Origin of the sequence: Photobacterium carnosum (assembly GCF_002849605.1) — a bacterium.
Taxonomy (GTDB): Bacteria; Pseudomonadota; Gammaproteobacteria; order Enterobacterales; family Vibrionaceae; genus Photobacterium; species Photobacterium carnosum.
Genome location: NZ_NPIB01000011.1, coordinates 1 through 57,671, shown reverse-complemented (window position 1 = coordinate 57,671; position 57,671 = coordinate 1). Strand labels below are relative to the sequence as shown.

The window sequence follows — 57,671 nt, the reverse complement described above, 5'->3', positions numbered from 1 at the left end:
TTAAACATTGAAGCTAGCCATTCTGAATCCCTTGTACATACCGAAAAACAACAGACCATTGGTGCAACGGTAGATACTAAGATCTTAGGATCTCAGTGGACAACCCGCTTAGGTTCTCGTTATATAAAAAATGAAACGGAAACCGATTCTGAGGAATATACCACAGCGATAGTTGGCCTTGGCCGCACATTTAGTTTATGGGGGCGTCCTGGTCGGTTAGATACTGAATATGAACAGAGTTTTGGTCATGATAGTAAGCGTCGTTTTAACGTAAAAGCTGATTGGAAAGTACATAAGCAAGCCAGTATCTATACTCAGTATGAGTATATTGATTCTCTTAGTGGTATTAGTAATTTAGGCAGTGGTTCAACAAGTCTATTTACAGCTGGTATCGATGTTGATTGGCTTCATGGTGGCAGTACCTTTAATGAGTTTAGACAAAGAGGTGCATCTGATGGTCGTAGTCTTGAATTAGCAAATGGTTATCGTGGTCGCTTTGAAGTAATACCGGGTATCAGTGTTGATCCTGCAATTGAATATGTTGAAGTCATTGAAGGTGAAGGGACGTCAGGTGTTGCAGTATCTCTAGGTTTAGCTGATATACGTAATCCAAATTATAAAACCACAGGTCGCATAGAGTACCGCCATGGTGAATCTGAAGATTATTATGGAGTATTGGGCGCTTGGGTAACACGTTTGAGTCAGGATTGGAGTGGGCTTGTACGTGAAGAATATCGTTATATTGATAAAGAAAATGCGCAAAATACATGGAGTAATCATTTCAGTTTAGGTTTTGCTTATCGCCCGAGATTAAGCAATCGTTACCATATGTTAGGTGCTTATGAGTGGAAAACTGAGCGTAATGATAGTACCCGTACCGCACATATTTTCTCAACCCATCAGAATTACCAATTATCGCCAGATTGGACAATATCTGGACGCGTTGGCTTGAAGTGGGAAGATTTTACTGAATATGAACAAGACTATGATTCAGTAGCAACCATTATTGATGGTCGTGCTATTTATTATATTAATCGACGTTGGGATGTTGATGTACACGGCGGAATGTTAGGTACTGATTGGTTTGATAGTCGTCGTTATTCATTTGGTGTCGGTTTGAACTATCTTGTTATGAAAAATCTACGTGCAGGTATTGGTTATAACGTAATTGGTTTTGACGATGATGACCTTGATCCGCAAGGATATAACTTACAAGGCTTTTATTTTGAAATGATGTTTAAGCTTGATGAAGACTTGTTTGGTTGGTTAAGTGAATAGTGGCGAGGAATGTAATCATGAAATTATTAACAACTTCTTTAGTTCTTTTAAGTATCGGTATTTCAGGCTGTGTTTCTAATCAAGCTATTTATGCTGACTATGGTGATCTTGCTTGTGGACAGACGACAACAGTTGTTGGAGGCCATTATTGGCCAGCGGTTGTCAATTTTGATTTTGATAATAAATTATTAGGTAAAGAGCAACAGCAAGAACTCGATCAAGCGGCACAATTATTGAAAGCGAATCCTACATTAAATATTGCTGTAATCGGCTCTGCTGATTATTCAGGAAAAGCGGATTATAACGATCAATTAGCGAAAGCAAGAGCGGTTGTTGTTGCTAATTATTTACAACAGCAAGGGATATCTTCTCATCGAATAGTAACGTTAGGTACTGGATCGAGAGAACCTTTTATTATATCCAATAACAAAACAGACAACCGAGTAAATCGCCGTACACAACTTATTCTTTTAGGTGCAGATTTTAATCCGGTTAGCATGCAATACAATTCAGTGGCTAGTCATTCTAGTGCACAATAGGGAAGGGGGAGCGTCATATGAATGTCTTCAAGGGAATCGTCAAAATAGGTATAACCGTTATTGCTAGTACCAGCTTTGCTGTCATGGCTTTAACTGAATCTGGTACAGTGATTAAAAATCAAGCGGGTGCAACGTATCGGGATAGTGCCAATATTTTACGTAGCACAACATCTAATTTAGTAGAGACCCTTGTTCAGCCAGTAGCGGCACTTACTTTAATTAACGATCAATCTAAGTTAGGTGCCCCTGGTCGAACAGTGACGTTCAATCATGTACTTACTAATACGGGTAATAGTACAGACTCTTTCGCTCTTGATGTTGTTTTACCTGCCTCTGTTATTAGTGCTGCAACTATTTATCCAGATGAAAATAATGATGGTGTTGCTGATGCTGGCTCATCACCAATTTCTTCAGGATCAGTGATAGGTCCATTAGCGCCAGGTGAAAGTTTTGAATTTGTTATTGTGGCGGATATTGATGCTGCTGCGACAATTAATGTATCGGATGCGCTAATGGTGACTGCAACCAGCCAAGCGGTTGCTGTTAATGGTACTTCTGTTGCAAATGGCAGTGTGGGAATACAGACAAATACTGATACTGTAACCGCAACGAATTTACCGATTGTTGAAATATCAAAAGCATTAAGTGCCAATATCGGTGCATCACCAAGTGGGCCGCATACAGTAACATTTACGTATGCCAATGTGGGTCTCACCGATATGGATCCATTACAAACTAACGGTGTTATTTTAAATGATGTTCTACCTGAAGGTATGCGATTTAATGGTGCAGTATCTTGGAGCTTATCGGGTACAATAATAACGGCTTCAGGTACAACTATTGGAGGGAATGAAACTTCAGGTGATCAAGATTTAGCCTTTACAACCTGTATTGCACCTAATGCTTCTTGTCCCAATAATGATGAAATTCAGTTTGTTATGGATGGTTTAGCGGCTGACGAATCTGCAACGATAACATTTGAAGTGAATATAGATTCAGGCCTTTCTGCAACAACATTGTATAACCAAGGTATTTATGGTTTTGATGAAGATAATAACGGTACCGTTGATACTGGTGAGTTAGTTTCAACAAACACTAATAGAGTACCATTTTTAATTACGTCTAATTATGCGGTTATTGCTAACAATGGTGGTTGTGACGTTGGTACTGATAATAATTGTGATGCACTTGATGACACAAATAATGAGATTGTTGAGATAGCATCCGCTTCGCAAGGTGCGCGAGTCAGTTTTACCAATTATATTTGGAATACGGGTAATGACGAAGATATTTTTAATATTACGATTGAATCGTCAACATTTCCGAGTGGCACCAGTTTTTTCTTGTATAAAAGTGATGGTGTAACCCCATTAATTGATACGGATAATGACAGTAATCCTGATACGGGTATTATTCCTGCTGTTGGCGAAACATGCCCATCATATTTAGTGACTGATAGTAATGGTGTGTGTGGATATAAAGTTATACTGATTGCAACACTTCCTGCTTCTGCCATTGGTGGTCCATACCAAACGGTTAAACGTGCAAGATCGTCAAACGATACCTCAAAAACAAATACTGTTATTGATCGGTTGGGTGAAATCGTCGCGAGTACGGTTGATTTAACTAATAATCTGAGAGCAGAAACAGGGTTAACCGTTGAAGATAACTGTGATGCTGTTGAAGATGATTGTGGTTATGGTGCGGGTCCTGAAGCGGCGGCAGTGACAACTAATACCGCACAACCTGGTGCAACAACTCGGTTTACGTTATATGTCACTAATAAGTCAGGCGCAGCTGAAAGCTATGAGTTGCAATACAGTGGCTCAAATTTTGCGGTCAATACCATGCCTGCTGATTGGACTGTCGTGTTTAAAAATGCTGAGAATGAAGTCATTACCAATATTCCAGTATTAGGTCCTGATAATGCGGTCGTTGTTTATGCGGATGTAACGGTTCCCGTAGATGCAGAATCTGCCACTCAAGATATTTATTTTAAAGTGTTTTCTCCAACGACAAACGCAGAAGATATTAAACATGATGCGGTTATGGTTGATAATAGTAATCAATGTCTCGCCTTTGGTCCTCCTAATTCAAATGGGGTGACTTTTGCAGGAGGGAGCATTGTTTATAAACATATATTAAATAATCTCAGTAATGATGAGTTCTTAAATATAGTGCTTACTGTTGCTAATTCAAATGCTGGTTTTTCTACTGTTATTTATGAAGATACTGATAATGATAATGTACTGACAGGGGCTGATAATGCGATAACGTCAGTGGCTTCTCTTGCTGGTGGTGCGCAGAAAGTTTTATTTATAAAGGTTCTTGTACCAGCGAATACCCCACAGGGAACGGATAACATTACAACCGTTGAAACTATTGTTAGCTGTGGAACATTACAAGTGATTGATACAACAACCGTTGCTAATACGAATATGAAGGTAACTAAAGAACAGACACCTGATTTAAATTGTGATGGGCTATCAGATACTAATGTTTATGTTACTACAAACTTCGCTATAGCACCTGGACAGTGCATTATGTATCGATTAACAACAGAAAATATTGCAATTGAAGAAGCTCGTAATGTGACCTTAACTGATGCCACACCTGCCTATACAACATTTAATGTTATAGGAACGTTACCCAACATATCTGAAGGGACAATAAATACGATTACTAATGGTTCTACAGGGGCAATTATAGGAACGATTGGAAGTGTCGCACCTGGTGAATCAGAGGAATTGATTTTCGGTATTCGTATTGATAACTAGTTATCGTTTACTTGTAGCGGCAATGCTTGCTTGATGTTATATCAAGCAAGTTTTTTTTATGAATAAGAAAAAGCCCAATATATATTATTGGGCTTTTTAATTGTAAATAATTTAAAGAAATCATTTATTTTCTTTAAGAAGTTCTTTAGCTCGATTGTTACCATTCTTTGCTGATTTTATTAACCAGTATTCAGCTTTCTCGATAGAAACATCGACGCCATCTCCATTAATGTAAATACTGGCTAAATTATACATTGCTCTATTATTCCCTTGTGAGGCTGAACGTTTATACCAATAAATAGCTTTATTAAAATCTTGCTCAATAAGGCTACCTTTATCGTATAATTTTGCCAATTCAAAACTTGCGGCTGGATATCCATTTTTATCAGCTGATTTTAATTGGCTAATCGCAATGTTCAGATCATTTTCAATTAATTCTAAATTTTCCATACTCAATGTTGCTAAATCAAATAAAGCTTTTGGATTATTGTCTTTAGCTGCAATGTTGAGATGTTTAAAGCTTTTTTCTTTATCAACTTCGATATCATAGAGTCCTCGACGATAGATATCACCTAAAACGAGATGAGAATACGGATGATTTTTTTGAGCTGATTGTTGTAATAAACGAATAGCTTGTGGGGTGTTTTTGTTTAATTCTAGATATGAAATAGCCAATAAATAATTTGAATATTCATTATTGGTATTATCATTTTTACTTAAAGTATTAATCACATTCTGATATTTTTCTTGTATAAAATATAAATAGCCTAATGAGTAAGATGATGGATCGTGCTGATTCTTAACATTAATGAGTAAGTGTGACTCGGCTTCTGTATAGTTAGTATTGCCACCTCTTCCATCAATAAGCATTAAAGCGTAGTAATAACGAGCAAGAAGATGATCTTTATTTGCAGCTTTCTTATAGAGTGAACGCGCTTTAGTTTCTGATTTTGTGACGAGTTCTCCTTCTTCATATAAGGCGGCTAAATAAATCATGGCATCAGGGTCATCTTCAGCCATGAATTCTATTTTTTTTATTTCATTATTCTTTTCTTGGTTAGATGTTTCTGCATTTTCAATATTTAATATTGATTGAGATAATGGTGAGAGTGTTTGTAGTGCTTTATTTTTTGAAATAGATGTCAGTTTATTTAATTCAGGCTCATTTAATCGATTCGATTCATTATTTTCTGTCGCACATCCACAAAGTATTATTAAAGTTGATACGATCATTTTTTTCATTATTGCTTTCTCCTATCCCTGTACTATTGTTAATTTTAGAACATAACTTAAAGGGATGTATTATGCGTGCAATATTTATTTTTATATTAACAATGTTGTTAACATCGTGTGCTTCTAGCAATTTAACATCATCTTGGGTTGATAGAACATATTCAAATTTTCCGATTACAAGCTCATTAGTTGTTGCAATGTCAGATAACTTACGAGTTAGACGAATATTTGAAGATGATATGGTAAAAGAATTACAAAAGAAGGGGGTTAATGCAATTTCAAGCTCTCAAATATATCCAGATAAATTACCATCAAAAGCAGATTTATCGAGTTATATTAAGAAAAATAGTACCCAAACAGTATTTGTTGCTAAGTTAGTTAATATCGAAGATAAAAACATTCGTTATCCAGGTAATAATAATAGCTATGGTTATGGCGGCAGTATGTCTTTTCATAATTACTATAATAGTTCTTATAGCTATATTTATGATGATAGCTATACCGTATCGTACGAGTTTGTTAATGTTGAATTTACATTATTTGATACTCAAAGTCATAAACCAATTTGGTCAACATCATCAGAGTCGATTGATCCTAATAATATGAATGAGATTATTGCTGAATTGACACATATTTTAATTGGAAATATGCAAGATAATGGTGTTGTAAGATAACGCTATTATTATCAATGTATTTTATTGTTTGAGCCTTACAGTAATGTAGGGCTTTTTTACGCTAATAATAACGAAATTTAACTTTTGTATGATGAAATAATACACATCGTGGTAAATTCCTTATTGGTATATCGGTATTTGTACTACAAATTGATGTAAATCAAATAACGACGATGATAGTTACATTATGATGCACAAGAATCTCGGAATGAGATGAGGTCTGGTGGCCTTCTCGGTCTTCAAAACCGATGTGAGCTGTATAAGCTTTGGTAGGTTCAATTCCTGCCTCTTCCGCCATTTTTCGCGCGTTTAAATGGTTCCTCTGTCACTCATTACTTTTCCTGTTTAAGGTTAGGGTATGAGTGCTGTTGTCTGCAATTCAGCCAAGGAACTTACCGTGACGACAATAACATCGCCAGCATTACCTTCTTCATCACTCGCTTCAACCGTTAATTATCGTTTACCTCAAATTGAACAACTCCTTCAACATTCAGATTTAGCCGATTATGTGCGCTTATTAAGTCGACCTGTTGTGACAAATACACTGCGTCAACTTTTTGCGTCGATTCGTCAGCATCCGGATTTTAAAACCCAAGGTGTTAATGATCTCGATATCATGGCATTAGTGCTTGATAGTTGTCGTCAGTTATATCGTCGTCGCCAACAACGAGTAATCAATGCAACGGGTATTGCTGTACACACTAATCTTGGTCGTTCACCCATTGATGAGCAAATTTGGGACAGTGTTAAAGCCGTTAACGTTGGCTATAACAACCTTGAATTAAAATTAAGTGATGGCAAACGCGGTGATCGTAATGGTTTATTACCGACCTTGATTCAGAGCTGGATTGGCGCTGAAGATTGTGTGGTCGTGAACAATAATGCAGCGTCAGTGTATTTAGTGTTACATGCGTTAGCGGCGGGTAAAGAAGTTATTGTGTCTCGCGGTGAGCAAGTACAAATTGGTGGTGGTTTTCGAATTCCTGATATTTTAGCCCTTTCTGGGTGCAAACTTGTTGAAGTGGGAACAACCAATATCACCACCAGTGATGACTATATTAATGCGATCACTGAAAATACTGCGATGGTCTTAATGGTGCATCAGTCTAATTTTTCTATGCAGGGGTTCACTGAATCACCTGATATTCAGGATGTAGCTGAACGTTTACCTGAACATGTTTCATTGGTGATCGATCAAGGCTCTGGTTTATCGTCTGAACAATACGCTCAAAGTGAAGTGTCATTACCGCGCTATTTACAAATGGGTGTTGATTTAGTGTGTTTTTCGGGTGATAAAATCATTGGTGGACCGCAAGCGGGTATTATTGCTGGGTGTTCAAAATTGTGCCAACAATTAGCCAAAAACCCGATGATGCGAACTTTCCGTCCGGGGAGAATTGTTTTATCAATGCTTGAGCAATTATTAATTCAGAAACTAAATCGAGATCCTGCTGGTTTTGGTGTCGCGCAACAGGCATTAGATCGCGCCAAGGTTAGTCAATCGCTAGCGCAACAGTGGTCTCAGCGCTGGAAGTCTTATGCTCAAGCAGTGCCCCTTGTAATGCAAGTGGGTGGTGGCGCGATCCCTAGTGAAACCTATCCTTGTTATGGTCTAAAACTGACCTTGCCGGGTAAAGCACAAGCACATTTAGATGCGCTACGTGATTTGCCAACCCCCATTATTGGTTATGTTAATAGTAATCAGTTGCTATTAAATGTCGCGACCTTATTAGATAGCGATCATACTGTCTTTATTGCCCAACTTGACGATTATATTCAATCTTATACCCATGGTGAGGCTAAATAATGGCGGCAATACCCACACAATATCAAGCAGTGGTTGGCCTTGCTGGACATGTTGACCATGGTAAAACTGCATTAATTGAAGCGTTAACGGGTATGCTCACCGCGCGTCCTCATGAGCAGCAATTAGGTATGACTCAAGATTTAGGTTTTGCCCATTTTCAAGATGATAATGGCAATACTATTGGCGTGGTTGATGTGCCGGGGCATGAACGTTATTTGCGTAATATGGTCGCAGGTGTGTGGCATTTAAATGTGTTGTTATTAGTGGTGGCGGCCGATGAAGGTTGGATGCCCATGACCACGTCACACCTTGATGTTGCGCATGCGATGGGAATTGAAGATATCGTTGTTTGTATTAATAAACGCGATAAAGTCAATGCTGATCAACTAGCTGAAATAGAAGATCAAGTGTTAGAACAGGTTATGGAACGTAGCGGGTTGTTACCTGAAATCGTGACTGTATCTGCATTGAAAAAAGATAACATTGAAGCATTACGTCAGCTTTTAATTGATACCGTACAAGTTAATATTGCGCGCCATAAAATCATTGCTCCAGTAAACAGCGATGATAATACCGTGGTTGAGCCCGCGACTGATCCTCTTATGTATATTGATCGGGTGTTTGTTGTTAACGGAATTGGTACGGTGCTAACGGGCACACTTGCACAAGGGCAATTAGCGATTGGCGATAAAGTACGTTGTCATCCATCAAACCTTGTCGGGACAGTACGATCTATTCAAGCTTATCATCAGCAATTAACTACGGTATCTGCAACATGCCGTGTCGCGGTGAATGTTAAAGGTGTAGGTCGTAAAGATATTGGTAGAGGTCATTTTATCACAGGTGTTAATCAACAGATTACTTTGCGTGATCAATGTATTGTGCGATTAACGAAAACCGCAGTTAAGTTAAAAGTTAAAAAACAACGCCAAGTCGAAGTGGCGATGGGAACGTGGCATGGCACGGCGCGTTTGAGCTACATTCCCAACACTGAGCTTGCACGATTAGTATTTGAAAAGCCAATGCCATTATTATTTGGACAACGATTGGCGATGATCCAAAAAGGCGGCAGTGGTTTACAACATGGTGCAGAAGTGGTGTGGAGTGATTATATTTTTGGCTATCAAAAACGCCGCTTATACGATGTACTCAATAATTTACCACAACACTTACAGCCTGAATCGCAAAGACAGATGTTATTAGTGCTACAAGGTTATTTTGAATGTTATGAGGCTGATTTTAAACCAACGGAACAACAAACATTCATTGCACCATTTTGTTTTGATAACCAATGGATAGCAGATATATCGCAACAGCTTGAAACATTATTAGGTGCTGGTATTTCTATGGCATCAGCTGAATTATGTAGTCGATTACGGATCAATGATGCTGTAATTGAACTGATCATGCAGCGTTTAAAACAGCAACAGAAAGTGCATTTAAGTTATGGTAAATGGTGTGTTGGGCAAGGTGATAATGAAGATGATCTACCTCAAGATGCGCTTGATATATTGTATCAAATTCGTCAGTTTGGCAAAGCAGGGCTTGAGCTAAATAAAGTCAAAATTGTAGGTGGTAAAAAGTGGTTACGCCAATTAAGTCATCAAAAATACATTACCGCTCTTGATGAGAATATCTATTTTGATATGGGGGTGTATTTAGATCTTGTGAAAGCAGTGATTGCAGATCATCAACCCCATGATCGTATTACCATGACTGATATTAAAGATCGTACCGATCTCAGTCGTAAATATTCTATTCCGCTAGCGAACCGCATGGAAAAAGATGGTTGGGTTAAACGTGATGATGATGAACGCATTATTTTAAAAGCATGGGATTAACCGATAACGGTAGATGTAGGCGAATAAGCAACGTTGTTAACACCATGCAGCATCCTATTTAGAGTAGTAATAACGGCCCTTTACTTATGTGAAATATAGGTAGAGGGCTTTTTTGTATGGCACTTTTTCTAATATAAACATCGCTCTTCAAGATGATGGTTCGACACTTGACTGTCGAAGTATGTCGACGTGCCCGTGTCGAAGCTATCGCCGACGGCACCACAATCAATATATTGTCATCTCGGAAAGTATTTTTTTACTATTATGTTTTTTTAAGTTTTTGATATAAATCATATTATATTTAATATGCTTGTATGGCACATTTCTTGCTTTAATAGGTTTTTTTGCGATTGACTAGGTAGACAATGAAAAGCTTTGTAATTGCAGATCCTGAGAAGTGTATTGGTTGCGGCACCTGCATGGCAGCATGTTCGACAGTACATAAACAACAAGGACTGCAAAGCCATCCCCGCCTAACCGTGGTTAAATTAGATAATGCCACCGCGCCTGTGATGTGTCGTCATTGTGAAGATGCACCTTGTGCCACTGTATGTCCAGTACAAGCGATCACCAAGCAACAAGATCGCGTCATGCTTAACGAAACATTATGCGTAGGTTGTACTTTATGCGCTGTTGCTTGTCCTTTTGGTGCAATCGCTTTTGATGGTAGCCGACCTATTGCAATGGCAAATAGTTACGATACTTATATCCCTTCAACTATTCGTTCAAGTAACCCTTCAACTTCGATTCCAAGCACATTTGGTCAAGATATTCTTGCTTGGGAACCGGGAGTAAAAAGCATTGCTGTTAAATGTGATTTGTGTGGTTTCCGTGAACAAGGACCCGCTTGTGCTGAAGTATGTCCAACTCAAGCAATTGTGTTAATCGATGAGGTTAATATTGCTAAAGCACGTGATATTAAACGTGAATGTGCGGCAGATAGTTCAGCGTCAGCCAAAGGTGGAGCAGTAACACGATGAGTCCATTAGTTTTAGTTTGTTTTGCTTTAATCAGTTATGCCGTGGCTGCGATTTTATCGTATCAAGGGCGTAAACATGAGCAAGAAAGTTTACGCCTTGCGGGTGTGATCAGTGCGTTTGGTGGCTTGTTTGGCATCATTGCGGGTGTTAGCACCATAGTAAGTGGTTACGATACTGCGGATGCGACTGCCGCAATGAGTCATTGGTTTAGTATGGATATGCTATCAGCACTGATGGTGGTGGTTATATCTGTGGTCACCATGGCAGCGTCTGTTTATTCAATTAACTACCTTGAAGAGTACTATGGCAAAGGCGGTTGGAAGGTTAATATCCTGTTCAATATTTTTGCTGCAGCGATGACAGCCATTGTGGTGTCAGCCAATGTAATGATCTTTATTGTCTTTATGGAGATCATTTCACTGGCTTCTTGGTTAATTGTTACTAGTGATGGTAGTGCGAAAAGTAAAAAAGCGGGTTTGCAATATTTTATTGCAGATCATGCCGCTAGCTTTTTAGTTGTAGTGGCATTTATGATTGTTGCCTCTCATGCTAATAACTATCAATTTAGCGCTATCATGCATAACCCTGTTACTGGGGCAATGGCATCATTAGTGTTCTTATTAGCATTGGTTGGTTTTGGTATTAAAGCAGCAGGTATTGGCTTACATGGCTGGTTACCTAAAGCTTATCCCATTGCACCGTCATATTGTTCAACCTTAATTTCTTGTGTAATGGTTAAGATCGGCATCTACGGTATTTTGAAGTTTGCGATTTTATTTCTTGGCGCAACCCAATTATGGTGGGGCTTCTTAGTGCTAATTTTCGGTGCAGTGTCTTCTGTGCTTGGCGTAATGTACGCACTAGCAGAACATGATATCAAACGATTATTGGCATATCACACTATTGAAAACATCGGCATCATTTTAATCGGTGTAGGTGTAAGCATGATTGGTATTGCTTCGCATCATCCAGTATTGGCATTGCTTGGTTTGTTAGGTGGTTTATATCACTTACTAAACCACGCGGTGTTCAAAGGCCTGTTATGTTTAGGCTCTGGTTCAATGGTGTTCCGTATGCATACCAAAGACATGGATGACATGGGCGGTTTGGCGAAAACAATGCCTAAAACAGCCGCAGCATTTTTGATTGGTACGTTAGCAATTTGTGCATTGCCACCATTAAATGGTTTTGTCTCAGAATGGTTTATTTACCAATCGTTATTTAGCCTGGGTAAAGTCGGTACGGTTGCAAACTTAGTCTTTGGTCCATTTGGTATGGTAATGCTCGCCTTTACCGGTGCATTAGCATGTATGTGTTTTGTGAAGGTATACGGTATTTGTTTTACTGGCGCACCTAAAACAGAACGCGCTGCTAATACCCGTGAAGTGGGTCCTGCAATGATCACCGCAACAACATCACTGGCAATATTATGTATTGTGCTAGGTGTGTGTGCGCCATGGATTGCACCTTACTTCTCATCAATTGCGTCTTCAATGTTAAATATGGCACCGTTAACGGTTGCTCATGGTTTAACGGTTTACCCTGCGGTTGCTGATCAAGCGATCCTTTCAACACCTGTAATCGCCATTGCACTGGCACTATTAACGTTAGTACCTGCTGCATTACTTTACGCTTTTCGTCAACGTCGTCTTCCGCGTCGTCATCAAGGTGATCCTTGGGCTTGTGGTTACCAATACGAACAACGTATGACGGTTTCTGCTGCAAGTATTACTCGTCCGATGCGTAATATGTTTGGTTTTATTTATAACAACCGCCAAGCATCATTGACTGAGCGTTTTGTATTGCCTTATTTAAGTGAAGGTGGTGAAAATCCAACGCTGGATAGTCGTAAAGTGTGTCGATTCTGCATTATTGCCGTGGTGGTTGTAGTGTTGTTCGTTCCTCTCATTTCAGGAGTTAGTCTCTAATGTCCCCACTTGAAATGCCAACAGCGGGTTGGATTGTTTTAGCGATTGTCCAAGCCATTTTAATGCTGATGTTAGCGCCACTGGCAACGGGGTTTTCTCGCGTTATTCGCGCTAAAATTCATTCTCGTCAAGGGCCTGGTGTATTACAAGATTACCGTGATATTGCCAAATTATTACGTCGTCAATCGGTAGCGCCTGCAAACTCTGGTTTTATTTTTTGGATAATGCCATGGGTACTTGTTGTGACAATGCTATTAATTGGTATGGCATTACCTACCGTTACTCAAGTGTCACCGTTTCCAATTTCGGGCGACATTATTACCGATATTTACTTGTTAGCGATTTTTCGTTTCTTTTTCGCATTATCAGGTATTGACTCAAACAGCATGTTTGCAGGTATTGGTAGTAGTCGAGAACTAACGCTGGGTATCTTAGTTGAACCAATTCTAATTCTTGCGATTGTGGTGGTTGCGTTAAGTGTCGGTACGACTGACTTAGGTTATATCAGTCACGCACTAGCGAATAACCATTGGCAGCATCCATTAACCGTTGTTCTTGCGGGTCTTGTGTGTGCCTTTGCATTGTTTATCGAAATGGGCAAAGTGCCGTTTGATGGTGCAGAAGCAGAACAAGAGCTTCAAGAAGGTCCAGTGACAGAATATTCAGGTTCTGCATTGGCGATGGTAAAACTGGGTTTAGGTTTAAAACAGCTTGTTGTTGCACAGTTATTCCTTGCGATTTTCATTCCTTGGGGTAAAGCAAGTAGCTTGAGTTTTGGCGGCTTATTTTCAGCTTCCATCATTTTGCTAATTAAATTGTTTGTAGTGTTCTTGATTGCAGGTTTAGTTGAAAACACCATGGCGCGTGTACGTTTCACTCAGATCCATCGCACGATTTTCCCTGCTTTTTTGGTGGCTGTATTGGCACTAATATTTTTAATTTTTGGTTGGTAAGTAATAGATATGACAAACAATACATCTCAACAATTTCACTCGCAGCCACAAGCGGGTCGTATTGGTAAAAATTATGTCGATGGTGTGAATCATTTCTTTCCATCCGCGATTATTGATGAAGAGTGGCAGACAGAAAATCAAGTCACTATTACCGTTAAAATGACCTCGTTGGTTGAGGTGATGAAATGGCTTTATTACGATCAAGGCGGCTGGTTAACGGTTACTTTTGGTAATGATGAACGTAGCCTTAATGGTCACTTTGCGGTTTATCATGCGCTTTCAATGGAAGGTGAAGTAAAAAGCTGGGTAACCGTAAAAGTCTTAGTTGATGCTAATAGCCAAGAGTTTATTTCTATTACTCCAACTATTCCTGCTGCGGTATGGGGCGAACGTGAAATCCGTGATATGTACGGTTTACGTCCAGTAGGTTTACCCGATGAGCGTCGTTTAATACTGCCAGATGATTGGCCTGAAAACCTCCACCCATTACGTAAAGATGCGATGGATTACCGTCAGCGTCCACAACCAACAACAGAAACTGAAACGTACCAGTTTGATAATCAACTTGGTAATGACAGCAACCGTATCGTGCCTGTGGGTCCGTTACATATTACTTCAGATGAACCGGGTCACTTCCGTTTGTTCGTTGATGGTGAAGACATTGTTGATGCGGATTACCGTATGTTCTATGTTCACCGAGGTATGGAAAAATTAGCTGAAACACGCATGGGTTATCATGAAGTGGCACAGCTAACTGACCGTGTATGTGGTATCTGTGGTTTTACTCACAGTGTGGGTTACAGCAATACCATTGAAAACGCATTATCGGTTGATGTGCCATTCCGCGCCAAGATGATCCGTACGGTATTACTTGAAGTTGAACGTCTACATAGTCACTTGTTAAACATTGGCCTATCAAGCCACTTTGTTGGTTTTGACTCTGGCTTTATGCAATTTTTCCGTGTGCGTGAAAAGACCATGGAATTGGCCGAGTTACTAACGGGTGCGCGTAAAACATATGGCATGAACTTGATTGGTGGTGTACGTCGTGATTTTCTAAAACAGCAGCGCGTACAAGGTATTGCGATGGTAAAAGAAGTCCGTCAGAAGTTCTCTGAGCTGGTGGATGTTTTACTTTCAACGCCTAATATTGGAAGCCGCACTGAAGGTGTAGGTATTCTAACCAAGCAAGTCGCCCGTGATTTTAGCCCTGTAGGTCCATTGATTCGTGCGAGTGGTTTTAACCGCGATGTACGTATTGTGCATGGTCAATCATTAGAGTCATACGGTAGCGTACCGATTGATATTCAAGTGATGGAAAATGGTGATGTTTTCTCACGCGTTATGGTACGTGTACGCGAAGTATTTGAATCATTAAATGTGATTGAATACGGTCTTGATCACCTACCACCGGGTGCGATTTTAACGGAAGGTTTTGATTACAAACCTAATAAATTTGCACTTGGCTTTACTGAAGCACCACGTGGTGAAAACGTTCACTGGAGCATGACAGGCGATAACCAGAAGTTATTCCGCTGGCGTTGTCGTGCAGCAACGTATGCAAACTGGCCAACATTGCGTTATATGTTACGTGGTAATACTGTTGCTGATGCGCCGTTAATCATTGGTAGTTTAGATCCATGTTACTCATGTACTGACCGTGTAACGATTGTTGATACTAAGAAAAAACGCAGTAAAACCGTTCCTTATAAAGCGATTGAGCAATACAGCATTGACCGCAAGAACTCGCCATTCAAGCTTTAGGAGGTCATGTGTTTAAGTTATTAAAAACAGTAATTAAAACAGGTTCCGTTACCACTAAATATCCTTTTGCTCCGATGGAAGTGAGTGAGGATTTTCGTGGTAAGCCAGAGTTAGACGCTGATCAGTGTTTATCGTGTGGTGCTTGTACGCGTGCTTGTCCTGCCAATGCTTTGATCATGGAAACAGATACTAAAGCGGGAACACGTCGCTGGGAATTGTCTACTGCTCGTTGTATTTATTGTGGTCGTTGTGAAGAAGTCTGCCCAACAAAAGCAATTAAATTGACTCAAAATTTTGAGCTGGCGGTTACTAATAAAGCGGATCTTTATGATGAAGCGGTGTTTACTTTAGCGAACTGTCGCCAATGTGATCGTCCATTTGTGGCACGTAAGTTACTTGAATATGTCATGGATACCTTAGCGCACAGCGGTGTAACGGGTGAGCAACTTATAGAACGCCGTAAGCAAATTGAAACGTGTCCTGAATGTCGCCGTAGCAACAATATGTTAGATAGCGAAAATGTTAGTCATCTACGTTACCTTGAGGAGCAAAAGTGAAAGGTATTAAACAGCTAGTTGGTACAGCTCATACTCAAACTGTACCTGTCGCGCTTCCACCTAATAGCCAAAAGCTTAAAGATGCGTTGATCAAAGAAATTCGTCGTTCAGCTTACGTTTATCGTGTTGACTGTGGTGGTTGTAACGCCTGTGAAATTGAAATTTTTGCAGCAACAACACCAATTTTTGATACTGAACGTTTTGGTATTAAAATTGTTGCTTCACCTCGTCATGCTGATATTCTTTTGTTTACAGGTGCAGTAACACGCGCTATGCGAGCACCCGCATTACGTGCTTATGAAGCTGCGCCGGATCCCAAAATTGTAATTTCATATGGTGCATGTGGTTGTGATGGTGGTATTTTCCACGATCTTTATTGTGTGTGGGGCGGTACTGATAAAATTGTTCCCGTTGATGTTTACATTCCGGGTTGTCCGCCAACACCAGCAGCGACTATTTATGGTTTTGCGGTTGCATTAGGGCTACTTGATCAAAAATTAAAAGCTAAAGTACACCAACCTGAAGTACAAAAAGCGAGTTTAAAACACACTGAGATTCCATTGGATATTAAAGTGATGATTGAACGTCAAGCGCGCGTGCTTGCAGGTTATTTGCATGGACAACGTATTGCTGATGATGTGATGGATGTCTTAGCAACCTGTAGCGCTGATGATGTTGATCAAAAAATCAGTGCGTATCTTGCGACCAAAAATGATCCGCGATTAACAGAAATTGTGAATATTTTACTGTCAAAAACCATGGCAGCATTAACAGGTTCTGATGCGAGTTCAAGTGCGCAGCAAGGTCAGACATCATGTGGAGGTTGTCACCAATGAGTGATGTTTTAGCGGAGTTAACACAATCTCGCCATTTTCAAGGCCACGTCTACTTTTATACATTAGGACGTAAGTTTGTTGATGAAAGCTATGATGTGCCTGAAGAAGCTAAACAGATCATGTACTACAGCTTGGCAATTGGTCACCATTTAGGCGTGGTCGATTGCTTAAAAGCTGTAATTGAGTGTGAAGGTGATGAATACCTAAACTGGATCAGTGGCTTGCCACAAGATGGCGAAGCGTTCAATAAAATGAAAGGCTATTTTGTGTTTGGTGAAATTACGATTTATCCTGAACACCTTAATATGCTGGCGCTGGCTTTTGATCGCATTGATAGTTCAACTCAGAATGCCCGTTCACAGCAGTTAACCCGTGATTTTATTACTGCGCTTGGGGATATTCACCGCGAACCGACAATGTATATGATGATTAGAGGAATACGCTAACCATGTTACATGATGAAAATATACTACATGAGGTGAAGATATGCTTCAGGAAGTGAATTTGTCAACTATGATGGGTGAAAGTGTTTCTAATGATGATGTTGATCTATCGGTTAGTAATATTGTGCTTACCGTGGGTAATAGCATGATGGGTGACGATGGTGCAGGGCCATTATTAGCGAAGATGATCAAAGATAATCCGATATCAGGTTGGAGTGTGCTGGAAGGCGGCTCGATGCCAGAAGATTGTTTACATCTTATTCGTAAAGCACAGCCACAACGAGTGATTGTCGTGGATGCGGCAGATATTGGTGAACAAGCGGGTGAAATTAGAATTATTGATCCAGAAACTATTGTCGATATGTATGTGGTTTCGACCCATAGCTTACCGCTCAATTTCTTAATTGATGATTTAAAAACCTTTGTGCCTGAGGTCGTTTTTGTGGGTATCCAGCCCGCGATTGTGGCGTTTTCATTTCCATTAACTGAGATGGTGCAAGCAGCGGTTGCCACTATTTATCAGCGGCTACCTGAATGGCAAGGCTCTGGTGGCTTTGAACATTGTTAAGTTCTAACCATCATAAGTGTCGATGATGTGTCGATATTATTGACGAAAACTGTCGATGTAATTGACTCGTAGAAACTGATTATCGACATTCTAAAAAAAGAAAGCGTGACAGTGCTCGCACTTTCTTTTTTTTTGATTATATTTCATTTAGTTAAAAAAAATTATGATGATAGATATTTATTGGTACAATAAATGCTTATAAAGCATTACAGCGTAACGCTATGCTGTGATGTATCGACATTAACAAGGTATAGACCATGAACCGGTTTGTTTTTGCAGATCCAAATCTGTGTATTGGGTGTCGAACCTGTGAAATTGCTTGTGTTGTTTCTCACCAAGCTGATGGCAAACTAACAGGGATTGCTCCAGCAGATTTTTCACCACGGTTAACGTTGGTAAAAAATGTGCATGTGACAACCCTCGTAATGTGCCGTCAATGTGATGATGCACCTTGTGCGCAGGTTTGCCCTAATAACGCCATCGTTTTAGAAGATGGTTATGTAAAAGTAATTCAGTCTCGCTGTATCGGGTGTAAGACCTGTGTCATTGCTTGCCCTTACGGTGCAATGAATGTCGTGACTAAGATGGTTGAAGAATCAAAAGGTGCATCGCTATTTAAGCGTATGGTGCCTAAGTCTCAAGCATTAAAATGTGACTTGTGTTCTCATCGTGAAGCGGGTCCTGCATGTGTAGAAGTTTGTCCTACTAATGCTATTCAGATTATTGAAGCTGAAACGTTGATTGAAACAAGCAAACAAAAACGTGAAGCAGCTGCGCTTAATGCCGCTGTAGCGATTATTCGTTAGTGTTATAAACTTTCAGTTTAAAATACATATTAATAACAATTATAGCCAAAAGGTTAGAATGAAAAAATCAATTGTTGTTTGTCCCTACTGCGGTACTGGGTGCAAACTAAAGTTGGTTGTCGAAAATAACAAAGTCGTGGCAGCAGAACCAGCAATGGGTCGTACCAATGAAGGCCAACTTTGTTTGAAAGGCTACTATGGTTGGGATTTCCTCAACGATACCAACTTATTAACGCCTCGCTTGAAGCAACCAATGATTCGCCGTACACGTGAATCAGCATTAGAAGCCGTGTCTTGGGACGAAGCTATTCAATTTGCCGGCGATAAGCTAATGGCAATTAAAAAGCAGTATGGTCCAGATGCGATAATGACAACAGGTTCAGCCCGTGGTCCGGGTAACGAAGCCAACTATGTGATGCAAAAACTCGCAAGGGCGGTGATCGGAACCAACAATGTTGACCACTGTGCTAGGGTGTGACACGCACCATCAGTCTCCGGTCTGGAGACAACAGTAGGTAATGGCGCAATGAGTAACGCTATTCCCGAAATTCAACTTACTAAATGCTTACTCATTTTCGGTTACAACGCGGCTGATTCTCATCCAGTTGTAGCAAGACATATTCTTAAAGCCCGTGCAAATGGCGCTAAAATTATTGTATGTGACCCACGTAAGATCGAATCTGCGCGTGTTGCTGATCAGTGGTTAGCGTTGAAGAACGGTTCAAACATGGCACTCGTTAATGCGTTAGCGAATGTGATTATTGAAGAAAACTTATACGATAAATCTTTCGTTGAAAATAATACTGAAGGTTTTGCTGAGTTCCGTGAAATTGCGTCACGTTACACACCCGAAACAGTAGAAGAAGTAACAGGTCTTAAAGCTGCCGATATTCGCCTTGCTGCGCGTACTTATGCTGCGGCACCTGAAGCGATGATTCTATGGGGTATGGGTGTTACTCAGTATGGTCAAGCGGTTGATGTTGTTCGTGGTTTAGCAGGTCTTGCATTGCTAACGGGTAACTTTGGTCGTCCTGGTGTGGGTTGTGGTCCGGTTCGTGGTCAAAACAACGTTCAAGGTACCTGTGATATGGGTATGTTGCCGCACCAATTCCCTGGCTATCAAGATGTAAATATTGATGCAAACCGTGAAAAATTTGAAAAAGCATGGGGTGTTGAGCTTTCAGGTAAGCCGGGTTACCGCTTAACTGAATTAGGTCACAAGGTAAACGAAGGTGTTTGTAAAGCTTTCTATATCTTTGGTGAAGATCCAGCACAAACTGAAGCTGATTTATCCGTAATGCGCGATACTATGCGTAAGATGGATCTTGTTATCGTACAAGATATCTTCATGACTCAAACCGCTGAATTCGCTGATGTTATTTTCCCAGCTACAAGTTGGGGCGAACATGAAGGTGTTTACAGCAGTGCTGACCGTGGTTTCCAACGCTTTTATAAAGCCGTGATCCCTACGGGTAATGTGAAGCCAGACTGGGAAATCTTTAGTTTGTTAGCAACGTACATGGGTTACCCTATGTCGTATAACAATACCGAAGAAATCTGGAATGAATTACGTGCATTATGCCCTGATTATGCTGGCGTAACGTATGAGAAAATGGCTGATCTGAAATCTGTGCAATGGCCTTGTCCAACAGAAGATCATCCAGGAACCTCATACTTATTTGAAGGTAATAAGTTTACAACACCTTCAGGTAAAGGGATCTTTATTGGTTCTGATTGGCGTCCACCGCTAGAACAACCTGATGCTGATTATCCGTTAGTATTGTCAACTGTGCGTGAAGTAGGTCACTACTCTTGTCGTTCAATGACAGGTAACTGTTCTGCATTACAAACATTGGCGGATGAACCTGGTTATGTGCAAATGCATCCAGATGATGCCAAAGCATTGGGGATCGATGATCAACAATTAGTTTGGGTTTCTTCTCGCCGTGGTAAAGTTATCTCTCGTGCTAACTACAATGAGCGTGTGAACAAAGGTGTTGTATACATGACATACCAATGGTGGATTGGTGCATGTAATGAATTAACCATTGAACATGTTGATCCTATTTCAGGTACGCCTGAATTTAAATATTGTGCTGTTAAAGTAGAAAATATTGATGATCAACCGTGGGCTGAAAATTATGTACAAACTGAGTACAGTAATTTGAAAGCACGCTTAAAAAACCATGTTAAAAATGCGTAAATATATTGTTTAAATAAAACCTGTTGCGTTTTATATACAATATATAACATCATAAATGAAAATAAGGTTTCCAAGATAAAAGATTGATTATTTTTATTTTTGAGCCTTATTTTTTTATTTGATAAAATAAGTATTTTAATTTATTTATCAGTTCAAAATGTTGCATTATTACCAGTTTTATTTTAAAGATACTATTGTTAATAATTATTGATTGATATGGATCAATACTTGGTTATTAAAATGATTGAGAATTGTATAACAAATGCTTGGATTCTTATTCGCTATTCGAGCCATATTATCAGTAAGAGTTAATATTAGCATGGGAAATTTTGAAAGTGATTTAATGATCTTTTCTAAGGCATTATTGACGATAAATGATATATCAGGTGTTATAAATTTTCTAAATAATGAAAAATTATTATTTATCGATGCTGATCGTGTTAATATTATTCTAAAAGATGATATAAATGCACAATCAATTCTATATTATCAAAATGCAGATAAGGAATTTCAACATCATGATTATTCAGGAGATATTTTAAATTTCCATCATGTCGTATCACATGAATACAGTCATTATATTAATGGCGAAGAATTTTATCGTACTTTCCCTCAATTATCTCTTCATCCTGCATACACTAATATTCAAACTTATTGTAAAATACCGCTACTAATAGCAAATCAACAATTAGGTGTGATTGAATATATTAATCTTCGTTTACCTAATCATGATGATGTAGAAAAACAATTTAAGTTGTTCAATAATATGATTGCTGCAATGATCGAACATATGCTTGGGCATCAAGTTGCTTCATCGTTGACACAACAATTAAGTCATGAACATCAGGATTTTCAGTTTATAGTTGATGTGACTAATGCCGTTATTAATCAGAGTTCAAAACAAGAGCTGATTAGTTCGTTATTACGTTTTTTATATCAACGATTTGGAATGAATGAACTATCGATTATACAGTCTCAAGATGGGCACTATAATCAATATTCGGGTAGTGATGTTGATGGGGAAATGGACTATCAATGCCATTTCTTCACTGATGATAGTATGATTAGAAATGTAGTTGAAAATAATCAAGTGGCTATTTTGACTTCCGCGGATATTTATAAAATAAGTAATAATGAGAATAGTCCTTATTTTTCATCGCAGGCGAAAAGTGCGTCTATAATCCCAATGATATTTCGGGGTATAACGACGGGTTATATTTGTTATGTCAGAACAATAGAAACACAATTTCAATCCAGTGAGATTGAATTATTTAAACAAATATCAGCACGAGTTGCATTGGCGATACACAGTATTAAAGTACATCAATCTACGACGCCTCATCGAACGCTGACTAAATTTATCAGTGTTGAAGATTGTTATGATGAACCTGCCATTTTTGATGACATTATTAGTCAAAGTGAAGTGATGAATAAGGTCTTGGAGCAAGTTGCATTAGTAGCCAGTTATGATAGTACGGTATTGATTTTAGGTGAATCAGGTACGGGTAAGGAATTAATTGCTCGCGCGATTCATAAAATGAGTCATCGCAGTAAAACGAATATGGTCAAGATGAACTGCGCCGCTATTCCAAGTGGCTTGTTTGAAAGTGAATTGTTCGGTCATGAGCGTGGCGCATTCACTGGTGCCATAACACAACGGGTAGGTCGGTTTGAACAAGCAGATAAAGGTACGCTATTTCTTGATGAAATAGGTGATATGCCATTGGAGCTACAGCCTAAATTATTGCGTGTTTTACAAGAAAATGAAATTGAACGCGTAGGTAAGAATCAGCTCATTAGTATTGATGTACGTATTATTGTGGCGACGAATGTTAATTTATTACAAATGGTGCAACAGAAACGATTTAGAAATGATTTGTATTATCGTCTAAATGTTTTTCCAATTGAAATACCACCGTTACGTGAACGGGCTGAAGATATTCCATTATTGGTAAAACATTTTACTCGTGAATTAGCAAAAAAAATGGGGAAAACTATTACGTCGATTGCGGTGGAAGATATGGCTATCATGCAGCAATTCTCGTGGCCAGGTAATGTGCGTGAATTACGGAATATCATTGAACGTTCGGTGATTTTAACCCGTGGTCATGTACTAAATGTACCCACCCAAGAATTAATTTCTTTACCTGTAATGTTAACCAATACTGCAATTGATAGTACTGCGATAGAGGTTATGCCATCAATCAATGTAAAGCCGACAACAGTGATAATTGATAAACAAATGATTATCGATGCATTGATAAACTGCCACGGTGTTATCGCTGGGCTTAATGGTGTCGCAAATCAACTGGGATTAAAGCGAACCACATTATTATCACGTATGAAAAAAATGGGTTTGAATAGTCAAGATTATCGTTTGATTAGCTAAATACTATAAATAAAACAATAAATATCGTAATCGATAAGTAAAGGATAAAGATATTGAACACCTTTGAAGCGTTACCGGAATCGATGTTTTGTAATGCAAGCGAACGTTCTATTGTACGTTACCGTAAAGGCAAAAATGATTGCTGTGAACTTGATTTCATCATTGAAGAAACGCCGGTTGCCATTGCTTTTAATGGTGTTGCTTACACCGTAATGATGTGTACGCCAAATGATTTAGAACAATTTGCGATTGGTTTTTCGTTATCAGAAGGGATCATTGATCATCATCGTGATATTCATGATATTGAAATGACACCAACCTGTGATGGCATTAATATTAATCTCACGGTTGCTAATCGTTGTATTGTGCGTTTGCAGCAAAAACGTCGTTCATTAGCTGGGCTAACTGGGTGTGGTATTTGCGGTGAAGAAAAACTAGAAACCGTGTGTCGAGCATTAGACCCTGTACCATCATCGGTGCAGTTTGATTTAAGTTACCTTGATCCCGTATTACAACAATTATTACGGAAACAACAACTGAACCAATTAACTGGATCAGCACATGCGGCGGTATATATCGACCAACAAGGTCAAGTGGCTGCAATTTTTGAAGATGTAGGTCGTCACATTGCGCTTGATAAATTGGTAGGGTGTATTCATCAACGACAGTTAACAGGTGGCGCAGTATTAGTCACGAGTCGTGCTAGTTTTGAGATGGTTCAAAAAGCGGCAGCAGCAGGGGTTGAAGTGTTGTTAGCCATTTCATCTGCAACTAAAATGGCGGTTGATCTGGCTGAAAAACTTAACCTAACGTTATTAGGCCATTGTCGTAATGGTCGCGCAGATGCATATACTCACCCTGAACGTATTATAGGGATGATTTAATAACAATTAATTATTTAAAATAAATAAGTACGAAATAGTCGTGCTTGTTTATAATAAATCTCCCGCAACGTCGGGTTTTCATTCTATTACACTAAGGACAAAAATAAATGAAATTTAAACATGTTATTACTGGTGCGCTTACTCTTTTTTCACCACTCGCTTTAGCGCATCCTGGTCACATTGGTCCTCATTCAGCCACTGGCTTTATGACGGGTTTTGTACACCCATTTACAGGTCTTGATCACTTATCTGTAATGATTGGTGTTGGCTTATTAGCTGCGTTGATTGGTGGTAAAGCTGTATCTCGTTTACCAATGGCATTCATTGGGATTATGGTTGTTGGTGGTGCATTAGGTGTTGCTGGTATGGTATTGCCTGGTGTTGAAATGGGTATTGCTTTATCAGTGCTTGGTATGGGCGCGATGTTATTGGCTGGTGGTCGTATGTCAGAGAAAGTGGCAACGGGCTTAGTCATGGCATTTGCACTATTTCATGGCATGGCTCACGGTATGGAAATGCCACTTGACGCACAAGCGCTAGAATATTTTAGTGGTTTTGTTGTCGCAACTGCAATCTTACATGTGTCAGGTATTGCATTAGGTAAATTAGTTATGAATTCTGCTGTAAACCAACGTGTAATGCGTGTAGTTGGTGTTGTTATGGCAGCCTTTGGTGGCATTTTAATGCTGTCGTAATTTAGCTGGAAAATCGTAGTGAAAGACAACTTTGCACGACAATATATTCATATTACCGGCATTGTACAAGGGGTCGGTTTCCGCCCCTTTGTTTACCAATTAGCGCTGCAATATGCGTTGGTTGGGTGGGTAATTAATGATTCGGAAGGGGTTAAAATAGAGGCTCAAGGTGAGACTGAAAACCTTAAGCAATTTATTATTAATCTTCAACAACAAGCACCGCCTTTAAGTCGTATTGATCAAATGACGGTAACACTATTACCGTTGTGGTTAGCCGCTGAAAAACCCGCACTATTCAGTATCGAGAAAAGTCAGCACTGTGATAGCACCACGGTCTGTGTTTCTCCCGATCAAGGGCTTTGTAATGCTTGTAAACAAGACATTGCTAACCCTGCCTCGCGTTACTATCACTATCCTTTTACCAACTGTACTCACTGTGGTCCTCGTTATAGCATTACTCGTGCTTTGCCCTACGACAGAGCAACCACTAGTATGCAAGGTTTTGTATTATGTAGTGATTGTCAGCAAGCGTATGTGAATCCGCTTGATCGTCGTTATCATGCTCAGCCAATAAGTTGTGCTGTTTGTGGGCCGTGGACACGATTTATTGATTATAAAGACAACGCAACATCAGATATTGAATTAACACAACAAGCCGCTATTAATCAATTAGCAAAACGTCTCCAAGCTGGTGCTGTAGTTGCGATTAAAGGGTTAGGTGGATTTCATCTTGTTTGTGATGGCTCTAATACTCAAGCTGTTGCAAAATTACGTCACATTAAACATCGTCAGCAAAAGCCATTGGCTGTGATGGTCGCTGATATTAAGACTGCACAACAATGGGTTATAGGTGATCCTATTGAGTGGCAAGCATTGGATTCTCAAGCTCGTCCAATCGTATTAATGCATAAATCTCAATCAATATCTTTAAATGATATTAACGCTGTAAATATTGCTACGAATGTTGCCCCAAATGTGCCTTATTTAGGGGTTATGTTGCCTTATACACCCTTGCATTATTTATTGTTTACCGCATTGGCTGACATTAATGCCACCGCGGTGTTAGTCATGACTAGTGCTAATGTGTCAGGTATGCCCATTGCAACGGATATTAAGCAAGTTGAGCAGCAATTTTTAGGTGTGATCGATAGTGTACTTGATCATAATCGTCCAATTGTTCATGCCTGTGATGACAGTGTGGTTCATTATGCGGGTGGTAAAATTCGAACGTTACGTATGGCTCGAGGCTATGCACCTTATAGTCAATTTGGTAAAAAATCTGAGACAATAACGTTAGCATTAGGTGCGCAACAAAAATCCACGATCGCTTTAGCTCTACCTCAACAATGGGTATTGTCGCCTTATATTGGTGATCTTAATAACCTTGATACAGAGCAGCGTTATCAACAAACTATTGTTGATCTTCAAGGGTTATATCAAGTTACAGCACCACAACTTGTGTGTGATAAGCACCCTAGTTACTATTCAACGGCTTATGCTAAACAATTGATTTCAGCGTCTCAAACGTCATTAAATTTACTTCAAGTACAACATCATCATGCGCATATTTTAGCAGTAATGGCTGAACATAATCTCACTAAGCCTGTGATTGGTTTTACCTTTGATGGTACAGGTTGGGGGGATGATAATTCGGTATGGGGTGGTGAGGTGCTATTAGCATCATGTCAGACTTATCAACGCATTGGTCATTTACGCTGTTTCCGTCTTATTGGTGGAGAGCAAGCAATAAAAGAGCCTGCACGATTATTATTGGCGATGTTACTGGAGTGCTATGAACTTGATGATATTAAAGCGATGCAATTAGGTGCTTTTTCAACATGGAGTGAGACGCATTTTAGTAACTTGTATCAATTATGGCAAAGCGGCAGCCGTTCACCTTATACCTCGTCAATGGGACGATTTATTGATGCTTGGGCTTGTTTATTAGGGCTGGTGGATAAGGTTAATTATGAAGGTCAATGTGGGTTGCTGTTAGAACAAGCTGCTACACAAGATATTGATCATATTCCTTTATCATTTCAGCTCACGGCTGATGGCATTATTGATTGGCAGCCTTTGCTTGCGTCTGTATTGCCGCTTATTCATGGAATAAGTCATGATCAACGTCAAACATGGATCAACAGCTTGGCGCGTAGTGTATTTATGGCAATAGCTGAAATGATTGTCACTATTGCGAAACAACATCCCCATCATGCTGTTGTATTAGGTGGCGGCGTGTTTCAAAATCGCGTGTTAGTCGATCATATTTACCAGCAATTTTCTGGTCAATCCCAACCGCTATATTGTGGTGAAAAATTGCCTTCAAATGATGCTTCAATAGCTGCTGGGCAATTGTGGTATGCACTTCATCATCATAGAGATGCAGCCATCGAATTACAGGAATTGTAACCATGCATGAATTATCACTGAGTATAAATACAGTTGATACCGTAGTTGAACAAGCTAGAAAGCAGGGATTTAAACGTGTCATAAGTGTGACATTATCCATTGGCACTTTGTCGTGTATCGAACCTCAGGCATTAGCTACGGGGTTCGAATTTGCTAGCCGTGGCACCATTGCTGAAGATGCTAAATTGAATATTGAATCGATTGCAGCCCGAGTGTGGTGTTTAGATTGTTTGCAACATGTAGAAATTCCTGAGCGTGGTGTGAGTTGCCCACGTTGTCACGGTTATCAGCTTAAAGTTGAAACTGGAGAAGAATTAATGATTAAAAATATCGAGGTTGAATAATATGTGCAATGTATGCGGTTGTGGCGATAGTCAAATTGAAGGCCACTCTCACGAACACCATTCTCACGAAGATAAACATGAACATCCACATCAGCACAATGATCATTCAGCTATAGATATGCCACAATCGATTGTGATCCATCACCATTATCACCATCAAGGTGATGTTCATCATCATGTTCATTACACTTTGCCTGCGGGAACTATGCCCGAGCAAGCAACCGATGGACATGATTATGAGCACGTACCACATTCACATGATCACAGCCATCATCATGCAGATAATCACCAGCATGAACAGCATCAACCCGAGCGTCTAGAAACGGGTGACTTGCATTATGGTAAAGGTGAAGCAGAAGTGCATGTTGCAGGTGTATCACAGCGACAATTATTAACATTAGAAATGGATATTTTAGGTAATAATAATCAACTGGCCGTACATAATCGTGAACATTTTATTGAAAACCGTCAATTAGTGCTTAATTTAGTCTCAAGCCCCGGTTCTGGTAAAACAACGTTGTTAACTGAAACCTTAATGACATTAAAAGATCAGTGTGCTTGTGCTGTGATCGAAGGTGATCAACAAACCAGTAATGATGCTGATCGTATTCGTGCGACAACTGTGCCTGCGATTCAAGTTAATACAGGCAAAGGTTGTCATCTTGATGCGCAGATGATCCATGATGCTTACCATCAGCTAGCGATTAATGAGCCAGGGTTTTTGTTTATTGAAAATGTGGGTAATTTAGTTTGTCCTGCAAGTTTTGATTTAGGTGAAGCCGCTAAAGTTGCTATTTTATCAGTAACAGAAGGCGAGGATAAACCGCTTAAATATCCCAATATGTTTGCCGCAGCAGATTTAATGATCATTAATAAAATTGATCTATTGCCTTATGTTGATGTCAATATAGAAGATTGTATTGCGAATGCACGTAAAGTAAATCCCACCATTCAAGTTATTAAGCTGTCGGCAAAAACCGGTGAAGGGATGGATGCATGGTTTAACTGGTTAAATGAAAATCGACAACAATTGTAATTAATTAGCGTATTTTATTTGTTATTAAAATGCTGTAAATATTATTTATATAGATACAGCATTTTTACTATTTTTATGTGTGGTCAATATTTAATATTAATTAGTGATAGTGTTCAAAAATTTGTTTAAATAAATAAATTAGTACTATCATTTTTTTGATTTATCTATAGAATCCCGCGCAAACAAGCTAACAGGGCTTAAACGCGTACTTGCGTTCAGTCTCTCATTAGCGACAATCTTGATGATAAACAACGTAAGTAGCCAATGAAAAAATACACTTTTGTTACAGCATTATTATTATTAGCTGGCTGTGATATTACTACTGAAACCCTTCAGCCTCCCACTGTTCAAGATATTGAAATGTGTCAACAACGGATTGTGGTTAAAACTAATTATAAAGTTACAGCGATGTCAGATAATAGTTTAGATAATAAATCTAAAGATAATCGTGGTTGGGTCTATGTTAATTATCAAAAAGATAATAATCGGGGTTACTTAAAATTTCGATGTAATGCTGCCTATGTTGAAGTTTGGGCTGCTGGCGCTGCGATGTGGACTGGTTTATAAGTGATTATTATGAATGCTCGTACTGATACAGTACGAGCATTTTTATATATACAGATTACGATGTAGACATGTGTAGTAACAAGCCATTTTAGAACCAATCATTTTCGTGATTATCTTATGGTATTAAAAAATCATTTTTATAGATTAATTTTAGTGCTATTTATGATATCAATCGCAAAAAAATGCACTGTAAAAGTAGATTGAAATTTTATTTGTGATCAGCCTTTATTCGTTTTTATTAAAAATTTTCATTATTAAATTTGTCGTTATTATATTGATATGTTTTCTAGATAGTGATGCCATAAAATTTAAGTTTGGATAAAACAATACCGTGCAGGGATTGTTTATTTTATTGATGTTAAAGGAATAATATGAGTAAATTTTTTTGGCTTGCTTGGGCTTGTGCCACAATGTTACCTGTTCATGTGAATGCATCAGAATGGAATTCTTCAGGAATCGATGGACACTATGTTTTATCGTCATTGATTGATGAACAGCAGGGGCAACAAAAAGTATTTTTTTCGCTTTATAAGGCAAAGTATAACAATAATGGTTTTGAGCGATTTTTAAGTCAATGCAATAAAAATGGATTTGATAAGACGGTGTTAATGACGATTAATGGTCAAAAAATAGAGATGGATAAGATTTGTCGTAGGACGGAAGACAGTAAAAATTATTGGGTATATACGCCAACAACCAATAAAGGTCTAGCTTTTCTCATTACACAATTTAAATATACCGAAACTGTTAATATTCATAAAATTTTCATCAATATCTATAATCAAAAATCAGATTTACACTTTAAGATTTCTGCCGAAGGGTTTGTTCAATCGTGGAATAAATCATAAGAGTGGTTTGAGCATACATTAATTATTGTTGTAATTGTAGAAGCGATATCAATAGTTTGATATCGTTTTTTTTTGCTAAAATACCAGAAAGCGATCCTAAGGTTGGAATACTTAATTTTAGTAACAATATGATATTTACATTAAGAAATGTATTGGAGCGGATAACGGGAATCGAACCCGTGTCATTAGCTTGGGAAGCTAAGGTAATACCATTATACGATATCCGCTTTACGAGTAGACAATAAACATTTGTTGTTATGGGGTCAATAAAAATTATGGAAAATAGCTGAATTAGTATAAAAACATGAATAAAATGTACTATATTCGATAGTCAATGTTTAAAATACTCGCAAAATCAATATCAAAATTTACCTGTTTTTTTATATTTTTTACCATATTTTATGTTCTAAATGGATTTTTTGGCTAAGATACTACAATAATATGCTTAAATTGTGACAAAATGTGTATTTTTAACTATATTTTATATTCATTGTTTTGTATATGATTTAGTATATCGGATACGAGCATATGAATGTGACTATTAAACATACAATGAGTAGCTATATGGATAGCGCCATTCTACTTTTTAATGCACCCTGAAGTATTGATAATGAAGTTAAAAATCACACCATCAAGTTTAGCAATAATTGTATCCTTATTATTGACTCTAATAGCACTGGAAATGTTTTTTTTAAATGAAAAAAAACAATTTGAATTACTGAATAAGAAAAATGATTTAGTTTTAGAACAAGGCGTATCAAAAATTATCAATAATGAAATTAATAATATGATAATTAGTTTGAAAACGTTTAATTTGTTATTGAAATCAAATGATTATAATGCTAGTGCTAAAGATTTTGATAAATTAGCAAAAGAAGTTATGGCAACAAATAATAGTGTCTCTGAATTACAGTTTGCACCACAAGGCGTCATTCAATTTACATATCCTTATTCAAAGGAAAATTCCGCGATCGGGCACGATTTAAATCGATTAAAAGGCAGGCATAAAGGTGTATTGTTGTCTATTGATAATCAATTACTTACCTTGATAGGCCCAGTTAAACTCATTCAAAATGATCATTTATCTTTTATTTTAAGGTTGCCTCTTTTTAATAAACAATCAGAATTTATCGGTTTTGTTATTGCTATTAGTGATTTTGAAAATATCAGTAATAAGCTACCATTGAAAAAATTAGCGTATAAAATACAAGGGTTTAATCCCGATGGTAAGATATCAACCATATTTGATAACATCATTGATAAAACAGCGGGAACGATAAACGTTTTTACGGTTCCTGTACCTAATGGTAAATGGTTGTTTTCTATACAAAATAAAAAATATGACCCTGAAAATTATTTTGTGATTCATGTGTTATTATATTTAATAGTGATTGCTTTTTTCTTATATATATATAAGCGTGAACGTTACCTTTTGTTAACTAATATTTATATTAATGATACTAATTATATATTGAAGCACGAGGCTATTACGGATGAATTAACAAGTATTTATAACCGTAGATATATGAATAATATAATGAAAAAGGTATTTTTTTCTAATGTTACCTCTATTCATAGTATTGCTTTTTTAGATATTGATCATTTTAAAATAGTTAATGATACCTATGGACATGATGCTGGTGATGAAATATTAAGAGTTTTTGCTGAGATTTGTTCAAATAATATTCGCACTAGTGATATATTCGCTCGTTGGGGAGGTGAAGAGTTTATTTTATTTATGGATAAAACGAGTCGAATTCATGCGGAGGATGTATGTTATCGAATTCTAAGGGCCGTTAATCAACATTCTTTTTTATATAACAGTCAGGTTATTCATATTACAGTATCCATTGGCTTAACGTCATTTTCACCAAAAAATGATAAAATTGATGCAGTATTTAAAAATATTGATGACGCAGTTTATCATTCAAAAAAGAATGGTCGTAATCGCATTACCGTTATATAAGCAGAGTTTTGTACTGAAATTAATGAGATCGATTGATAAGTCGTCGTCGTAAGAACAGTAAATAAATGGTTGAGATAATAATCTTAGTAGCCCTTTCTCTTGTGCCGTTGGATCAAGGGTTAAATCATGTAAATGCAGGTGAATACTCTTAGTTACAGGGGGGTATTGGGTGTGATTTAGGTTCGAACCTTTGTGATAAGGATGACTAATAAGATAACCGATAACTTGCTGTTGCTCATTAAGACAAACAAAACAAGTTTGTGGTGATACCGTGACTTTACTTTTTAAGACCACAGTTTTTTCTGGGAAATTAGCACTATAAGCGGCGTGTTAACGGTCTTCGTTTTGATACATTTGTTGTTTTACGTAGAGATTTCTAAAAAATTTGATTTCATTTTAAATTATTAACCATCCTATGAAAATTGTTAGAATATGGAATGATATTTTAATTATATTATTTTTGGATTTAAAATGGCGTCATTAATTGGTTGTTTATTATTACCACAACAGCAATTAAAGTGTCGGCTAGTTATCGCTCGATTTAAAATAAAAAGTACAGAGAAAACAATACGTTATTGTATTAACCATGGATTAAATACTAATCTTCAATATTTGTTACATCATTTAGATCGTTACTGTGCTGAATTTGAAGTGATTTATGCTTTAATTTACGAAAAAAAGCATTATCAAATAAATGATAATACTGATTTTTAGTTGTAAATGATTAAATCTGCTATTCGTTTGAGATCTCATACAGAAAATCCAGTATCATATCTATATGTTTATTTATAGTTATTACGCATGAAAGAATCGCAAGCCATTCCTTTAGTTGACGATGTTGATACATTAACACGATTAAAAAAAGCATTTGTTGCGGGTATTTGGGCAACATTAGCCAGTATTTCGATTGGCTTTTTGTTTAAAGTTTGGCTGGCACAATGGGTAGCAAAAGATGATTTAGCGCTATTTAATAGTGTTATTGATATTGTATCGTTATCATTGATTTTAATGACAGGCTTTCGATCATCAATGGTTGTTACCTACAGCCAGACGCATAATGATCATGACATTATAAATATATTCCGCTTTAGTTTAATTATCGTTGTACTTATTACATGGGGATTAGTTTTACCCTATATAAAACATGAATTGCATATCAATGTCGGCTATTTTGAAATGGTCGGTGTTATTTTTGGTATGGGGTTAAAAATATACTTTACCAATTTAATCGCCATGTACCGTTTATATGACGTCTCAAATAAAGTGACATGGATTGAACCGACATCAAATGTTATCACCTTTGTCTGCTGTTATTACGTGTTTCATTTTACCGCATTAGCTTCTCTTTTTTATAGCGTTATGGCGTCCTCATTGATTGTGGCGCATTTTATGTATTGGAAGCGCAGAAAACAAATAGCGACCAAACCGCTAACCACGGTGCAGCTTGATCCGAATATGCGTAATTATGTTCGTAAAAGTTTTACTGCATCTTTAGAAGCTGGAGCCAGTATTTTAATGATTTACGCGGCGGTTCTGCTAACGATTACCCATTTTAGTTTAGATGAATTAGGTGATTTCCAAGTGGTCGTTCGGCCGATTTTTACCTATATGACAATGCTATTTGTATTTCCTATTTATCGGTTTGTATTGCCAGAGTTATCGCAAAGTGTACGTAAAGGTGAACACGCTCAAATACGTGCTATCCGCCGTTGGATATATCGATTAGCTGTCATTGTGAGTGTGAGTTTTTTCTTGGTTATGCTTATTGGGGGCAAAGATATTATTGGGTTTATTTTCCCTGCACAATATAAAGGCGCAGAGATTGTATTATTTCATTTCTCTATTTTCTTTATTTTTATGATGCTCAATGCTTATCAGTTAGCATATATTAAAGCCCACGGTAAATTTACACTGAGTTTAATGATTCGATTAAGTGGCATTGTAACCTTAGTTATCAGCTATTATTTTTTAGCATTATTTACTGCTAATGTGGTGGCGATTATCGTTGCGCTAGGCTTCGGTTATGTGATGATGTTTATTCTATCGACCATCGCAGAGCAGCAAATTCTACGTGAATATCGACGCCAAGGTGTTAGTGTTGATTGATATTGAGTGATTAAATCAACCGAATGTGAGTCAATAAAAAAGGTTGAGTGTGTCGTTATTTCTTTCTTATTTGAAAGTGATCACCATTCAACCTTTTTATTTTCTAGATCAAGCTAGTCGTTCTTGTTGGTTATCTTTTGATTATAAGACGGGCGACATACCATAGCTGTGACCGTTAAGCAGTAGTAAGCCTAACAACACCAACAGTACGCCACCGAATAATTTTAGAATAATACTGGTCATTGTCCGTTGACGATCATTTGTAGCTAAATAGCGACTCACGATTTTTTTACCAGATAAGGTCAGTAATGCGATGGCTGATGTAGTCAGCGCTGTCCCTACAGCCATTAGTATTGCGCTTATAACACCTAGCCAATACAGTCCAACCATATTGGCAAATAACAATACTAAAATAGCGCCAGTGCAGGGACGGATACCAATACTGAATATGATGACGATATATTCTCGTAAACTGGTAGCCTGATTGATTTCATCAGCATTCGCGAAATGTTTATGACCACAACCACAATTATCGCCATGATCATGGTGGTGCAGCTGTGCCGTTTTAAGTTGCCATGCTTGCTTTAAGCTACGGTAAATAACAATCACCCCAAGTAACAACATTGCCATAAAACTGTAGCTAATAAATTGATCAGCCGCATCGTTTACTTGTCGCATTGATGATTTGAAAAACACCAACAGAATGCTAACGAGTGTAATAGCAACAACGGCTTGTAAAAAAGCCGAAACCACGGTCATGATCAAACTGGCTTTTATTTTTGCAGGGTTCGTAGCGAGATAAGTGGTGACAATCATCTTGCCATGACCTGGGCCTAGCGAATGAAAAATACCGTACAGAAAACTCAAGCCCGCCAATGAATAAGCGGCGGTGATATTTTGTTGCGCGTCGTAAAGTAAATCACTTAATTGACCATTAATATCGCGTTGCCATTTAATACTTTCCATTAGCATTGTTGGCCATTGTTGCCATAAAACATAGCCACTCGCTATAAATAACACTAGAACACTCATTCGTATTACCCATGAGATCGGTGTAGCGCGCGTCTCTGTTTGTTCATGGGCATGTTGGTGATGAGAGCAAGATGATATTGACGGGGGATTATCAGCCTCTAAAGGTAAATGATTGCCGGATTTCATGGGGTAGATCCTAAATTAAAACTATTTAGTGGAAGGCGTCGTGGTGTCGACATCGCAGTGTAGTTTTACTGATTGTGTAAACACTTGCCCTAATTGATTATCAGGATCGGCATCTGCTGGAATCGACATCGCAAAAGTAACTTGTTTTGGTGTTGGATTTGGCTCAACTAATGTAAAACGACATGTTTTTGCTAATTCGGGTGACAAGATAATGTCACTTTTATTATCCCATGACATATCAACATAATAGCTTGGTTCAAAGATCAATAATTTTAACGAATCTTTAGTGATAGTTTTAGGTTTTGCTAGTGGTAATTCAAAAATCAGTGTGGCTTTGGCGCGAGGTTTAACCAATTCACCACCGGCAGGAATATGGTATTTAATTGGGGTTTCATTATCATAAAAATAGGTAAAATAGTGCGCGTTTTTCATGTTTTCCATCACAGATTGCGCGGTGTCTTTTAATGTTTGTTCTTTGTGTGCTGCCGACATATTCTCACCATCAAGCATATAGGCGGTGGTCATGGCATCAAATGTCCATACCATTTTAAACCCTGTAATTTGAGTGCTATTTCCCTCAATGTAGGTTTTCATACTTATCCAAGAATGGGGGTGTGCTTGACTGGTTATCGGTAATAACGCTGCAATGGATAATATAAAACAGGGAAGGGCATTCAAACGCATCTAAGTAGACTCCATATTCATCATTGATGAGTGATAATGATTCAGGGTAAATAGCAATATTCTTGTTATGTTATAACATAGAGCTATTAATGAATCTAGATGAAGATATGGGCATTATTTGAAGAATATTGAGCTGTTAACTATAGAGTACTAACAGCTCATTGCATTATTAAAGGGATTAATTGTCATTGCTTAAAATGAAATCGGTTTTTACTAGCCGACGGCAAAGGGACAATAATTGTTCACACTCTTGTGCGTTAAGGGGAGCATAAAAATCAACTGTAAGCGCTTTAATGATGATATCTGCTTGTTGCTTGACCGTTATCCCTTTCGGCGTAAGCGTTAAATAACGGGCTTTTTTATTGTCAGCACTTTTCTTTGCTTCAACTAATTCACGTTTAATACAATTGTCGATTAAACGTTTTGTTACTGAACGCTCTCGTTGTAATGCTTCGGCAACGGTTTGCTGAGGAATTTCACCTAAATGATCTAATACCCGTAATGCGCCTAACATTTCAAGAGTAATATCAAATTTAGAACTGAGTGATTGGTTCGCAAGGGTTCTAAATTGTTTGTAAGTAATCCCAATGGTAAAGCTTAGGCTACTATCCAATTCGGGTATATTAGTAATAACAGAATGCATTAGGTTCTCTTTGTTGAACATAAAAAATGGATCAAAAACAATATACCTAAAGTCACCGCCAGTTCCCAGCTGCGTAGAAAGGTACTGTTTAAATTAAGAGTATTATTTCCTAAATAGAGCTGAATCGGTAAGACTGTCGCTAAAATAGTATCAGCATGAATATCTCGTTCTGGACCGTTACTGGTACTCATCATCATCGCTAAAGTAAAGATCAGCCCCCCAAGAATAAATGCATAATAAGGAATAATGGTTTGATGTCCCATTATGATAACTGAAAAAATCAGGGCAATCATACAACCCCCAATCTGCGTGATGAATCGTAACTTCACGGTTTTTATATAATTAGCTCGACTTATTTGTGTTGCTGCGGCAATAACAGGTACCAGACAGAAGACAGCTGAAATTAAATTAACAACCATAAGAAATGCGACACTAATACCGAGCAAACTTAGAGTAATAAAACGATGTTGATAACTGATATTAAATGTTGGCATCGGGGTAAAGGGTGGCTGTTTTTGAGTAACCGGAAATAGCCATATCATTGTTTTGGCAACTACCGCAGTAATAATCATCGCCAGTAATATTTCATGGATCCTCATGGGCATATTCATATCAGTATGTTGAGCAAAAATAATGATTAAAATCCAATTAAACGTTGGCATTAATAGTTGATTTAATTTCGCCGGCGTATTGGCTCGACGCCGCATAAAATCAAAGAAAAATAAGCTGATACTCCAAATAATAAAGGGGTGATTATAAAAAAGATTATTGACTATTAATGCTGCACTTGCCGCTATAAATGTGGGTAAAAACATGGCGGCAATACCAGACCATGAAAATTGACGTCCTTTGGTCATTAATAGTGTTGGATAAAGTGCAAAATAAACCGGTGAATTAAAATTAGCCAACTTACCAATTAACATACAAAAGGTGATGGTTAGCGCGATCCGTAGTGCGCTATTCGTGTCATTTTTATTAAACGTCATAACGCCTTGCTCGCTAGTAAATATAGTGAAAAATAGCGACTAACTTGATCCACACTTGCGCTACTGTATTGATAATTGGATTATTGCTTTGCACCATAACACTGGCACGAGCACCTGAAATCAAAGCAGGATTAAGATTATGAACCGAAATACGAGTGCGAATTTTCTGTAGTTCACGGATCCAATGCTTATCGTTAGTCACGCTTGAAAGTTGGTTATTAGGATTTTCAGCATCAAATTCAGCCCGATCTTGACTGCTTATTTCACCCGTAAATACTTTGCCAGGAATCGCATCAAACGCAATGTAGACTAAATGTTGAGGTTGTAACTGAGTCATCCCTTTTTCATTAAAATCGGCACTTAACCAGACATTGTTTTCATTAACGATAAACAGAGCGGGGGTAGCTTGATTAATATAACTCCCCACTTGTAGTTGTAGGTTAGTGATCGTACCTGTCGTTTGGGCAATCACACGGGTATGTGTTAAATCTAATTGTGCTTGAGCAAGTTTAGCTTGGGCCAATTCAACAGCGGCATTGTTAGATTTTCCATTTAACAACGCTTTTATACGTAATACTTCCGCTTTAGCTCCTTGATAAGCACTTTTTGCGACTGCTGCTTGTGTTTGTGCATCATCAAATTGTTGGCGAGTCACTAAGCCTTTATTAATTAATCGTTCAAATCTAGCTAATGAAATAGCCGCATTATGTGATTGTAATTGGCGTTGTTTTAATAATTGATTAGCTGTAACTAACTGTTGAGTTTGCGCTGAATAATTTTGATCCGCTTGGGCTAAATTTGCCTGTGCTTGACGTACTTTAAGCGCATAGGGAGCAGGATCAATGGTAAACAGTAGCTCACCTTTATTGATATTTTGACCATTCTCAACTGCCACATTGGTGATCACACCTGAAACTTGTGGTGAGATATTAGCAACCGCTCGGTACAAGGTTGATTGGGTTGTAAAGGGGGCCACGTTATCACTGATCAATAAAAAGAGGGAAAAACAAGCGACGATAGTGAGTACGCTATAAATAATATATTGATACATTTTTTCTTTCATTTTTGTTACCTATACAACAATAAAGGTGGTAATCTAACGCCAATTTGTTGTACATGCAACAATAAATTGATATGTTTTTATAAGGTATTGATTATATGGAATATCTGATTGGTGATAAGGTATGAAATGAAACAAAAAAATAGCTTTAAGATAAAACTGTAAAAATCAGTTAGAATATAAAGAGAGCGATATATTTTAACTGTGTAAAGGAGAGGGGCAATAGCGTCTTACTTTTCTTGGTATTATCGCGGAAAATTAGCATCACATGATGAGAATAATAAATAATGAAAACAAAGCTATTTACTGCGACGTTACTCTTACTTTTGAGTACATCTGTCTTTGCTGCAACGGCAGAAACAGCACTGCCAATTCAATTATCATCCGTTACCCAAGATGTAGATGTTGTAAATAATACAACGACGTTAATTGGTAAAGTGGATATTGTTCAAGGTGGTATCACCATTAAAGCAGATAAAGCGGTGATTAAATTAAATAGTAAAACTAAAGAATTAAAAACGATTGAAGTGTATGGCAAGCCTGCTCACTTCAAACGTGTAATGAAAGACGGCAAAGTCATTAATGGTGAGTCGAGTTACGGCATCTATACCCCTTCTGATAGCATGATGGTATTAAAGACAAACGCTAAAATAACCCAAGATGGTAATATTATTCGCGCCAATACCATCAGTTATAACCTTAAAGCGCAGTTTATGAAGGCGACAGGCACTAAGTCTCAGCAAGTTAAAACCAAATTATTACCAGAAACGAAGTAAAAGGAATTTTCGTGGAATTAGTAAAAGTTAATGCGAGCAATCTAGCGATCTATTTAAATTTAACTCAAGCCTATGAAGCTGAATTTTCACCATTAACAAAAAAAATGCCTGATGATGAGGGTAAGTTTGCGTTAGATACTCCGATTGAGGGCAATGTCACAGGGTATTTATTGTATATCGAAGGTAAACCGGCAGGATTAGCTGCCATTGCTAACGAGAGTGTTGATCATTACGAAGTGTGTGATTTCTATGTTGTACCCGTATTTCGTAAGAACAAAGCTGGTCAACGTTTTGCCCATACGCTATTTGATATGATGCCGGGTCTATGGCAAAGCAAGCAGATTGAGGGCGCTGATCACGCGATTACATTTTGGCGACGTGCGATTGGCAGTTACACCAATGAAGTATTTGTTGAAGATATTTACCATGATGAATACTGGGGCGATGTTACCCGCCAATGTTTTAAAACCACGGCTTAATTTGCCGTAGTTGTAAATAACTTCATAAATAAAACCCCTATTGTTTATTAAATGATAGGGGTTTTATTTTAGCTGTAGTATTTAAATCGACGATTGTTATTTTCTATCGTGAATTCCTTGAGGGTGATAGGGAATATATTTACTGCGCGTTGTGATTTTAAATAGTAGAAAAACTAGAAACTAAACGGTAAGTGTCGATTTTGTGATTACTATCGGGATTTAAAAGTGAAAATGTAGCTGATTTATATTGTTTTTTATATTATGAAAAGATAAATACGGGTAAGTGGTTTTACCAAACTTCGGAATAATAGGAAGTAATTTTGATCATTAATAAGAACTGGGATCTAGACGTTGCGTTTGAAGTCATCAATGATAGATATTATCCCGGCGGTTTGCAAAGTGGTCCTCAACGAAATCGACAAATTGAAACTTGGGGGCAATTAGTTGGTAAAACTAAAGCACTTGAGCAACTAGATTTGTTGATTGAGAGCTGTGGCTCTATAAATAAAATGTCTCAGTCTATCCGTATGAACTCAGGGAGCATAAAAAAACTTAGAGCGTTTTTTGAATCTCTTCCTGATGAGTTGGAAATGGTTGAAGATAGTGTCCAGCACAGATTCATTGAGGGCGAGGTTTGTTCTCTGGAAGAGGATTTGACCCATGAATTCAAGGAAGTTAAAGGAAATAACCCTGCAAAGTCTATCCAGAACTTAGTTGATGAATATGTGGTTGCATTTCTTAACGGTTCTGGAGGCAGCATTTTTTGGGGTATCTGCGACGATGGTAGAGTAAAGAGTTTACCGCTATCTATAGCGCAAAAGGACGAAATAAATAAAGTTGTTAATGCTAAAATCGGTACGATTGAGCCAGCAATAGATCCAACTAAGATTAATGTTAAATTTCACTCTGTAATAAATGCTGAGAAAGGATACGTTTTAGAGGTGAATGTTCCTAAATCCAATACCATTGGTTTGTTTTTTAATTCTTCCGGAGACACTTGGGTTCGTGTTAATGGGTGTAAACAAAAATTAAAAGGCTTAGCTCTTCAAGACTATATTCTAGATCGTATGCAATAAAACAACTAACAGATAAGGATATGTGTCGCGTAGTCGACACCTATCCATGGGAGCAAAGGACAGCCATAACTTTGCACATCAACTATGAGTAACTACACTTAAGTTTCAAGTTGCTTATGGTGAATCGAATGACAATCTCAAGACGGAAATTGATCGAGCCTCAAATAACGCCTTTTTATCATGTAATTAATCGCTGTGTACGTCGTGCGTACTTATGTGGTGATGATCCGTATAACGGTAAAAGCTATCACCATCGTAGAGGTTGGATAGTAAATAAAATCAAACAATTAGCAGCTGTATTTTGTATTGATGTTTGCGCTTATGCAGTGATGAGTAACCATTATCATTTAGTGCTAAAAATAGACACTGAACAGCAACAAAAGCTAACCCCAGAAGCGGTAATATCACGCTGGTTACAGTTATTTAATGGTCATCCTATTGCAATCGATTTTTTAAAAGAGGGGCAAATCGGCTCTGATAAACAACAAGCATTATCAGACTTAGTGGCTGAATGGCAGCAACGATTAGGCAGTATTAGCTGGTTTATGCGCTGTCTTAATGAAGAAATCGCACGAAAAGCCAATAAAGAAGATCAATGTAAAGGCGCGTTTTGGGAAGGGCGTTTTAAGTCTCAGGCACTACTGGATGAACAGGCGTTATTATCATGCATGATGTACGTTGATTTAAATCCTATTAGGGCTGGCATTACACCTTCACTAGAGCAATCAGATTTTACCTCTATTCAGCAACGTATTCGTGAATACCATCAGAAGAAAACATCCACTAAACCATCTTCATCAAATAAAAGTCACTTCCAATTACTATCCTTTGTTGGCGCAGAACATCAAGCTAAAACAGCAGGGATAAACTTTGCTTTTGTCGATTATCTTGAACTGATTGACTGGACTGGTCGGTGTATTCGAAATGATAAAAAAGGTTTTATTGCACCTAATCAGCCAAAGATTTTACAGAAAATGGGAATAACACCGGATGCTTGGCTTGAGCACAGTGAACAATTTATGGAACATTACGCCAATGTAAGCGGTAAATGGTCCCGAATGTGTGCATTTAAACAACATGTAGGTGGGCATTGGTGCAAAGGGAAATCAGCGAGTCATCAGTTACATCCTAGTTAAATATTTTTTATAATCGAAAGAAAATACTGCAATAACCGTCAGGATTGTGGGTTTTGTCGATCCTGAAATATGGTAATAGAACAGGTTTAGTGATGAATTATAAATAATGAGCTGTAAATTTTAGATTTGAGAGATTATTGCTGGTGGAATGGTTTACTTTTTGAGGACTCTATTTAAGTGTTAAAACATTTGGCTGTCCAAAATGCTCTCTTTCTTGTGGCTGTCCAAGATGGTCTAAGATGTTTATTATAAACTCTGAAAACCACGCACAAAAAAGGCTAGATATAAAATACCTAGCCTTTAAATTTATGGTTATATCATTCAGTGATGATTATAACGCAGTCTCTAAAATTTTGCGGCTGTCTGCAATAGTCAGTTTGCCGTGTTCACCGAGTGCTGTTCTCCCGTGTTTCTCAAGGCTAGCAACTAATACATCAATATCAGCAGTGCCTAGTTCAACATCAGTCAGTGAAGTTGGAACGTCCATTTCTTTAAAGAAAGCAATAGTGCGTGCGATTGCAGCATCAATACGCTCGTCAGTTGTGCCGGTAGTAATACCAAATATGCGCTCTGCATATTGAACTAATTTTGCTTGTTTCTCTTTACGACAAACTTGCATTACCGCAGGTAGCACGATACTTAATGTACGCGCATGATCGATACTGTAGTTACCAGTAAGTTCATGGCCAATCATATGTGTAGCCCAATCTTGTGGAACACCCATACCAATTAAGCCATTCAATGCTTGAGTTGCAGACCACATGATATTGGCACGAACCGCGATATCATCTGGAGTTGCTAGTGCTTTTGGACCTTCTTCGATAAGCGTTAACAATAGGCCTTCAGCAAAACGATCTTGAACTTTAGCATTCACAGGGAAAGTTAAGTATTGCTCCATGGTGTGAACAAAAGCATCCACAACACCGTTAGACACTTGACGAGGAGATAGGCTTAATGTGGTTTGTGGATCTAAGATAGCAAACGTAGGCTTCACTAATGCAGAGCCAAAGAATAGCTTATCGTTACCACGAGAAACCACGGCACCACCGTTAGTTTCAGAGCCTGTTGCTGGTAGTGTTAATACACAACCGATAGGTAGCGCGGCTGTTACTGGTGCTTGGTCATGCAAAATTTCCCATGGATCAGCGCCTTCATAGCATGCAGCTGCGGCAATGAATTTGGTGCCATCAACCACTGAACCACCACCGACTGCTAATAGGAAGTCATAGCCTTCTGCTTTCACTTTAGCAACAGCTTGCATTAGAGTGCCATATTGTGGGTTTGGCTCGATGCCTGAAAACTCGCTCCAATTAAAACCAGTTAGTGCTGCAGAAACTTGCTCATAAACACCGTTACTTTTAATTGAGCCGCCACCGTAGATGACTAAGATCTTTTTATCTTTCGGAATATCATTGGCAATTTCAGCAATTTGACCTTCACCAAAATGAATTTTTGTAGGGCTTTGATACGTAAATTTGTCCATTTTATTTTCCTTAGAACAGCAAACTGAGCTGATTATTATAATGATTTTAGTTATCAGATACTGAGTACCTTAGATGTCTCCAGTCTAGGGGATAATGCGGTTTTACTTAATACATAATTCTCTTTAATGCTTGCCTATTCCTCTTTTGTTGCTGCTATTAATAGTGAATCTCTGCTAAGGTGATGAAAATAAATTCGTGAGTAGATAGTCATGAAAAGTGAAAGTATTACAAAGATAGCTGAACCTCAACCCGCCGCTATACCCTCATCTATAATAACCTTAGCCTATTCGTTATGTGAGTATTATGGGTTAGCGCACCAATCTGCTCGTGTGGATACTAATCTTGCTGGGGTACGGTTATTTAGGATTGATAGTTATCATAAGCATAGTCCGCAAATGTATGAGCAAGGTATTGTTATTATTATTCAAGGCCACAAAACAGGTCATTTAAATCAGCATCAATTTAATTACGATCCACAGCGATGTTTATTAGTTACCACACCTTATCCTATTGTTTGTGAAACCTTTGCCTCACAACAACAGCCATTGATTGGAATTAATATTGATTTTGATTTAACCGTTATTCGCCAGTTAGTCACCATGATTGAATCTGACCAACAACATCAATTTAATTATGAGGGCAGTTGTGGTGTGGCGACGGCAAAGATGACAGAACGCATGTATCGCAGTGTCGAGCAATTATTTGAAGTGTTGCACGATCCTCTTGATGCGATGGTTGTGGGACCATTACTGATTAGGCAGTTGTTTTATTATTTACTGCAAGGCGATCAAGGGTATTTATTAGCGCAATATTGTGAACAAGACAGTGCGTTAGCCAAAATTTCATCGGTAATTGATTATGTACAATTGCATTATGATACTAAATTACAAGTGCATGAGTTAGCGGCAATGGCGGGTATGAGTGTGTCTGTTTTTCATAAAGTGTTTAAACAAGTCGTGACTGATCCACCGCTGCAATATATTAAGAAAATACGATTAAATAATGCCAAGACGTTAATCTTACAACAAGGTATGGCTGCTAATATTGCAGCAGGGCTGGTGGGGTATGAGAGTCCCGCGCAGTTTAGCCGTGAATTTAAGCGTTATTTTGGTTTGCCGCCAAGTAAAATTCATGAAAATGCAGGATTTATTCGGTAATATACCTAAATAGCATTGTTGATATGCAATCATAATAATTATTTATAATATATTGTTTTATTAGCGTAGTATCTATCAAAGACAAGACAACAATAATAAGGAAAACAATGTCTGCTTTTCAAAAAAAAGTGTTGATTTTATTTGCTCATCCGTCGCAAAACCGTTCTGAAATCAATGTACCGTTATTTAATGCATCTAAAGGTTTTGATCACGTTACCACCGTGGATTTATATGCTGAGTACCCCAATTTTCGTATTGATATCGACAAAGAACAGCAACGGTTACGCGATCATGATGTGATTGTATTTATGTTCCCATTATATTGGTATTCCACCCCGTCGTTATTAAAAGAATGGCAAGATTTAGTACTGGAATATGGCTTTGCTTATGGTAGCGAAGGTAAGGCGTTAGTCGGAAAAAAATTCCTCTGTGCGCTTACCGCAGGTGGCTCTGAATCAAGTTATCGTAAAGAAGGTTTTAACCACTTTACGATTCGCCAGTTATTACAGCCGTTAGAGCAAATGGCAGAATTAACGGGAATGGAGTTTTTAGCGCCGTTTGCTTTATTTGGTGCTGGCACTGCCACGGAAGAACAACGCATTTCCAAACACTTAACTAATTGGCGTCGAGTGTTAATGGCTATTAAAGAAGATAAACTCGATTATGATGTCGCGAGTAAATTATCAAAATTAAATCATAGTATTGATCTTGTGATCGCGGAGTAGCCATGACCGGAATATTTTTACAGGCATTTATTTATTTAGTTGCTGCGGTGATTGCGGTGCCGATTGCTAAACGCTTTGGGCTCGGCTCTGTATTGGGCTATTTAATTGCTGGTGTTGTTATTGGTCCTGTTATTGGTCTAGTTGGCAGCGAAACCACTACGATTCAGCATTTTGCTGAGTTCGGAGTGGTAATGATGTTATTTATTGTTGGCTTAGAACTTGAACCAAAAATGTTGTGGGGCATGCGCCATCGTTTATTAGGGTTAGGTGGCTTACAAGTTGTGGTGACTGCAGCGGTGGTAATGGGGATTGCCAGTGCGTTAGGTATCAGTTGGACTTATGCTTTAGCAATTGGTTTGATCTTTTCATTGTCATCAACCGCGATTGTGCTGCAAACCTTTAATGAAAAAGGGTTAAGTAAAACTGAAGGCGGAAAAAGTGCATTTTCAGTATTACTGTTTCAAGATATTGCCGTTATTCCAATGCTGGCATTGATTCCGTTACTTGCCTTACCTGAATTGGTGGAAAAAGCGCAATCAACTGTAACGGCTGCGGCTGAACATCATGAAGATCTTAGTTTAGTGGCAGGTTTGCCTGGTTGGGGTTACGCAATTGTAGTGATCCTTGCTATTGCAGGTGTTGTGGTGGGTGGACATTATCTTAGCCGACCATTATTCCGTTTTGTGGCGGCATCAGGTTTACGTGAAATTTTCACTGCCACCGCATTAATGTTGGTGATTGGTATTGCCGCGTTAATGAGTTTAATTGGTTTATCGCCAGCGTTGGGAACGTTCCTTGCGGGTGTGGTATTGGCAAACAGTGAATTCCGCCACGAGTTAGAATCAAATATTGAACCGTTTAAAGGTTTATTGTTAGGGCTGTTCTTTATTACTGTTGGTGCTGGCATTAACTTTGGTATTTTGTTTGATCAGTTTGGCACCATTATTGGATTAACTCTTGGTGTGATGCTAATTAAGGCATTGGTATTATTGATTTTATCCTTTATTTTTAAAATTAAAGGTAGTGACCGATGGTTATTTGCGCTTAGCTTGGCACAAGCGGGTGAATTTGGGTTTGTATTATTGAACTACACCGTTCAAAACAATGTATTGCCTGCTGAATTAGGTCAAACGTTATCATTGGTTGTGGCATTGTCGATGTTCTTAACCCCAGGGTTATTTATATTATTTGATAAAGTGATTTTACCTCGATTTAGTGCGTCAAAAAATGAACGTGAAGCAGATGAAATAGATGAACAAGGTAAAGTGATCATTGCTGGTATCGGTCGTTTTGGTCAGATTGTGAATCGCTTATTAACCTCAAATGGCATGCAAACTGTGGTACTCGATCACTCTGTGACTCAAATTGATAATATGCGTCAAATTGATATAAAAAGCTTCTTTGGTGATGCTACCCGTCATGATTTGTTGCATACCGCAGGTATTGAAGATGCCAAAGTGTTTGTAGTGGCGATTGACGATCAAGAACGTGCTACCGAGTTAGTGCATTATATTAAACAAACTTATCCGCATGTTCGTGTGTTAGCGCGCGCTTATGATAGGGGACATCATTATTCATTACGCTGCGCAGGTGCTGATTATGTGATCAGTGAAACCTACCGTTCAGCGTTAGCGATGGGTGCACAAGCTTTGAAAGAACTAGGCGTACATCCATTTAGAGCCGAACAGCAAAAAGAAATGTTTGTTGAAACGGAAGCGAAGAGTAAAGAATTGTTGTATCAAACATGGAGTGATAGCACCGAAGAAGATCATTTTAATGCGTCTTATGTTGAATTGTTTATGCAGTTAGAACAAACATTAGGTGAGGCCATGAAACAAGAGCGTACCGATAAACACACTAAATCGGAACGTGGTTGGACGCCGCCACCGAAAAACTTTATCGAAGAAGCAGAACAAATGCAGGCAGATAAGAATAACTAACCGTTGAGTGAGTTATTCTTGATTTAAAAGAGTAACTGCAATTGAGTTAATAAGACGCTAACTGTTTAATCAGTAGCGTCTTTTTTTTATATTATTGAAATTATATCTGTGTAGCATTTGCATACAATTTCTAAATAACGGCTTAAATATATTTATGTTATTGTCAATTGTAAAAGCTTATATCGAGCTTTATTTGCATATTGGTAATAGGTGAAATGTTTAAAAAGAATCTACTTGCATCGCTTCTACTTAGCTCTTTCGTCGCTCAACCTGCTCTCGCTGATACAACATTGAATATTTACAATTGGTCTGAATATTTACCAACAGAACTATTGACGCAATTTACGAAAGAAACCGATATTAAGGTTAACTATTCAACGTTTGAAAGTAATGAAACGATGTATACCAAGATCAAAATGATCAATGGTAAAGGGTATGATTTGGTTTTTCCATCTACTTATTATGTGTCTAAAATGGCCGATGAAGGCTTATTAGCGAAACTTGACCATAGTAAGATCACCGCATTTTCTAAACTAGACAGCACGATTTTAAATCAACCATTTGATCCTAATAATCAGTATTCTATTCCTTATCTTTGGGGCAGTACCGCTTTAGGTTATGACAGTGATCATATTGATAGTAAACAAATCACTCACTGGAAAGATCTGTGGAAACCTGAATTTAAAGGTAATGTGTTATTAACTGACGATCCACGCGATGTGTTTGGCATGGCACTGATTATGAACGGCCATAGTGTTAATAGCCGTGATGAAGCTGAAATTAAACAAGCTTACGAAACGTTGAAAACCTTAATTCCAAATGTCGCAGTGTTTAATTCAGATGCGCCACACATTCCTTATATTGCTGGTGAAGTATCAGTAGGAATGCAATGGAACGGTACTGCGGTACGTGCTGAAAATGAAAATCCAGCACTTAAATTTGCTTATCCTCAAGAAGGTACTATTTTCTGGATGGATAACATGGTGATCCCTGATGCGAGTGAGCATAAAGATGCCGCTTACCAATTCATTAATTTCTTATTAAAGCCTGAGAACCAAGCTAAAATTATCACAGAAATTGGCTATGCTGCGCCTAATTTAGAAGCATTAAATAATCTTCCTGACAATATTCGTCAGAGTGAGATTATCTTCCCACCGAAAGCGATTAAGCAAAAAGGTCAATTTTTAGCGGATGTTGGTGACGCAACGGCACTCTACCAGCGTTACTGGATGGAGTTAAAGAAATAATGAAAGTTATCTATACTGAAAAACAACGTTTACACCATGTTCGTTTTGAATTTTTAAATGGTGAAGCAACCCCATGTTTTGAAAAACCAGAACGTGCAGATATGGTGCTGAATGCGTTAAATAACCATGGTGGTTTTACGATTGTAGAGCCTAATAGCTATGGTGATGCACCGATGCGTTGGGTTCATACCGATGATTATGTTGATTTTCTTGCAAGTTGCTGGGATCAGTGGGTAGAAACCTTTGGTGATGTGCATGATGCCTCGCCATATTGTTTTGCGCCAGCACGTCATTTGCGTAACCGTATTCCTAAAGATATTGAAGGCCGCTTAGGGTATTACAGCTTTGATATGACTGCGGCTATTACTGCTGGTTCTTGGAAAGCGATTGTTGCGGCGACAGAATGTGCTTTAACAGGGGTTGATTTAATTAAACAAGGCGAGCATGCCGCGTTTGCATTATGTCGCCCACCGGGTCACCATGCTGCCCCTGATTTAATGGGCGGTTATTGTTATGCTAATAATGCGGCGATTGCAGCTGAAAGCTTTGTTCGTCAAGGTGCTAAGCGAGTTGCTGTATTAGATATTGATTACCATCACGGTAATGGTACGCAAAGTATTTTCTATAATCGTAGTGACGTATTGTTTACGTCTATTCATGGTGATCCTGATTATGATTATCCGCATTATTTAGGCTTTGCTGATGAAGACGGTGAAGGTGAAGGATTAGGCTTTAATCTTAACTTACCATTACCACTGCACACGACTGATTGGTCAGTGTATGAGCCAGTATTGGCGCAAGCATTGGCTCGTATTGCAGAATATAAGCCTGAAGCATTAGTGATTTCATTAGGCATGGACACCTTTGCCGATGATCCTATCAGTTACTTTAAATTGATGCGTAACGATTATCAAAATATTGGCTGGATGATTGGCTTATTAAATATTCCAACACTATTTGTTTTTGAAGGTGGTTATGCGGTAGATGATTTAGGTCATAACACCGTCGCCGTCCTTGATGGATTTAATAAAGCACTGGTTTAAGATTGTTGTAATAAGAAAATCATGCGGTATGAAAAAGCGATAGCCTAATGGTTATCGCTTTTTTATTACAGATATCCTACGCAAGTAACGTTAAAGCCACCTATAAGCTGTGGCTAAAAATAGTATATTCAGGGTCTTAATCTTTGTATGTAGGACGGTTAGGCCATGAAATATTTTATTATTCGTTAACAGCAATTGCTTGAATAGAATCTTTTTTATGCCGCTTTCTTTCGACTTTGGCTAGCCATAATAATGGTGCAATGATCATTATCGTGCCCACTAAAGTTGTTATATCTGGCACTTCGTTAAACAATAAATAACCTACTATTACTGCGCCAATTAAACCACTGTATTCAGCACTGGCGATTTTATTACTTTCCGCTGCTCGATAGGCTACCACGCATGTTGCGGCATACACCAAAATTAATGCACTAGAGCCTGAAGCGGTAATCAGTGGTGACCAATCCCATGGTTTATTTTCCCACAATGCTAATGCGAGTGATGCAGGCATACCGATTAAGTTTGTGAGTAATAATGTTTGGGCAACGCTCTGTTGGGTGGGTAGTTTACGAATAAAAAGGTTGTTTACTGCAATAGTGAATGCGACGACTAATGCTCCAAATGCCGCCCAGCTAATGTCTGTCGGACGCACAATGACTAACACACCAGCAAAGCCAATAATACCGGCAGCAATAGAATAGCGACTGAGTTTTTCGCCGTAAACAAGCATTGCTAACGGAAGCATGATCAAGGGTGCTGCATAGAAAATAGCATTAGCAGTTGCTAAGGGTAAGCTGCTCAATGAAATCACCATAAACACAGCGCCTAATAACCACACATGAGCGCGTACACAATGCCATTTTAAGCCAACTAAAAAGCTCTGTTTGGTCGCACGTAAGCAAAAAGGGAGCAAGATGATGACTGCTGATAATTGACGGAAAAATACAAATTGGAATACTGCGGCATCTTTACCCATGGTTTTTATTAGTGCATCAGAAAATACAGCAACCAAATTACCAATAATTAAAATGGTCATAGCAAAGCCAACAGAACGTTTTTTCATTGTACCTACCGAGAGAAACAAGGTGAATGGTGGTGCTGATTGAAGTTAAGAAACGCAAACAACAACATTAAGAAGCCTGTATATTATGATGAATTTCACATTATGTATAATAATATAACATGTGTTCTATTAGTATTGTTTATGCTTAAAAGATATCACCAAGGAAGAATGTTACCGTTATAACTTAAAAATTGCCCCGTTTCTTGTGGTGTAAGTATAGCCAATAAATGTAATAAGCATTGCGCAGTATAAGTGGGTGTAAATAATTTATGTGGCGCAACATTACGTTGAAAGGGTTCCGATAGTGCGCTTGCGGTTGTACCGGGATGAAAAGCAATCACACAACAGTGGGGGAGTTTGGTTTGCCATTCAATACTAATAGTTTTAATCGCCATATTAAGTGCCGCTTTTGAGCTACGATAACTGATCCAGCCGCCTAATTTATTATCTTCAATGCTGCCGACCTTCGCTGAAATAGTTATAAAATAACTGCGTGGTGATGTTTTTAGTGGAGTCATAAAATGTTTAGCAATTAATAAGCTTGGCAGGGTATTAATTTGAATGTTAGTTTGGAAAAAAGCAACATCAAATTGTTGAATAGACTTTTCAGGCTGATGTTTCGCAGTGTGAAGCATACCGACAGCATTGATCACAACATCAAGTTGAGGTAGTTGTTTTGCCAGTGCTGCTATCTGGTTTTCAAGGCTAATATCAAGATGATGCCAATGTAGCTGCGAATGTTGATATTGAGGCTGGTGGCGAAAAAATGTCGCATGGATGTTTGCATGGGGTTTAATGATTAATAACTGTTGGATAATCGCTAATCCAATGCCTCCAGTTCCTCCAATAATTAATATGTTCATGAAATCTTCCTTGAAATAGTAACGTTATTATTCGTCAATACTGTAACAATGGCTGCTAAATTGAATTATAGCGAGCCGTTCATAACATTAATTATGTGATTAAATAGTCAATATTTAATTATCAGGATAATAATTACCCACTTAAATTCCTTTTTGGAATAAACGCTTTACAGAAAACTCTGATCGCTATAATATACGCCGCATGGAGAGATGGCTGAGCGGTTGAAAGCACTGGTCTTGAAAACCAGCATACGTTTATAGCGTATCTAGGGTTCAAATCCCTATCTCTCCGCCAAATTTTTAAAAAGCCAGCATTTAGATGTTGGCTTTTTTTCGTCTAAGTAAAAGTAGTAATATATTTAATTGGTGCAATAAAAACGGGTTCAAATCCTCTAATGCCTAAATCAGCTCCGCCAAATTTAAGAAAGCCGTTAAGAATTTAGCGTTTTTTCGTCTAAGTAAAAGTAGCAATATATTTAATTGGTACAATAAAACAGGTTCAAATCCTCTACTACCTAAATCGTATTTTTTCGTCATACCAGCGAGATAGGGGAGCGATTATCAGTATGTTGTAGAATAACCTCGTTGATGATAACGAGGCTTTTATTATATCTACCATCGAGATGAGAAAATGTTGAAGGCTAGTTTGTTTTTGATGGTGGTTGAGTGTATTAAAGAGCTAACGCATTATGCACATTGATATTGTATTTTATAATATGTGATATAAATAATAACCGTTCAACTTTTAAATCAGTTAATCGATGTAAATCATATTCTGATGGATATTGATGATTAAGATCTAATAAATTAAATTGGTCATCAATAATTATTTCTTTTTTTAATGATTTCATTATTAATGAATGACAATAATCTTGAGGTGAATCTTCAATTGATATTTTTTTTATTATTTCATCAATAGATATTACATTTCTATATTCAAAAAAATCAAATAATTGATCTTCAATAACGCTGGCTAATTTTTCAGTATCAATATGACTATTCTTTAATATTTTATTATATTCAACGGTAACTCTAACTTTTGGGCTGGAAACTGATTTTTCCTTTAGAACAATATCAAGAATACAAGCTGTATTATATTTGTGAAACCAAGATCGAATTCTTTTTTCAACATCAGATTGATAAAGAAACGGTTTTATCCATGCTTTATTTAATGATATTGAAAGTGATTTTGCAGAACTAAGCATGTAATCAGTATCCTAAAATAGATGAGGTATGATTACATCACTATATGAGATTCGATTTTATGATAATCATCACATTGCAAACATGAATAAACTGTAAATTATTAGAATTATCAATAATGTTACTTTCCAAAGTAAAGAGGCTTGTTAAGCCTCTTTCTTATATTGGTTATTTATTATTCTTTTTTCTTAATAAAAGTATTCCAAACAAGGAAATTAATCCCATTACACCTGTTGAACCACCGGAATGTTTATCTTTTTCCGTATCTTTGACCTGTTCTTTAATTTTTAAATCTATGACTGCAGGATCGTGATCCGATGCGCGGTAGATATCCTTATAACGAGGAGAACATGTATTTTTATTACAATTGTTTTTATCTGCATATTCTAATAACGTAGTTTCGCCAGCATTAATATTCCAATCTGTAGCATCGACAACCTTACTTTTTAGATCTGGTGATAATAGAATATAATCTAACGTACCAATATTATTTTGATATGAAAAGCTGTATGAATCTGGATGTAATTGACGGATGATATTGGTATAGCCATAATTTTTATTGATGACTTTACCTTCTGGTCCATATAATGGTGTACCTGTCTTTTTATCTCCACCAATATAAGTATATGCTGCGGCTTTAATAATATGATCTTTAGGTACATTATCTCGATTAGTTAATACGATGACGGGATCTTCATTTGCGTATGAATTTAAATCGCCTATAATAATTTTTGAACCGGAAATTTTAGCTAATGCTTCACCTAAATGTTCAGCAGCAGCAACCCGTAAATTCTCACATGAGCCTTGTTTATCTGCATCAAGCTGTTCACTTGTATTTACATCTTCCCAGCAAGTAGAGCCTTTTGATTTAAAATGGTTAACAGAGATGGTTAAGGTTTTATCTGTGCCATTGATTTTAAAGGTTGGAGCAATGGTATCTCGTTGATGATTAATACCATTTTCGTTTCTTTTCTTATTTTTTTCATCGGTATACTTAACGGCAGGTGCATGTTGCTCTGGCATTTTTATTATACGATACTGCTCTAATGTGACTTTATTTGGTTTGTAAATCACTTGGCTTGAAATCGCATCACCACCAACAAATTTTTCACCATTATTGGGTTTTACATAAGCGTAATGTTCTGCTGGATCTTTTATTCGATCATTAATCTTAGTAACTAGATCGTTAACGGCTGAATCTGATTTAAAACCATTATTTTCAATTTCCATTAGACCGACAATATCAGCCTGCATTCGCACAATGGCTTTAGCAATTTTAGTGCTTTGTAGGTCAAATTCCTCTTGTGTCATTGCGCCACGGTTTTGTTTTAATGGATTTTGAGTCTCATGCGTAAATGGGGAATTGAAGTAATTAAGAACATTAAAACTAGCGATTCGTAAATCTCCGCCTTGTTTTAATACTGGCGCGTCAGTTCTATCGTTTGTATGAATAAATGTCTTTGTATCGGCCTCATTGGTGACATAGAAACGATAATCGCCATACGAATAACCTATTACACCTTCTAAGCCATCAACAACATCACCAATACGAATATAATTATCAGTTGTTCCGGTGCCGTTATCTGCACCAAAGGTTGGATACCAAGGAATATCACCGTTGGGTGCTTTGGTAAAAGATTCAATAACTAATAAATCATTGGGTTGTTTTGCATGAGAGGTTGTTGGCGCATGGGTTTGATTAGGGTGTACGTTGACAGTTCCATATGAAAGTAACATATTGCTACGGTACGAATTAAAATCAAAACCATAATTTTTTGTGACGTTTAGATCTGAATTCTCATTAATACGTACGAGCATTCCTTCGTAACGTTCTAAATCAAATTTATTGGCATTATCAAAGGTTAAAACAGTAATCGGCGGTAATGGGTTATCATTAGTTAATATTTTAATACTTTCGACATTAATTAATTTAGTCCACTTAAAATCTTCGCTAATATTTGCAATGACATTAACTTCTTGTCCTGTTTTCAAGCCTGTTATTTTGCTTGTTTGAACAAAAATACCATCAGATGTCTTAGGGTTATTATCTGTTGCGGCTTGCATGAAAAAGCCTTGTTTTAGATCTTTACCTAAATTATGTTGCTGAATAGCTGTAATAATACCGTTTACTTGATATTGTTGAGTCGATATATGTTTATCTAGGGCAATAGGAGTGTATTCGCCTTCTCCTTGAATACCTTGAATGGTTAATGTTTCTATTTCATTTTTGTCTTGATCATCAGCGGCATATAGTTGAAAACTAAATGATGAAATAGTGGCGCCAATAATTATCGCTAAAATATTTTTTTTCATGAATTACGTTCCATGTGTATAACAAGATATTTTATTATTCAATTTTTTTAAGGCTTAAAACCAATAGTATGCTTTTAGATAACCTAATGTACCTGTATTTCCACCCATGGCAGCTTCTGCAACGAGTTTTACATTTTTGGCATACATATATTGTGTACCGATAACTACATGTTGGTCGTCTTTATCATTATTATCATCATCGTAAACATTACCCACAACATAACCTGTTAATTGGCTCGTAATGTCGTAAGAACCCGATAATACATATGTCATGCTATTTTTGTTTACACCATCACGGTCTGAATAAGAAGTGAATCCACCAATAGCAAATTTATTAATTTTATATTTACCGTGTAATGAATATAACTCGCCACGATTATGTACTGTTTCAGCTGCAGCAATGACGGTTAGGTTGTTAGTAAAGTAGCCGGCATAGCCATTAATAACTTCTCCTTCACGGGAGTCAGTAATATATGATCCTCTTTTCTTGAGGAATACGCCATTTTCATCATAGATGGATTGAGCATCTTGTTCGAAATCCCAACCTTTGGCTGAATATGAGATACCGACTTTTAAATCTCCAAATTCGCCACGGTATTTAATAGTGTTATCTTGATCGCCAGCTTCTGATACTTCATCGGCAAGTTGATTTGAGAAATCACCAAAAGCGTCATAGTGATCATAAGCGGTATCTGTTCGACCAAATTCTACTGTTTGTTTATCAGTTAAAAAATAACCGACATAAGCTTTATCAATAACTAATCTAAAGTTGTTTTCATAAGTCCAATCTGTGCGTTCGGCATCAATTTCTAATTTGGCATAAAATTTATTAGTTTGTCCTTTAATACCAATAGTTCCAAAAGAGTCATCAACATAAGATTTAGATTTATCGCCAAAAGGGGATTTGTCTCTTTTCGTAACAATGGTTCCACCAATTTCAGCACCACCATAAATATCTAATCTATCGCCATTAGCTTTTTTATAAATAGTGGCTGATTGTGCGAAGCTACTCATAAAAAGTGATGAAATAGCAATTACTAATATTTTCTTTTTCATTTTATTTACTCACAGATTAAATGCTTTGAGTAAAATACCTCTATGGAATAACTTTGGTGTAGCAATTAATGGCTATAAATTCATATTTCTGATTGAAGTGTGATGTTCGGCAAAGCAAACGATTGCATTTGGGGTGAAATTTGGAGCAAGATCAATGTTTCAAATGGCGGGAGGTTAAAGAATTAACTGTATTGGTGATGGCGATTGTTCATCTTATCGGGGATATTTACTTTTAGGCATATGATACGTTAACAATTAAGTCTTTATTTGATTAGTGTTTAATACTGTGTGTCGCCTCAATATTGCCATGGGCTTGAATAATAGTACCTTGAGATAAGCTACAACCATTTATCGAGATAGAGAATAAAAACAAGATAAAGATGTTTTTTACAGTAATCATTCATAAATCCAATGTGAGTAATGATATAACAAAGTCTACCTGTACTATTCATTGGTAACAAGGATGTAAAAATTAACTACTATGTTATAAAGTCCAGACTAGTATCAATGTATAGATAGATGACGTTCTAGCATTGATGGCTTATTGGTCTTATTTTGATTGTTTTTAGTAATGATTGATGGATAAAAATGCAGTCGATATTTTTTTTACTATTTTCACTTTACAGTGAGCTTAGTCAACTATATTATTCGCTGCATTGGAGAGATGGCTGAGCGGTTGAAAGCACTGGTCTTGAAAACCAGCATACGTTTATAGCGTATCTAGGGTTCAAATCCCTATCTCTCCGCCAAATTTAATTGCTGAGTTTCGACTTGGCAATAAAACAGAAATTAGTGTGCCGACTTAGCTCAGTAGGTAGAGCAACTGACTTGTAATCAGTAGGTCACCAGTTCGACTCCGGTAGTCGGCACCATTAAATTTCGGTGGGATTCCCGAGTGGCCAAAGGGAGCAGATTGTAAATCTGCCGGCATCGCCTTCGAAGGTTCGAATCCTTCTCCCACCACCATATAATTCCTTCTTAGTTCAGTTGGTAGAACGGCGGACTGTTAATCCGTATGTCACTGGTTCAAGTCCAGTAGAGGGAGCCAAATAGAGAAGCCTGCAAGCAATTGCGGGCTTTTTTACGTCTGAAATTTGGCAACAGTTGAATGGTAAAGGTGCGAATCTTCCTCCCACCACCATATAATT

The 57,671-nt window shown here is 37.7% G+C and carries 50 protein-coding genes and 7 tRNA genes (1 of these 57 running past the window's edge); 42 read left to right on the top strand and 15 right to left on the bottom strand.

The genetic code is table 11. From position 1 onward, the window contains the following. The 3 genes in view from CIK00_RS10600 to CIK00_RS10590 are tightly spaced (at most 17 nt apart) and all read left to right on the top strand, a layout consistent with a single transcriptional unit that may run on beyond the window. On the top strand, positions 1-1,278 hold the final stretch of the coding sequence (locus CIK00_RS10600; RefSeq protein WP_101768839.1) for a DUF11 domain-containing protein. It extends 5,316 nt beyond the left edge of the window; 1,278 of the gene's 6,594 nt are visible here — the last part of the coding sequence; the start codon falls outside the window, past its left edge; its stop codon occupies positions 1,276-1,278. A gap of 17 nt (positions 1,279-1,295) precedes the next feature. Then, positions 1,296-1,817: an OmpA family protein gene (locus CIK00_RS10595; protein WP_101768838.1), complete on the top strand. Its 522-nt coding sequence runs from the start codon at positions 1,296-1,298 to the stop codon at positions 1,815-1,817. Between the two features lie 17 nt (positions 1,818-1,834). Beyond that, the gene (locus CIK00_RS10590) at positions 1,835-4,594 is read left to right on the top strand and encodes a hypothetical protein (RefSeq protein ID WP_101768837.1); all 2,760 of its coding nucleotides are present in this window, start codon (positions 1,835-1,837) and stop codon (positions 4,592-4,594) included. A 120-nt stretch (positions 4,595-4,714) separates the two neighbouring features. On the opposite strand, the gene CIK00_RS10585 is transcribed toward CIK00_RS10590, so the two are convergent. After that, positions 4,715-5,836 (bottom strand): tetratricopeptide repeat protein, encoded by a 1,122-nt coding sequence (locus CIK00_RS10585; protein WP_101768836.1) that lies wholly within the window; start codon positions 5,834-5,836, stop codon positions 4,715-4,717. Positions 5,837-5,898: 62 nt separating this feature from the next. On the opposite strand from CIK00_RS10585, the gene CIK00_RS10580 reads away from it, so the two are divergent. From CIK00_RS10580 to CIK00_RS10480, 22 genes are all read left to right on the top strand, one after another. Further along, positions 5,899-6,501: a hypothetical protein gene (locus tag CIK00_RS10580; protein WP_101768835.1), complete on the top strand. Its 603-nt coding sequence runs from the start codon at positions 5,899-5,901 to the stop codon at positions 6,499-6,501. Positions 6,502-6,706: 205 nt separating this feature from the next. Next, a tRNA-Sec gene (locus CIK00_RS21315) sits at positions 6,707-6,798 on the top strand. 100 nt (positions 6,799-6,898) lie between these two features. After that, a complete protein-coding gene (selA, locus tag CIK00_RS10575) occupies positions 6,899-8,308 on the top strand; it encodes an L-seryl-tRNA(Sec) selenium transferase (protein WP_233426553.1) in 1,410 nt (469 codons plus the stop codon). Continuing rightward, positions 8,308-10,149 (top strand): selenocysteine-specific translation elongation factor, encoded by a 1,842-nt coding sequence (gene selB, locus CIK00_RS10570; RefSeq protein WP_101768833.1) that lies wholly within the window; start codon positions 8,308-8,310, stop codon positions 10,147-10,149. Before selA ends, selB begins: the two co-directional genes overlap by 1 nt. A 365-nt stretch (positions 10,150-10,514) precedes the next feature. Then, positions 10,515-11,129 (top strand): 4Fe-4S dicluster domain-containing protein, encoded by a 615-nt coding sequence (locus CIK00_RS10565; protein ID WP_101768832.1) that lies wholly within the window; start codon positions 10,515-10,517, stop codon positions 11,127-11,129. Beyond that, the gene (locus tag CIK00_RS10560) at positions 11,126-13,057 is read left to right on the top strand and encodes a proton-conducting transporter transmembrane domain-containing protein (RefSeq protein WP_101768831.1); all 1,932 of its coding nucleotides are present in this window, start codon (positions 11,126-11,128) and stop codon (positions 13,055-13,057) included. The genes CIK00_RS10565 and CIK00_RS10560 overlap by 4 nt, the downstream gene beginning before the upstream one ends. Further along, complete coding sequence (locus CIK00_RS10555; protein ID WP_101768830.1) at positions 13,057-14,010, top strand: respiratory chain complex I subunit 1 family protein; 954 nt, start codon at positions 13,057-13,059, stop codon at positions 14,008-14,010. Before CIK00_RS10560 ends, CIK00_RS10555 begins: the two co-directional genes overlap by 1 nt. Before the next feature lie 9 nt (positions 14,011-14,019). Then, positions 14,020-15,774 (top strand): hydrogenase large subunit, encoded by a 1,755-nt coding sequence (locus CIK00_RS10550; RefSeq protein WP_101768829.1) that lies wholly within the window; start codon positions 14,020-14,022, stop codon positions 15,772-15,774. 8 nt (positions 15,775-15,782) lie between these two features. After that, positions 15,783-16,331, top strand: coding sequence for a formate hydrogenlyase complex iron-sulfur subunit (locus CIK00_RS10545; protein WP_101768828.1), 549 nt, complete (start codon positions 15,783-15,785; stop codon positions 16,329-16,331). Continuing rightward, positions 16,328-17,167 carry an NADH-quinone oxidoreductase subunit B family protein gene (locus tag CIK00_RS10540; protein WP_101768827.1) on the top strand — a complete coding sequence of 280 codons (840 nt, stop codon included), beginning with the start codon at positions 16,328-16,330 and terminating at the stop codon, positions 17,165-17,167. Before CIK00_RS10545 ends, CIK00_RS10540 begins: the two co-directional genes overlap by 4 nt. After that, positions 17,164-17,613: a formate hydrogenlyase maturation HycH family protein gene (locus CIK00_RS10535; protein WP_101768826.1), complete on the top strand. Its 450-nt coding sequence runs from the start codon at positions 17,164-17,166 to the stop codon at positions 17,611-17,613. The genes CIK00_RS10540 and CIK00_RS10535 overlap by 4 nt, the downstream gene beginning before the upstream one ends. 70 nt (positions 17,614-17,683) lie before the next feature. Next, positions 17,684-18,178: a hydrogenase maturation peptidase HycI gene (gene hycI / locus CIK00_RS10530; protein ID WP_101768886.1), complete on the top strand. Its 495-nt coding sequence runs from the start codon at positions 17,684-17,686 to the stop codon at positions 18,176-18,178. A gap of 257 nt (positions 18,179-18,435) precedes the next feature. Then, positions 18,436-18,984: a 4Fe-4S dicluster domain-containing protein gene (locus tag CIK00_RS10525; RefSeq protein ID WP_101768825.1), complete on the top strand. Its 549-nt coding sequence runs from the start codon at positions 18,436-18,438 to the stop codon at positions 18,982-18,984. 58 nt (positions 18,985-19,042) lie between these two features. Then, entirely contained in the window at positions 19,043-21,187 is a 2,145-nt protein-coding gene (gene fdhF, locus CIK00_RS10520; protein ID WP_101768824.1) for a formate dehydrogenase subunit alpha, read from the top strand. A 319-nt stretch (positions 21,188-21,506) separates the two neighbouring features. Then, complete coding sequence (locus CIK00_RS10515; protein ID WP_233426552.1) at positions 21,507-23,576, top strand: sigma 54-interacting transcriptional regulator; 2,070 nt, start codon at positions 21,507-21,509, stop codon at positions 23,574-23,576. 83 nt (positions 23,577-23,659) lie between these two features. Beyond that, on the top strand, positions 23,660-24,460 hold the full coding sequence (gene fdhD / locus CIK00_RS10510; RefSeq protein ID WP_101768885.1) for a formate dehydrogenase accessory sulfurtransferase FdhD: 801 nt from the start codon (positions 23,660-23,662) through the stop codon (positions 24,458-24,460). Positions 24,461-24,567: 107 nt separating this feature from the next. Further along, positions 24,568-25,155, top strand: a complete 588-nt coding sequence (locus CIK00_RS10505; protein ID WP_101768822.1) for a HupE/UreJ family protein — start codon at positions 24,568-24,570, stop codon at positions 25,153-25,155. Positions 25,156-25,173: 18 nt separating this feature from the next. After that, positions 25,174-27,564, top strand: a complete 2,391-nt coding sequence (gene hypF, locus CIK00_RS10500) for a carbamoyltransferase HypF (RefSeq protein ID WP_101768821.1) — start codon at positions 25,174-25,176, stop codon at positions 27,562-27,564. 2 nt (positions 27,565-27,566) lie between these two features. Next, positions 27,567-27,908, top strand: a complete 342-nt coding sequence (gene hypA, locus CIK00_RS10495) for a hydrogenase maturation nickel metallochaperone HypA (RefSeq protein ID WP_101768820.1) — start codon at positions 27,567-27,569, stop codon at positions 27,906-27,908. A 1-nt stretch (position 27,909) separates the two neighbouring features. Continuing rightward, positions 27,910-28,944, top strand: coding sequence for a hydrogenase nickel incorporation protein HypB (hypB, locus tag CIK00_RS10490; RefSeq protein WP_101768819.1), 1,035 nt, complete (start codon positions 27,910-27,912; stop codon positions 28,942-28,944). A 264-nt stretch (positions 28,945-29,208) separates the two neighbouring features. Continuing rightward, entirely contained in the window at positions 29,209-29,511 is a 303-nt protein-coding gene (locus tag CIK00_RS10485; RefSeq protein ID WP_101768818.1) for a hypothetical protein, read from the top strand. A 371-nt stretch (positions 29,512-29,882) separates the two neighbouring features. Then, positions 29,883-30,359, top strand: a complete 477-nt coding sequence (locus CIK00_RS10480) for a hypothetical protein (RefSeq protein ID WP_101768817.1) — start codon at positions 29,883-29,885, stop codon at positions 30,357-30,359. 153 nt (positions 30,360-30,512) lie between these two features. On the opposite strand, the gene CIK00_RS10475 is transcribed toward CIK00_RS10480, so the two are convergent. Continuing rightward, positions 30,513-30,586, bottom strand: a tRNA-Gly gene (locus tag CIK00_RS10475). A gap of 383 nt (positions 30,587-30,969) precedes the next feature. On the opposite strand from CIK00_RS10475, the gene CIK00_RS10470 reads away from it, so the two are divergent. Then, positions 30,970-32,325 carry a sensor domain-containing diguanylate cyclase gene (locus CIK00_RS10470; protein WP_167388548.1) on the top strand — a complete coding sequence of 452 codons (1,356 nt, stop codon included), beginning with the start codon at positions 30,970-30,972 and terminating at the stop codon, positions 32,323-32,325. On the opposite strand, the gene CIK00_RS21175 is transcribed toward CIK00_RS10470, so the two are convergent. Further along, complete coding sequence (locus CIK00_RS21175; RefSeq protein ID WP_144043158.1) at positions 32,287-32,619, bottom strand: hypothetical protein; 333 nt, start codon at positions 32,617-32,619, stop codon at positions 32,287-32,289. The two genes, CIK00_RS10470 and CIK00_RS21175, sit on opposite strands and share 39 nt — an antisense overlap. A 177-nt stretch (positions 32,620-32,796) precedes the next feature. Here CIK00_RS21175 and CIK00_RS10465 point away from each other — a divergent pair, with 177 nt between their 5' ends. Both CIK00_RS10465 and CIK00_RS10460 read left to right on the top strand, forming a co-directional pair. Next, the gene (locus CIK00_RS10465) at positions 32,797-33,039 is read left to right on the top strand and encodes a hypothetical protein (RefSeq protein ID WP_101768815.1); all 243 of its coding nucleotides are present in this window, start codon (positions 32,797-32,799) and stop codon (positions 33,037-33,039) included. Between the two features lie 87 nt (positions 33,040-33,126). Continuing rightward, on the top strand, positions 33,127-34,431 hold the full coding sequence (locus CIK00_RS10460; RefSeq protein WP_101768814.1) for a lipopolysaccharide biosynthesis protein: 1,305 nt from the start codon (positions 33,127-33,129) through the stop codon (positions 34,429-34,431). A 141-nt stretch (positions 34,432-34,572) separates the two neighbouring features. Here CIK00_RS10460 and CIK00_RS10455 read toward each other — a convergent pair whose 3' ends face one another. From CIK00_RS10455 to CIK00_RS10435, 5 genes are all read right to left on the bottom strand, one after another. Continuing rightward, positions 34,573-35,589, bottom strand: a complete 1,017-nt coding sequence (locus CIK00_RS10455; protein WP_308455495.1) for a nickel/cobalt transporter — start codon at positions 35,587-35,589, stop codon at positions 34,573-34,575. Positions 35,590-35,610: 21 nt separating this feature from the next. Next, positions 35,611-36,273, bottom strand: coding sequence for a DUF1007 family protein (locus tag CIK00_RS10450; protein ID WP_101768813.1), 663 nt, complete (start codon positions 36,271-36,273; stop codon positions 35,611-35,613). A 178-nt stretch (positions 36,274-36,451) separates the two neighbouring features. After that, the gene (locus tag CIK00_RS10445) at positions 36,452-36,916 is read right to left on the bottom strand and encodes a MarR family winged helix-turn-helix transcriptional regulator (protein ID WP_101768812.1); all 465 of its coding nucleotides are present in this window, start codon (positions 36,914-36,916) and stop codon (positions 36,452-36,454) included. Further along, a complete protein-coding gene (locus tag CIK00_RS10440; RefSeq protein WP_101768811.1) occupies positions 36,916-37,902 on the bottom strand; it encodes a DUF2955 domain-containing protein in 987 nt (328 codons plus the stop codon). Before CIK00_RS10440 ends, CIK00_RS10445 begins: the two co-directional genes overlap by 1 nt. Before the next feature lie 13 nt (positions 37,903-37,915). Continuing rightward, positions 37,916-38,965 carry an HlyD family secretion protein gene (locus tag CIK00_RS10435; protein ID WP_101768810.1) on the bottom strand — a complete coding sequence of 350 codons (1,050 nt, stop codon included), beginning with the start codon at positions 38,963-38,965 and terminating at the stop codon, positions 37,916-37,918. 284 nt (positions 38,966-39,249) lie between these two features. On the opposite strand from CIK00_RS10435, the gene lptA reads away from it, so the two are divergent. The 4 genes from lptA to CIK00_RS10415 all read left to right on the top strand — a co-directional run bounded on the left by lptA (position 39,250) and on the right by CIK00_RS10415 (position 42,429). Beyond that, the gene (lptA, locus tag CIK00_RS10430) at positions 39,250-39,738 is read left to right on the top strand and encodes a lipopolysaccharide transport periplasmic protein LptA (protein WP_101768809.1); all 489 of its coding nucleotides are present in this window, start codon (positions 39,250-39,252) and stop codon (positions 39,736-39,738) included. 11 nt (positions 39,739-39,749) lie between these two features. Next, positions 39,750-40,217 carry a GNAT family N-acetyltransferase gene (locus tag CIK00_RS10425; protein ID WP_101768808.1) on the top strand — a complete coding sequence of 156 codons (468 nt, stop codon included), beginning with the start codon at positions 39,750-39,752 and terminating at the stop codon, positions 40,215-40,217. Positions 40,218-40,537: 320 nt separating this feature from the next. After that, positions 40,538-41,293: an ATP-binding protein gene (locus CIK00_RS10420; RefSeq protein WP_101768807.1), complete on the top strand. Its 756-nt coding sequence runs from the start codon at positions 40,538-40,540 to the stop codon at positions 41,291-41,293. Between the two features lie 128 nt (positions 41,294-41,421). Next, positions 41,422-42,429: a transposase gene (locus tag CIK00_RS10415; protein WP_101768806.1), complete on the top strand. Its 1,008-nt coding sequence runs from the start codon at positions 41,422-41,424 to the stop codon at positions 42,427-42,429. A gap of 331 nt (positions 42,430-42,760) precedes the next feature. Here the strand turns inward: CIK00_RS10415 and CIK00_RS10410 are convergent, their stop codons facing one another. Continuing rightward, a complete protein-coding gene (locus CIK00_RS10410; RefSeq protein ID WP_101768805.1) occupies positions 42,761-43,912 on the bottom strand; it encodes an iron-containing alcohol dehydrogenase in 1,152 nt (383 codons plus the stop codon). 210 nt (positions 43,913-44,122) lie between these two features. Here CIK00_RS10410 and CIK00_RS10405 point away from each other — a divergent pair, with 210 nt between their 5' ends. The 5 genes from CIK00_RS10405 (at position 44,123) to CIK00_RS10385 (ending at position 50,025) form a co-directional block, all read left to right on the top strand. After that, entirely contained in the window at positions 44,123-45,070 is a 948-nt protein-coding gene (locus CIK00_RS10405) for an AraC family transcriptional regulator (RefSeq protein ID WP_101768804.1), read from the top strand. Positions 45,071-45,177: 107 nt separating this feature from the next. Then, complete coding sequence (locus CIK00_RS10400; protein WP_101768803.1) at positions 45,178-45,795, top strand: NAD(P)H-dependent oxidoreductase; 618 nt, start codon at positions 45,178-45,180, stop codon at positions 45,793-45,795. Between the two features lie 2 nt (positions 45,796-45,797). Next, positions 45,798-47,735 (top strand): monovalent cation:proton antiporter-2 (CPA2) family protein, encoded by a 1,938-nt coding sequence (locus tag CIK00_RS10395; RefSeq protein WP_101768802.1) that lies wholly within the window; start codon positions 45,798-45,800, stop codon positions 47,733-47,735. Between the two features lie 215 nt (positions 47,736-47,950). Next, a complete protein-coding gene (locus tag CIK00_RS10390) occupies positions 47,951-48,982 on the top strand; it encodes an extracellular solute-binding protein (RefSeq protein ID WP_101768801.1) in 1,032 nt (343 codons plus the stop codon). Next, complete coding sequence (locus CIK00_RS10385) at positions 48,982-50,025, top strand: histone deacetylase family protein (RefSeq protein WP_101768800.1); 1,044 nt, start codon at positions 48,982-48,984, stop codon at positions 50,023-50,025. Before CIK00_RS10390 ends, CIK00_RS10385 begins: the two co-directional genes overlap by 1 nt. A 178-nt stretch (positions 50,026-50,203) precedes the next feature. On the opposite strand, the gene CIK00_RS10380 is transcribed toward CIK00_RS10385, so the two are convergent. Together CIK00_RS10380 and CIK00_RS10375 are read right to left on the bottom strand one after the other, a co-directional pair. Then, positions 50,204-51,088 (bottom strand): DMT family transporter, encoded by an 885-nt coding sequence (locus CIK00_RS10380; RefSeq protein WP_101768799.1) that lies wholly within the window; start codon positions 51,086-51,088, stop codon positions 50,204-50,206. 155 nt (positions 51,089-51,243) lie between these two features. Beyond that, positions 51,244-51,951 carry an SDR family oxidoreductase gene (locus CIK00_RS10375; RefSeq protein WP_101768798.1) on the bottom strand — a complete coding sequence of 236 codons (708 nt, stop codon included), beginning with the start codon at positions 51,949-51,951 and terminating at the stop codon, positions 51,244-51,246. A gap of 204 nt (positions 51,952-52,155) precedes the next feature. Here CIK00_RS10375 and CIK00_RS10370 point away from each other — a divergent pair. Further along, positions 52,156-52,246, top strand: a tRNA-Ser gene (locus tag CIK00_RS10370). Between the two features lie 376 nt (positions 52,247-52,622). On the opposite strand, the gene CIK00_RS10365 is transcribed toward CIK00_RS10370, so the two are convergent. The 4 genes from CIK00_RS10365 to CIK00_RS21620 all read right to left on the bottom strand — a co-directional run bounded on the left by CIK00_RS10365 (position 52,623) and on the right by CIK00_RS21620 (position 56,923). After that, the gene (locus CIK00_RS10365; protein ID WP_101768797.1) at positions 52,623-53,156 is read right to left on the bottom strand and encodes a hypothetical protein; all 534 of its coding nucleotides are present in this window, start codon (positions 53,154-53,156) and stop codon (positions 52,623-52,625) included. Positions 53,157-53,322: 166 nt separating this feature from the next. After that, on the bottom strand, positions 53,323-55,467 hold the full coding sequence (locus tag CIK00_RS10360) for an ExeM/NucH family extracellular endonuclease (protein WP_101768796.1): 2,145 nt from the start codon (positions 55,465-55,467) through the stop codon (positions 53,323-53,325). A 54-nt stretch (positions 55,468-55,521) separates the two neighbouring features. Next, positions 55,522-56,523: a porin gene (locus CIK00_RS10355; protein WP_101768795.1), complete on the bottom strand. Its 1,002-nt coding sequence runs from the start codon at positions 56,521-56,523 to the stop codon at positions 55,522-55,524. A 271-nt stretch (positions 56,524-56,794) separates the two neighbouring features. Next, positions 56,795-56,923 (bottom strand): hypothetical protein, encoded by a 129-nt coding sequence (locus tag CIK00_RS21620; protein WP_267893088.1) that lies wholly within the window; start codon positions 56,921-56,923, stop codon positions 56,795-56,797. A gap of 258 nt (positions 56,924-57,181) precedes the next feature. Here CIK00_RS21620 and CIK00_RS10350 point away from each other — a divergent pair. From CIK00_RS10350 to CIK00_RS10335, 4 genes are all read left to right on the top strand, one after another. Beyond that, positions 57,182-57,272: transfer RNA gene (locus CIK00_RS10350), tRNA-Ser, on the top strand. Positions 57,273-57,319: 47 nt separating this feature from the next. After that, positions 57,320-57,395 (top strand) — tRNA-Thr (locus CIK00_RS10345). A 9-nt stretch (positions 57,396-57,404) separates the two neighbouring features. Then, positions 57,405-57,489, top strand: a tRNA-Tyr gene (locus CIK00_RS10340). A 6-nt stretch (positions 57,490-57,495) separates the two neighbouring features. Beyond that, a tRNA-Asn gene (locus tag CIK00_RS10335) sits at positions 57,496-57,571 on the top strand. The last annotated feature ends 100 nt before the right edge of the window (positions 57,572-57,671 follow it).

What these genes read in the sequence shown, in the direction of transcription:
- CIK00_RS10595 (WP_101768838.1), top strand. Translation starts at nt 1,296, where the DNA reads ATGAAATTATTAACAACTTCTTTAGTTCTTTTAAGTATCGGTATTTCA.
- CIK00_RS10590 (WP_101768837.1), top strand. Translation starts at nt 1,835, where the DNA reads ATGAATGTCTTCAAGGGAATCGTCAAAATAGGTATAACCGTTATTGCT.
- CIK00_RS10585 (WP_101768836.1), bottom strand. Translation starts at nt 5,836, where the DNA reads ATGAAAAAAATGATCGTATCAACTTTAATAATACTTTGTGGATGTGCG.
- CIK00_RS10580 (WP_101768835.1), top strand. Translation starts at nt 5,899, where the DNA reads ATGCGTGCAATATTTATTTTTATATTAACAATGTTGTTAACATCGTGT.
- selB (WP_101768833.1), top strand. Translation starts at nt 8,308, where the DNA reads ATGGCGGCAATACCCACACAATATCAAGCAGTGGTTGGCCTTGCTGGA.
- CIK00_RS10565 (WP_101768832.1), top strand. Translation starts at nt 10,515, where the DNA reads ATGAAAAGCTTTGTAATTGCAGATCCTGAGAAGTGTATTGGTTGCGGC.
- CIK00_RS10560 (WP_101768831.1), top strand. Translation starts at nt 11,126, where the DNA reads ATGAGTCCATTAGTTTTAGTTTGTTTTGCTTTAATCAGTTATGCCGTG.
- CIK00_RS10555 (WP_101768830.1), top strand. Translation starts at nt 13,057, where the DNA reads ATGTCCCCACTTGAAATGCCAACAGCGGGTTGGATTGTTTTAGCGATT.
- CIK00_RS10550 (WP_101768829.1), top strand. Translation starts at nt 14,020, where the DNA reads ATGACAAACAATACATCTCAACAATTTCACTCGCAGCCACAAGCGGGT.
- CIK00_RS10535 (WP_101768826.1), top strand. Translation starts at nt 17,164, where the DNA reads ATGAGTGATGTTTTAGCGGAGTTAACACAATCTCGCCATTTTCAAGGC.
- hycI (WP_101768886.1), top strand. Translation starts at nt 17,684, where the DNA reads ATGGGTGAAAGTGTTTCTAATGATGATGTTGATCTATCGGTTAGTAAT.
- CIK00_RS10525 (WP_101768825.1), top strand. Translation starts at nt 18,436, where the DNA reads ATGAACCGGTTTGTTTTTGCAGATCCAAATCTGTGTATTGGGTGTCGA.
- CIK00_RS10515 (WP_233426552.1), top strand. Translation starts at nt 21,507, where the DNA reads ATGGGAAATTTTGAAAGTGATTTAATGATCTTTTCTAAGGCATTATTG.
- fdhD (WP_101768885.1), top strand. Translation starts at nt 23,660, where the DNA reads ATGTTTTGTAATGCAAGCGAACGTTCTATTGTACGTTACCGTAAAGGC.
- CIK00_RS10505 (WP_101768822.1), top strand. Translation starts at nt 24,568, where the DNA reads ATGAAATTTAAACATGTTATTACTGGTGCGCTTACTCTTTTTTCACCA.
- hypA (WP_101768820.1), top strand. Translation starts at nt 27,567, where the DNA reads ATGCATGAATTATCACTGAGTATAAATACAGTTGATACCGTAGTTGAA.
- hypB (WP_101768819.1), top strand. Translation starts at nt 27,910, where the DNA reads ATGTGCAATGTATGCGGTTGTGGCGATAGTCAAATTGAAGGCCACTCT.
- CIK00_RS10485 (WP_101768818.1), top strand. Translation starts at nt 29,209, where the DNA reads ATGAAAAAATACACTTTTGTTACAGCATTATTATTATTAGCTGGCTGT.
- CIK00_RS10480 (WP_101768817.1), top strand. Translation starts at nt 29,883, where the DNA reads ATGAGTAAATTTTTTTGGCTTGCTTGGGCTTGTGCCACAATGTTACCT.
- CIK00_RS10470 (WP_167388548.1), top strand. Translation starts at nt 30,970, where the DNA reads ATGAAGTTAAAAATCACACCATCAAGTTTAGCAATAATTGTATCCTTA.
- CIK00_RS10465 (WP_101768815.1), top strand. Translation starts at nt 32,797, where the DNA reads ATGGCGTCATTAATTGGTTGTTTATTATTACCACAACAGCAATTAAAG.
- CIK00_RS10460 (WP_101768814.1), top strand. Translation starts at nt 33,127, where the DNA reads ATGAAAGAATCGCAAGCCATTCCTTTAGTTGACGATGTTGATACATTA.
- CIK00_RS10455 (WP_308455495.1), bottom strand. Translation starts at nt 35,589, where the DNA reads ATGAAATCCGGCAATCATTTACCTTTAGAGGCTGATAATCCCCCGTCA.
- CIK00_RS10450 (WP_101768813.1), bottom strand. Translation starts at nt 36,273, where the DNA reads ATGCGTTTGAATGCCCTTCCCTGTTTTATATTATCCATTGCAGCGTTA.
- CIK00_RS10445 (WP_101768812.1), bottom strand. Translation starts at nt 36,916, where the DNA reads ATGCATTCTGTTATTACTAATATACCCGAATTGGATAGTAGCCTAAGC.
- CIK00_RS10440 (WP_101768811.1), bottom strand. Translation starts at nt 37,902, where the DNA reads ATGACGTTTAATAAAAATGACACGAATAGCGCACTACGGATCGCGCTA.
- CIK00_RS10435 (WP_101768810.1), bottom strand. Translation starts at nt 38,965, where the DNA reads ATGAAAGAAAAAATGTATCAATATATTATTTATAGCGTACTCACTATC.
- lptA (WP_101768809.1), top strand. Translation starts at nt 39,250, where the DNA reads ATGAAAACAAAGCTATTTACTGCGACGTTACTCTTACTTTTGAGTACA.
- CIK00_RS10415 (WP_101768806.1), top strand. Translation starts at nt 41,422, where the DNA reads ATGACAATCTCAAGACGGAAATTGATCGAGCCTCAAATAACGCCTTTT.
- CIK00_RS10410 (WP_101768805.1), bottom strand. Translation starts at nt 43,912, where the DNA reads ATGGACAAATTTACGTATCAAAGCCCTACAAAAATTCATTTTGGTGAA.
- CIK00_RS10405 (WP_101768804.1), top strand. Translation starts at nt 44,123, where the DNA reads ATGAAAAGTGAAAGTATTACAAAGATAGCTGAACCTCAACCCGCCGCT.
- CIK00_RS10400 (WP_101768803.1), top strand. Translation starts at nt 45,178, where the DNA reads ATGTCTGCTTTTCAAAAAAAAGTGTTGATTTTATTTGCTCATCCGTCG.
- CIK00_RS10395 (WP_101768802.1), top strand. Translation starts at nt 45,798, where the DNA reads ATGACCGGAATATTTTTACAGGCATTTATTTATTTAGTTGCTGCGGTG.
- CIK00_RS10390 (WP_101768801.1), top strand. Translation starts at nt 47,951, where the DNA reads ATGTTTAAAAAGAATCTACTTGCATCGCTTCTACTTAGCTCTTTCGTC.
- CIK00_RS10385 (WP_101768800.1), top strand. Translation starts at nt 48,982, where the DNA reads ATGAAAGTTATCTATACTGAAAAACAACGTTTACACCATGTTCGTTTT.
- CIK00_RS10380 (WP_101768799.1), bottom strand. Translation starts at nt 51,088, where the DNA reads ATGAAAAAACGTTCTGTTGGCTTTGCTATGACCATTTTAATTATTGGT.
- CIK00_RS10375 (WP_101768798.1), bottom strand. Translation starts at nt 51,951, where the DNA reads ATGAACATATTAATTATTGGAGGAACTGGAGGCATTGGATTAGCGATT.
- CIK00_RS10365 (WP_101768797.1), bottom strand. Translation starts at nt 53,156, where the DNA reads ATGCTTAGTTCTGCAAAATCACTTTCAATATCATTAAATAAAGCATGG.
- CIK00_RS10360 (WP_101768796.1), bottom strand. Translation starts at nt 55,467, where the DNA reads ATGAAAAAAAATATTTTAGCGATAATTATTGGCGCCACTATTTCATCA.
- CIK00_RS10355 (WP_101768795.1), bottom strand. Translation starts at nt 56,523, where the DNA reads ATGAAAAAGAAAATATTAGTAATTGCTATTTCATCACTTTTTATGAGT.
- CIK00_RS21620 (WP_267893088.1), bottom strand. Translation starts at nt 56,923, where the DNA reads ATGATTACTGTAAAAAACATCTTTATCTTGTTTTTATTCTCTATCTCG.